This window comes from Streptomyces sp. NPDC026538 (assembly GCF_055567535.1).
Map to the genome: position 1 here is coordinate 226,259 of NZ_JBVHQG010000009.1, position 55,613 is coordinate 281,871.

The 55,613-nt window shown below is 72.0% G+C and carries 52 protein-coding genes (1 of these 52 cut by a window edge); 35 read left to right on the forward strand and 17 right to left on the reverse strand.

Annotation, left to right across the window (positions count from 1 at the left end):
• The 3 genes in view from ACZ4N4_RS32535 to ACZ4N4_RS32545 are tightly spaced (each overlapping or abutting the next) and all read right to left on the reverse strand, a layout consistent with a single transcriptional unit that may run on beyond the window.
• Window positions 1-2,769, reverse strand: the 5' portion of a protein-coding gene (locus ACZ4N4_RS32535) for a 5-oxoprolinase/urea amidolyase family protein (protein WP_467595503.1). Its footprint begins 744 nt before the window's first position; only the first 2,769 of its 3,513 coding nucleotides appear in the window; it begins with the start codon at window positions 2,767-2,769; its stop codon lies beyond the left edge, outside the window.
• Complete coding sequence (locus ACZ4N4_RS32540) at window positions 2,766-3,368, reverse strand: urea amidolyase associated protein UAAP2 (protein ID WP_467595507.1); 603 nt, start codon at window positions 3,366-3,368, stop codon at window positions 2,766-2,768. The genes ACZ4N4_RS32535 and ACZ4N4_RS32540 overlap by 4 nt, the downstream gene beginning before the upstream one ends.
• The gene (locus tag ACZ4N4_RS32545; RefSeq protein WP_467595510.1) at window positions 3,365-4,189 is read right to left on the reverse strand and encodes an urea amidolyase associated protein UAAP1; all 825 of its coding nucleotides are present in this window, start codon (window positions 4,187-4,189) and stop codon (window positions 3,365-3,367) included. Before ACZ4N4_RS32545 ends, ACZ4N4_RS32540 begins: the two co-directional genes overlap by 4 nt.
• 185 nt (window positions 4,190-4,374) lie before the next feature.
• Between ACZ4N4_RS32545 and ACZ4N4_RS32550 the strand changes: the two genes are divergently transcribed.
• The 6 genes from ACZ4N4_RS32550 (at window position 4,375) to ACZ4N4_RS32575 (ending at window position 9,901) form a co-directional block, all read left to right on the forward strand.
• Window positions 4,375-5,001 (forward strand): TetR/AcrR family transcriptional regulator, encoded by a 627-nt coding sequence (locus ACZ4N4_RS32550; protein ID WP_453575380.1) that lies wholly within the window; start codon window positions 4,375-4,377, stop codon window positions 4,999-5,001.
• A 322-nt stretch (window positions 5,002-5,323) separates the two neighbouring features.
• Window positions 5,324-6,946, forward strand: a complete 1,623-nt coding sequence (locus ACZ4N4_RS32555) for a sensor histidine kinase (RefSeq protein WP_467595513.1) — start codon at window positions 5,324-5,326, stop codon at window positions 6,944-6,946.
• Window positions 6,943-7,350, forward strand: coding sequence for a roadblock/LC7 domain-containing protein (locus ACZ4N4_RS32560; protein WP_046726726.1), 408 nt, complete (start codon window positions 6,943-6,945; stop codon window positions 7,348-7,350). The genes ACZ4N4_RS32555 and ACZ4N4_RS32560 overlap by 4 nt, the downstream gene beginning before the upstream one ends.
• Window positions 7,347-7,787, forward strand: coding sequence for a DUF742 domain-containing protein (locus ACZ4N4_RS32565; RefSeq protein WP_453575384.1), 441 nt, complete (start codon window positions 7,347-7,349; stop codon window positions 7,785-7,787). Before ACZ4N4_RS32560 ends, ACZ4N4_RS32565 begins: the two co-directional genes overlap by 4 nt.
• Entirely contained in the window at window positions 7,768-8,388 is a 621-nt protein-coding gene (locus ACZ4N4_RS32570) for a GTP-binding protein (protein WP_453021615.1), read from the forward strand. Before ACZ4N4_RS32565 ends, ACZ4N4_RS32570 begins: the two co-directional genes overlap by 20 nt.
• Before the next feature lie 22 nt (window positions 8,389-8,410).
• Entirely contained in the window at window positions 8,411-9,901 is a 1,491-nt protein-coding gene (locus ACZ4N4_RS32575) for a cytochrome P450 (protein WP_453575387.1), read from the forward strand.
• A gap of 5 nt (window positions 9,902-9,906) precedes the next feature.
• Here the strand turns inward: ACZ4N4_RS32575 and ACZ4N4_RS32580 are convergent, their stop codons facing one another.
• Window positions 9,907-10,854, reverse strand: a complete 948-nt coding sequence (locus ACZ4N4_RS32580) for an RluA family pseudouridine synthase (RefSeq protein ID WP_467595518.1) — start codon at window positions 10,852-10,854, stop codon at window positions 9,907-9,909.
• A 121-nt stretch (window positions 10,855-10,975) separates the two neighbouring features.
• Window positions 10,976-12,505 carry an amino acid permease gene (locus ACZ4N4_RS32585; protein WP_467595521.1) on the reverse strand — a complete coding sequence of 510 codons (1,530 nt, stop codon included), beginning with the start codon at window positions 12,503-12,505 and terminating at the stop codon, window positions 10,976-10,978.
• A 231-nt stretch (window positions 12,506-12,736) separates the two neighbouring features.
• On the opposite strand from ACZ4N4_RS32585, the gene ACZ4N4_RS32590 reads away from it, so the two are divergent.
• From ACZ4N4_RS32590 to ACZ4N4_RS32600, 3 genes are all read left to right on the forward strand, one after another.
• Window positions 12,737-13,387, forward strand: a complete 651-nt coding sequence (locus ACZ4N4_RS32590; RefSeq protein WP_453575392.1) for a PadR family transcriptional regulator — start codon at window positions 12,737-12,739, stop codon at window positions 13,385-13,387.
• Between the two features lie 183 nt (window positions 13,388-13,570).
• On the forward strand, window positions 13,571-14,578 hold the full coding sequence (locus ACZ4N4_RS32595; RefSeq protein WP_467595524.1) for an ATP-binding cassette domain-containing protein: 1,008 nt from the start codon (window positions 13,571-13,573) through the stop codon (window positions 14,576-14,578).
• Entirely contained in the window at window positions 14,575-15,351 is a 777-nt protein-coding gene (locus ACZ4N4_RS32600) for an ABC transporter permease (protein WP_360490117.1), read from the forward strand. Before ACZ4N4_RS32595 ends, ACZ4N4_RS32600 begins: the two co-directional genes overlap by 4 nt.
• Window positions 15,352-15,439: 88 nt before the next feature.
• On the opposite strand, the gene ACZ4N4_RS32605 is transcribed toward ACZ4N4_RS32600, so the two are convergent.
• The gene (locus ACZ4N4_RS32605) at window positions 15,440-16,288 is read right to left on the reverse strand and encodes a siderophore-interacting protein (RefSeq protein ID WP_467595528.1); all 849 of its coding nucleotides are present in this window, start codon (window positions 16,286-16,288) and stop codon (window positions 15,440-15,442) included.
• A gap of 114 nt (window positions 16,289-16,402) precedes the next feature.
• Window positions 16,403-17,332, reverse strand: a complete 930-nt coding sequence (locus ACZ4N4_RS32610) for a 5'-3' exonuclease (RefSeq protein WP_467595826.1) — start codon at window positions 17,330-17,332, stop codon at window positions 16,403-16,405.
• Between the two features lie 216 nt (window positions 17,333-17,548).
• On the opposite strand from ACZ4N4_RS32610, the gene ACZ4N4_RS32615 reads away from it, so the two are divergent.
• The 5 genes from ACZ4N4_RS32615 to ACZ4N4_RS32635 all read left to right on the forward strand — a co-directional run bounded on the left by ACZ4N4_RS32615 (window position 17,549) and on the right by ACZ4N4_RS32635 (window position 22,945).
• Window positions 17,549-18,622: a quaternary amine ABC transporter ATP-binding protein gene (locus ACZ4N4_RS32615; protein WP_467595531.1), complete on the forward strand. Its 1,074-nt coding sequence runs from the start codon at window positions 17,549-17,551 to the stop codon at window positions 18,620-18,622.
• Window positions 18,615-20,402, forward strand: a complete 1,788-nt coding sequence (locus ACZ4N4_RS32620; protein WP_453575400.1) for an ABC transporter permease/substrate binding protein — start codon at window positions 18,615-18,617, stop codon at window positions 20,400-20,402. The genes ACZ4N4_RS32615 and ACZ4N4_RS32620 overlap by 8 nt, the downstream gene beginning before the upstream one ends.
• Before the next feature lie 128 nt (window positions 20,403-20,530).
• The gene (locus ACZ4N4_RS32625; protein ID WP_467595534.1) at window positions 20,531-21,508 is read left to right on the forward strand and encodes a hypothetical protein; all 978 of its coding nucleotides are present in this window, start codon (window positions 20,531-20,533) and stop codon (window positions 21,506-21,508) included.
• A 151-nt stretch (window positions 21,509-21,659) separates the two neighbouring features.
• Window positions 21,660-22,229 (forward strand): helix-turn-helix domain-containing protein, encoded by a 570-nt coding sequence (locus tag ACZ4N4_RS32630; RefSeq protein WP_450758851.1) that lies wholly within the window; start codon window positions 21,660-21,662, stop codon window positions 22,227-22,229.
• Window positions 22,229-22,945, forward strand: coding sequence for a helical backbone metal receptor (locus ACZ4N4_RS32635; protein ID WP_453575404.1), 717 nt, complete (start codon window positions 22,229-22,231; stop codon window positions 22,943-22,945). Before ACZ4N4_RS32630 ends, ACZ4N4_RS32635 begins: the two co-directional genes overlap by 1 nt.
• Here the strand turns inward: ACZ4N4_RS32635 and ACZ4N4_RS32640 are convergent.
• Window positions 22,857-23,975, reverse strand: a complete 1,119-nt coding sequence (locus ACZ4N4_RS32640; RefSeq protein WP_467595538.1) for a TDT family transporter — start codon at window positions 23,973-23,975, stop codon at window positions 22,857-22,859. The two genes, ACZ4N4_RS32635 and ACZ4N4_RS32640, sit on opposite strands and share 89 nt — an antisense overlap.
• Before the next feature lie 70 nt (window positions 23,976-24,045).
• Here ACZ4N4_RS32640 and ACZ4N4_RS32645 point away from each other — a divergent pair, with 70 nt between their 5' ends.
• Window positions 24,046-24,975 (forward strand): LysR family transcriptional regulator, encoded by a 930-nt coding sequence (locus tag ACZ4N4_RS32645; protein ID WP_467595540.1) that lies wholly within the window; start codon window positions 24,046-24,048, stop codon window positions 24,973-24,975.
• An 84-nt stretch (window positions 24,976-25,059) separates the two neighbouring features.
• On the opposite strand, the gene ACZ4N4_RS32650 is transcribed toward ACZ4N4_RS32645, so the two are convergent.
• Entirely contained in the window at window positions 25,060-25,746 is a 687-nt protein-coding gene (locus ACZ4N4_RS32650; RefSeq protein WP_453575410.1) for a gamma-glutamyl-gamma-aminobutyrate hydrolase family protein, read from the reverse strand.
• Window positions 25,747-25,799: 53 nt separating this feature from the next.
• Window positions 25,800-26,534, reverse strand: a complete 735-nt coding sequence (locus tag ACZ4N4_RS32655; RefSeq protein ID WP_467595543.1) for a FadR/GntR family transcriptional regulator — start codon at window positions 26,532-26,534, stop codon at window positions 25,800-25,802.
• Between the two features lie 95 nt (window positions 26,535-26,629).
• Here ACZ4N4_RS32655 and ACZ4N4_RS32660 point away from each other — a divergent pair, with 95 nt between their 5' ends.
• From ACZ4N4_RS32660 to ACZ4N4_RS32675, 4 genes are read left to right on the forward strand one after another with little or no spacing between them, the layout of a single operon-like run.
• Entirely contained in the window at window positions 26,630-27,988 is a 1,359-nt protein-coding gene (locus ACZ4N4_RS32660) for a glutamine synthetase family protein (RefSeq protein WP_467595546.1), read from the forward strand.
• Window positions 27,989-27,996: 8 nt separating this feature from the next.
• A complete protein-coding gene (locus ACZ4N4_RS32665) occupies window positions 27,997-29,376 on the forward strand; it encodes an aldehyde dehydrogenase family protein (RefSeq protein ID WP_467595548.1) in 1,380 nt (459 codons plus the stop codon).
• Window positions 29,373-30,164 (forward strand): 3-oxoacyl-ACP reductase, encoded by a 792-nt coding sequence (locus ACZ4N4_RS32670; protein WP_467595550.1) that lies wholly within the window; start codon window positions 29,373-29,375, stop codon window positions 30,162-30,164. Before ACZ4N4_RS32665 ends, ACZ4N4_RS32670 begins: the two co-directional genes overlap by 4 nt.
• A 38-nt stretch (window positions 30,165-30,202) precedes the next feature.
• On the forward strand, window positions 30,203-31,018 hold the full coding sequence (locus ACZ4N4_RS32675) for a DUF2510 domain-containing protein (protein WP_453575548.1): 816 nt from the start codon (window positions 30,203-30,205) through the stop codon (window positions 31,016-31,018).
• A 12-nt stretch (window positions 31,019-31,030) separates the two neighbouring features.
• On the opposite strand, the gene ACZ4N4_RS32680 is transcribed toward ACZ4N4_RS32675, so the two are convergent.
• Window positions 31,031-32,233 carry an amino acid deaminase/aldolase gene (locus ACZ4N4_RS32680; RefSeq protein ID WP_467595553.1) on the reverse strand — a complete coding sequence of 401 codons (1,203 nt, stop codon included), beginning with the start codon at window positions 32,231-32,233 and terminating at the stop codon, window positions 31,031-31,033.
• A 262-nt stretch (window positions 32,234-32,495) separates the two neighbouring features.
• On the opposite strand from ACZ4N4_RS32680, the gene ACZ4N4_RS32685 reads away from it, so the two are divergent.
• Together ACZ4N4_RS32685 and mycP are read left to right on the forward strand one after the other, a co-directional pair.
• The gene (locus ACZ4N4_RS32685) at window positions 32,496-34,664 is read left to right on the forward strand and encodes a hypothetical protein (protein WP_467595555.1); all 2,169 of its coding nucleotides are present in this window, start codon (window positions 32,496-32,498) and stop codon (window positions 34,662-34,664) included.
• The gene (mycP, locus tag ACZ4N4_RS32690; protein WP_467595557.1) at window positions 34,661-35,824 is read left to right on the forward strand and encodes a type VII secretion-associated serine protease mycosin; all 1,164 of its coding nucleotides are present in this window, start codon (window positions 34,661-34,663) and stop codon (window positions 35,822-35,824) included. Before ACZ4N4_RS32685 ends, mycP begins: the two co-directional genes overlap by 4 nt.
• Before the next feature lie 113 nt (window positions 35,825-35,937).
• Here mycP and ACZ4N4_RS32695 read toward each other — a convergent pair whose 3' ends face one another.
• Window positions 35,938-36,981 (reverse strand): serine hydrolase, encoded by a 1,044-nt coding sequence (locus ACZ4N4_RS32695; RefSeq protein ID WP_467595560.1) that lies wholly within the window; start codon window positions 36,979-36,981, stop codon window positions 35,938-35,940.
• Between the two features lie 150 nt (window positions 36,982-37,131).
• Between ACZ4N4_RS32695 and ACZ4N4_RS32700 the strand changes: the two genes are divergently transcribed.
• Window positions 37,132-37,863 carry an SseB family protein gene (locus ACZ4N4_RS32700; RefSeq protein WP_453575426.1) on the forward strand — a complete coding sequence of 244 codons (732 nt, stop codon included), beginning with the start codon at window positions 37,132-37,134 and terminating at the stop codon, window positions 37,861-37,863.
• A 3-nt stretch (window positions 37,864-37,866) separates the two neighbouring features.
• Here the strand turns inward: ACZ4N4_RS32700 and ACZ4N4_RS32705 are convergent, their stop codons facing one another.
• The gene (locus ACZ4N4_RS32705; protein ID WP_351700433.1) at window positions 37,867-38,241 is read right to left on the reverse strand and encodes a DUF1844 domain-containing protein; all 375 of its coding nucleotides are present in this window, start codon (window positions 38,239-38,241) and stop codon (window positions 37,867-37,869) included.
• A 401-nt stretch (window positions 38,242-38,642) separates the two neighbouring features.
• Between ACZ4N4_RS32705 and infC the strand changes: the two genes are divergently transcribed.
• From infC to ACZ4N4_RS32755, 10 genes are all read left to right on the forward strand, one after another.
• Window positions 38,643-39,305 (forward strand): translation initiation factor IF-3, encoded by a 663-nt coding sequence (infC, locus tag ACZ4N4_RS32710; RefSeq protein ID WP_450759303.1) that lies wholly within the window; start codon window positions 38,643-38,645, stop codon window positions 39,303-39,305.
• Window positions 39,306-39,439: 134 nt separating this feature from the next.
• A complete protein-coding gene (rpmI, locus tag ACZ4N4_RS32715; RefSeq protein ID WP_351320349.1) occupies window positions 39,440-39,634 on the forward strand; it encodes a 50S ribosomal protein L35 in 195 nt (64 codons plus the stop codon).
• Window positions 39,635-39,733: 99 nt separating this feature from the next.
• Window positions 39,734-40,117 carry a 50S ribosomal protein L20 gene (gene rplT / locus ACZ4N4_RS32720; RefSeq protein WP_018549117.1) on the forward strand — a complete coding sequence of 128 codons (384 nt, stop codon included), beginning with the start codon at window positions 39,734-39,736 and terminating at the stop codon, window positions 40,115-40,117.
• Between the two features lie 167 nt (window positions 40,118-40,284).
• Entirely contained in the window at window positions 40,285-41,139 is an 855-nt protein-coding gene (locus tag ACZ4N4_RS32725) for a TrmH family RNA methyltransferase (RefSeq protein ID WP_453575428.1), read from the forward strand.
• 53 nt (window positions 41,140-41,192) lie between these two features.
• A complete protein-coding gene (locus ACZ4N4_RS32730) occupies window positions 41,193-42,338 on the forward strand; it encodes a sensor histidine kinase (protein WP_453575430.1) in 1,146 nt (381 codons plus the stop codon).
• Window positions 42,339-42,463: 125 nt separating this feature from the next.
• Entirely contained in the window at window positions 42,464-43,585 is a 1,122-nt protein-coding gene (gene pheS / locus ACZ4N4_RS32735) for a phenylalanine--tRNA ligase subunit alpha (RefSeq protein ID WP_093505167.1), read from the forward strand.
• The gene (gene pheT / locus ACZ4N4_RS32740; RefSeq protein ID WP_467595566.1) at window positions 43,585-46,098 is read left to right on the forward strand and encodes a phenylalanine--tRNA ligase subunit beta; all 2,514 of its coding nucleotides are present in this window, start codon (window positions 43,585-43,587) and stop codon (window positions 46,096-46,098) included. The genes pheS and pheT overlap by 1 nt, the downstream gene beginning before the upstream one ends.
• A gap of 294 nt (window positions 46,099-46,392) precedes the next feature.
• Window positions 46,393-47,499 (forward strand): PP2C family protein-serine/threonine phosphatase, encoded by a 1,107-nt coding sequence (locus ACZ4N4_RS32745; protein WP_467595569.1) that lies wholly within the window; start codon window positions 46,393-46,395, stop codon window positions 47,497-47,499.
• 212 nt (window positions 47,500-47,711) lie between these two features.
• A complete protein-coding gene (locus tag ACZ4N4_RS32750) occupies window positions 47,712-49,052 on the forward strand; it encodes a transcriptional regulator (protein ID WP_467595572.1) in 1,341 nt (446 codons plus the stop codon).
• Window positions 49,053-49,140: 88 nt separating this feature from the next.
• A complete protein-coding gene (locus tag ACZ4N4_RS32755; protein ID WP_467595575.1) occupies window positions 49,141-49,677 on the forward strand; it encodes an NUDIX hydrolase in 537 nt (178 codons plus the stop codon).
• Here ACZ4N4_RS32755 and ACZ4N4_RS32760 read toward each other — a convergent pair.
• The gene (locus ACZ4N4_RS32760; protein ID WP_467595578.1) at window positions 49,674-49,931 is read right to left on the reverse strand and encodes a hypothetical protein; all 258 of its coding nucleotides are present in this window, start codon (window positions 49,929-49,931) and stop codon (window positions 49,674-49,676) included. The genes ACZ4N4_RS32755 and ACZ4N4_RS32760 overlap by 4 nt on opposite strands.
• A 209-nt stretch (window positions 49,932-50,140) precedes the next feature.
• Window positions 50,141-51,001, reverse strand: coding sequence for a 3-hydroxybutyryl-CoA dehydrogenase (locus ACZ4N4_RS32765; RefSeq protein ID WP_450758894.1), 861 nt, complete (start codon window positions 50,999-51,001; stop codon window positions 50,141-50,143).
• A gap of 171 nt (window positions 51,002-51,172) precedes the next feature.
• On the opposite strand from ACZ4N4_RS32765, the gene ACZ4N4_RS32770 reads away from it, so the two are divergent.
• Window positions 51,173-52,399, forward strand: a complete 1,227-nt coding sequence (locus ACZ4N4_RS32770; protein WP_467595580.1) for a glycoside hydrolase family 10-like protein — start codon at window positions 51,173-51,175, stop codon at window positions 52,397-52,399.
• Window positions 52,400-52,431: 32 nt separating this feature from the next.
• Here the strand turns inward: ACZ4N4_RS32770 and ACZ4N4_RS32775 are convergent, their stop codons facing one another.
• Together ACZ4N4_RS32775 and ACZ4N4_RS32780 are read right to left on the reverse strand one after the other, a co-directional pair.
• Window positions 52,432-52,632: a DUF1918 domain-containing protein gene (locus ACZ4N4_RS32775; protein WP_384992251.1), complete on the reverse strand. Its 201-nt coding sequence runs from the start codon at window positions 52,630-52,632 to the stop codon at window positions 52,432-52,434.
• A gap of 13 nt (window positions 52,633-52,645) precedes the next feature.
• Window positions 52,646-53,572: a DMT family transporter gene (locus ACZ4N4_RS32780; RefSeq protein WP_467595583.1), complete on the reverse strand. Its 927-nt coding sequence runs from the start codon at window positions 53,570-53,572 to the stop codon at window positions 52,646-52,648.
• Here ACZ4N4_RS32780 and ACZ4N4_RS32785 point away from each other — a divergent pair.
• Window positions 53,571-55,016, forward strand: coding sequence for an aminotransferase-like domain-containing protein (locus ACZ4N4_RS32785; protein ID WP_467595586.1), 1,446 nt, complete (start codon window positions 53,571-53,573; stop codon window positions 55,014-55,016). The genes ACZ4N4_RS32780 and ACZ4N4_RS32785 overlap by 2 nt on opposite strands.
• A gap of 71 nt (window positions 55,017-55,087) precedes the next feature.
• Window positions 55,088-55,534, forward strand: a complete 447-nt coding sequence (locus tag ACZ4N4_RS32790; RefSeq protein ID WP_467595588.1) for a GNAT family N-acetyltransferase — start codon at window positions 55,088-55,090, stop codon at window positions 55,532-55,534.
• The last annotated feature ends 79 nt before the right edge of the window (window positions 55,535-55,613 follow it).

The following is a 55,613-nucleotide window of genomic DNA, read 5'->3' on the forward strand; positions in this document are numbered from 1 at the left end:
GGCACCCAGGTACACGTCGCCCAGGCCCAGGACCAGGTACTCGGCGTCGAAGACCGTGCGATAGACGTCCTCGACCGAGTCCAGGCCGTTGATCCGGCGGATGAACTCGATGTTCCACGGGCACCAGGGGGCGTCGTCGCGGACACCCGCCATGTAGCGGGCGATCGCCTCGCGGGTCGCCGGGTCGTCCCAGGAGAGGGGGAGGTGCACCGTGCGGGAGGGCACCACCAGTTCGTCGGTGGGCGGCAGGCTCAGGACGATCTCCCTGACGGTGGTGAGGAGTTCGGCCTGGGTGAGCAGCCTCGGGTCGGTCTGGATCTGGAGCGAGCGGATCCCCGGGGTGAGGTCCGTGACCCCGGGCAGGTCCGCCGCCGTCACGGCCTCCATCAGCGCGTGGACGCGCATCCGCAGGGCCAGGTCCAGTTGCATCGGGCCGAACTCGACCAGCAGGTTGTCGTCGCCGCTGCGCCGGTAGGTCACGTCCCCGTCGCGGGCCAGGACACCGCCGTCGAGGATCTCCGGGCGGGGCGCGCCGGTCACGTCGACCGGGGCGAACCGGACCGTGTCGCCGGGCCGGAGCTGGCCCAGTTTCCAGCGTTCGCCGCTCAGGACGGTCGCCGGGCACACGAACCCGCCGAGGGAGGGGCCGTCGGGGCCGAGCAGGACCGGCATGTCGCCGGTGTAGTCGACGGCGCCGACCGAGTAGGGGGTGTCGTGGATGTTGGAGGGGTGCAGGCCCGCCTCGCCGCCGTCGGCGCGGGCCCAGCGCGGCTTGGGGCCGACCAGCCGGACCCCGGTGCGCGCCGAGTTGAAGTGCACCTTCCACTCGGCCGCATAGAAGTCACGGATGTCGTCCTCGGTGAAGAACTCGGGTGCCGCGTGCGGGCCTTCGACGGCCCCGATGTGCCAGACGGCGGCGAAGGACGGCCGCTCGGCGACGGGCACGCCGGCCGTGACGGCGCCGCCGTGCAGGACGTCACCGGTGCGCAGCGCCCGCCCGCCGTGGCCGCCGAACCGGCCCAGCGTGAAGGTGCTCGCACTGCCCAGGAAGGCCGGCACGTCCAGGCCGCCGCCCGCGAAGAGGACGTAGGTGCGCAGCCCGTGTGCGGAGGGGGCGCCGATCTCCAGCAGCCCGCCCGCCGGTACGGTCACCGGTTCCCACTGCGCGACCGGGGCGCCGTCCAGCGTCACCGGGGCCGGGGCGCCGGTCACGCAGACGGTCGTGGCGTGGGTGAAGCGCAGGGACGGCCCCTGGAGGGTGCATTCGAGGCCGGGCGCGCCCTCCGGGTTGCCCAGCGCGCGGTTGCCGAGCCGGAAGGAGCGGTCGTCCATCGGGCCGCACGGGGGCACCCCGACCTGCCAGTAGCCGGTGCGGCCCGGCCAGTCCTGGACCGTGGTGAGGGTGCCGGCGGCGACGACCTCGATGCGGGGGGTCGGGTCGGTGACCGTGGCGAGGGTCGCCGTCGAGTGGGCGGCGGCCCGGAAGGCCGGTTCGGTGAGCGCGGCGCGCACCAGGCCCAGGTTGGTCTCGATGCCGTCGACACGGGTGCGGGCCAGCGCCTCGTCGAGGGCGCGCAGCGCCCGGTCGCGGTCGGGGCCGTGAGCGATCACCTTCGCGAGCATCGGGTCGTACGACGTCGTCACCTCGGTGCCGGTCTCCACCCAGCCGTCGACGCGCACCCCCTCCGGGAACTCCACCCGGGTCAGCAGGCCGGCGCCGGGCCGGTGGTCCCGGGAGGGGTCCTCGGCGTAGACGCGGGCCTCGACGGCGTGGCCGCGCGGTTCGCCCGGCTCCCGGACGACATCGGACTCGCCCCTGGCCAGGCGCAGCATCCAGGCGACCAGATCGACGCCGTAGATCTCCTCGGTGACCGGATGCTCCACCTGGAGCCGGGTGTTGACCTCCAGGAAGTAGGCCTCCTCGCGTGCCGCGTCGTACACGAACTCGACCGTGCCCGCGGAGCGGTAGCCGACGGCCGCGCACAGGTCACGTGCGGAGGCGGCGAGTTGTGCGCGTACCCGGGCCGGCAGGCCGGGGGCCGGGGCCTCCTCGACCACCTTCTGGTTGCGGCGCTGCAGCGAGCAGTCCCGGTCGCCGAAGGTGACGACCTTGCCGGCGCCGTCGCCGAAGACCTGGACCTCGACGTGGCGGGCGTCCGCCACCAGGCGTTCCAGGAAGACCCCGGCGGAGGAGAAGGAGGCGGCGGCCACGCGCTGGACGCGGTCCCAGGCGTCGGTCAGTTCGGCAGCCGATCGACATGCCGACATACCGATGCCGCCACCGCCGCCGGTGGCCTTGAGCATCACGGGATAGCCGACGGCGGACGCCGCACGGAGGGCCTCGGGCAGGTCGGTGAGGAGCCCGGTCCCCGGTGCGAGGGGCACTCCGGCCGCCTCGGCCGCCGCCCGTGCCGTGTGCTTGGCGCCGAACAGCTCCAGCTGCTCCGGGGTCGGGCCGACGAACACGATCCCGGCCTCCTCGCAGCGCCGGGCGAAATCGGCGTCCTCGGACAGGAAGCCGTACCCGGGGTGGATCGCGCCGGCGCCGGTGTCCTTGGCGGCCTTCAGGACCAGGTCGGCGTCGAGGTACGACTCCTTCGCCGGGGCCGGGCCGAGCCGTACCGCCTCGTCGGCGAGGCGGACATGGGGGGCCGAGCGGTCGGGGTCGGAGTAGACGGCGACCGTGCGCAGGCCCAGTTCCCGGGCGGTGCGGATGACACGGACGGCTATCTCGCCCCGGTTGGCGATCAGCAGGGTGTCGAAGCTCATCCGGCGGCCCCGATCGTCATCTCCACCGCTGTCGGTTCGAAGCCGTTGCACGGGTTGTTGATCTGCGGGCAGTTGGAGACCAGGACGAGGACGTCCCGTTCGGCCCGCAGCGTCAGCTTCAGGCCCGGGGCCGAGAGGCCGTCGACGATGCCGAGGGTGCCGTCCTTCTCGACCGGTACGTTCATGTACCAGTTGATGTTGGAGACCAGATCGCGCTTGCCGAGGCCGTGCCTGGCGCCCTCCGCGAGGAAGTTGTCCACGCAGGCGTGCTGCGACCAGGTGTGGTGGCCGTAGCGCAGGGTGTTGGACTCCTTGGAGCAGGCGCCGCCGACCGTGTCGTGCCGGCCGACCTCGTCGGCGGTCACGGTCATCAGGGGGGTGTGCTCGTTGGAGAGCAGCACGCTGCCGGTGGTGAGGAAGAGGGAGCCCTGGGCGTGCACGGTGTCGGGGGCGCTGTAGCGGATCGCCGTGTCGTGGGCGTCGTAGACGAGGAAGTCGACGGCCTGGTTGCCGTGCAGGTCGGTGATGGTCAGGGTCTCGCCGTCGCGGACGACGGCGGACCAGGCGGCGCGGGCCGGGACGACGGTGTGCGTGGTCATGCGAGCCCCCTCGCGGCGAGGAATTCGGCGGTGTTCAGGAAGGCGCGGTGGCCCTCGGGGGTGGCGTCCCAGAGCGGGTCGCCGGGCGGGGTCGGGGCGGCGCGCCAGGCCAGGACCTCCAGCGCGGTGCTGACGTAGTCGGGGCGCGGATCGGCCGGGTGCGGGACGTTCGCGACCAGTACGGTCAGGTCCTGCTCGGCGCGGAGGGTGACGCTGCCGCCGGGGCCGGCCGAGCCGGTGAAGTCCAGCGTGCCGTCCTCGCGCACCTCCACGCCCTGGAAGAACGACAGGGACGGTGGCAGGTCGCGCGGTTCCAGGCCGTTCTTCGCCGCGGCCAGCTTGAACAGCTCACGGCCCGCGGGGGAGGGCGACTGCGGGGTGCCGTCGCCGTAGCGGCCGGTGTTGCGGACCAGGGTGGAGGTGCCGCACAGCGCGTCGTGCCGGCCGGAGGTGTCGGCGACGACGGAGGCGAGGACCCGGCCCTGGTCGGAGAGGAGCAGCACGCCCTCGCCGAGGTAGGCGTTCCACTGGACCTTGACCGTGTCGGCGACGTTCAGCCGCTCCCAGGGCCGGTCGGCGACATACAGCAGGAGGTGCGCGCAGGCGTCGCCGTGCGGGTCGGTCAGGCGCAGCTCGGTGCCGCGGGCCAGCACCCGGTGCGTGTAGTTGCCGCCCGCCACCGTCTCGGCCCACACCAGGTGGCCCGCCTCGCAGGGCGGGTCCGGCCAGTCGGCGGCGGGTACGACGGGCATGGCCTCGGCGCGGGTGCCCTCCTGGGCGCGGGCATGCGCCCGGGCTCCGTACGTGGTCGCTGTCGCCATCGCTGACCTCCGGTTCCATGGGCTCGGCGGTGTTTCTGTCGCCCGACAGAAATTAGGGGCGGCCCGGGTCCGGGGCGTTGCCGTGGCGTTCCGGCCCGGTTACCGAGGGCTCACCGGGGGAGCGCGGACCGGCCGCCGGGCCTCGTGGTGATCGTCGTGCGCTGCCGTGTGCGAGGATCGAACGCATGGGGACGAGCAGTGGCCGCCGGGTCGGCCGGCCGCGCGCGGCGCAGCGGCCGGACAGCGGCCTGGACCCGCGGGCCGAACTGCTCGTGGCCGCGGCCGAGTTGTTCACCACTCGCGGCTACGCGGCCACCACCACCCGGGCGGTCGCCGAGCGGGCGGGCATGCGGCAGGCGTCGATGTACCACTACGTCTCCGGCAAGGAGGAACTCCTCGCCGAGCTGCTGGAGTCCACCGTCACGCCGTCGCTGGACTGCGCGCGGGAGCTGCTCGCCGACGACGTGACCCCGGCCGAGGAGCGGCTGCGGGCGCTGTGCCGGGCCGACGTGGAGCTGCTCTGCACCGGGCCGCACAACCTCGGCGCGCTCTACCTGCTGCCCGAGGTGCACACCGAGCGGTTCGCGGGCTTCCATGCGGTGCGGTCCGAACTCAAGGACGCCTACCGGCAGTTGATCGCCGCGACGGCCGTCGGCGGGGGGCTCGCCAAGGGAGAGCTGGAGCTGCGGACCGACCTCGTCTTCGGGCTGATCGAGGGCGTCATCCTGATCCACCGCTCCGAACCGGAGCGTCCCGTCGACGAGTTCGCCCGCGCCACGGCCGACGCCGCGCTGCGGATCGCGGGGGTCTGAACCCGTCGGAGGTTTCGGCCCGGAGGGCTGTTTCACCCGTCACGGTGAGTCACCTTCGAACGCTCGTGCGCCGTGACGCAACGTGTGCGAACACGTGCCGTGCGTGCAAAACGACCGAGGGTACTCCAGTCGTTTGGGCCTTTTCAGGTGCTTGCCGAATATGACACGGCGTTGATCCGGTCGGACTAAGCTCGCCCGCGGCGCACCGAGTTGAGATGAATTCGTGCGCCTGTTCCCAATCATACGGAAGATCCCGACTGTCCATGAACCTTCCCCCCACGAACTCCCCCGACACCCAGCCGATTCGTCTCAGAAGGCATACATGGTGAGTGTGCAATCGCCTCCCAATGGCCGTGAACTTTCCCTGGCGCGGGTGCTGTTGCTGCCCGCCATACTGATGGCCGTGGCGACCGCCGCAGCCGTCCTCCTGGTGGCGGAGCCCGCCCGGACCGCCGTCGGCGTGTGCGGGGCCGTCGGCATGCTGCTGGTGCTCGCGACGGCGGCGGAAGCGGTGCGCCGCGGCCGCAGGCTCCAGGACGCCACGGCCGAGCACGCCCGTCACAGTGCGTATCTGGAACAGCGCCTCACCACGAGCGACGAGGAGATCGACCGCCTCGGCAAAGAGGTGTTCCCGACCGCGCTCTACCGGCTGAAGGCCGGCGAGTCCCCCAAAGAGGTGATTCGCCAGGTCTTCGATCTCGACCCCCGGCTGCGTCACGCCCCCGAGTCGCAGCGTCGGCTGATCCGCACGATGCTCGACATCGTCGACGAGGAGGACCTCCAGCGCGACTCCCTGGAGCGCTCGTTCGTCAGCGTCGCCCGGCGCGTCCAGGCCATCGTCCACCAGCAGGCACACGAACTGCGGGAGATGGAGGAGGACCACGGCCGCAACCCCGAGGTCTTCGACGACCTGCTGCGCATCGACCACGGCACCGCGCTGATCGGACGCCTCGCCGACTCGGTCTCGGTACTCGGTGGCGGCCGCCCCGGTCGTCAATGGCCCAACCCCGTCGCCCTCTACAGCGTGCTGCGCGGCGCCATGTCCCGGATCCTGGAGTACCGGCGCATCGAACTGCACTCGATCTGCCAGGTCAACATCAAGGGCACCTCGGTCGAACCGCTCATCCACGCGGCCGCCGAGCTCCTCGACAACGCCACCCGGTACTCGCCGCCCTCCACCAAGGTGCACGTCACCGCCGTCGAGGTGCAGTCCGGCGTGTGCATCGAGATCGAGGACGCCGGCGTCAGCCTCAACGAGGAGGCCCGCGGCCGCATCGAGGGCATGCTGGAGAAGGCCAAGCAGGGCAAGGACATCCAGGTCCTCGGCGAGAACCCGCGCCTGGGCCTCTCGGTCGTGGGCCGCCTGTGCACGACGTACGACATGGACGTCTCGCTGCGCGCCTCGGCGTACGGCGGTGTCCGGGCCGTCCTCATCGTGCCCAGCGACATGATGACCACCGACCCGGCTCCCGGCATCGCCCACGGCATCGGCGCCACCGGCATCCCGAAGCCCGAACTCGGCGCCCTCGAAGGCCCCAAGCGGCCGCCCAAGAAGCGCCGGCCCACCAGCCCCCGCATCCCCGCCGGTATCTCCATGGAGGACGACGTCCCCGAGGTCACCGAGTGGACCGCGGGCGGCCTGCCGCAGCGGCGCAGCCGGATGAAGATGCCGCTCAGCCAGCGGCTCGCCGAACAGGCCGCCATCGAGCGCGCCGAGCGCGAGGGCACCCCGACCATCTGGTCGCAGCACAAGGAACCCGAGCCGGTGGCGCCGGAGCCCGAGCGCCGTGAACCGGGGCTCTGGGTGGATGCCTTCTGGGAGGGGCTCAAGAAGAACAACCCGGGGGTCCACCCGACCGACTTCACCCGGAACCCGACCAAGTACCTGCATCTGATCAACGATCCGGCCGGCACCGACGCCGACGACGAGGGGGACCTCAAGTGATCCAGCAGCGAGGCAACTTCGACTGGATGCTCAAGCAACTCGCCGACGGGGTGCCGGGCGTCGAGATGATCGTCGTGCTCTCCGCCGACGGACTGCGCATCGCCCGGCACGGCGGTGACCCCGACGCCGCCGACCGGCTCGCCGCGGCCTGCGCGGGCGTACAGAGCCTGGCCGGTGCCGTCGCCCAGGAACTCCCGATCAGCAACGGCGACATGAACCTCGTCCTGATCGAGATCGACCGGGGCTACTTCTACCTCATGTCCGCCGGCGCCAACGCCTACCTCGCGGTGCTCGCCGACGTGACCTGCGAACCCGGGCGGATGAGCGAGATGATGCGCGACCTCGTCGTCCGCATCGGCGCCCATCTCACCAGTCCGCCCCGGCGGAACGGGCAGACCGTATGACTCCTCCGCAACGCAAACGGCGTCAACCCAGGCCGCAACACCAGCCGCCACCGCCGCCGCTCCCGCCCACGCCGCCGGCCGCCGAAAGCGGGAGCGGCGGCGAGGAAGGCGACAACAAGAACCCCGAGCGGCTCTACGTCATCAGCGGAGCCGACGGCGCACGGGCCGAACTCGACCTGGTCACCTTAATCGTGGCGCGCGCCGACCCACCGCCCTCGGTCACACCGGAGCAGGCGGTGCTGCTCCGGCTCTGTCTCGCCCCCCTGTCCGTGGCCGAGCTCTCGGCCTACCTCAACCTGCCGTTCAGCGCGATGACGGCACTGATCACCGAGCTGATCACGGCCGAACTGGTGCAGGCGCGCGCCCCGATCGTCCGCCAGGCGCTCCCCGACCGTTCACTTCTCGAAGCGGTGATGCATGGACTTCAAAAGCTCTGAGACGATTCCCGGCCCCCGCACCGAGGATCAGCTGCCGCACACCGCCCAGGCCGCGGTGAAGATCGTGATCGTGGGCGGTTTCGGAGTCGGCAAGACCACCATGGTCGGTTCCGTCAGCGAGATCAGACCGCTGACCACCGAGGAGACCATGACCCAGGCCGGCATCGGGGTCGACGACAACTACGGCTCCGACTCGAAGACCGCCACCACCGTGGCCATGGACTTCGGCCGCATCAGCATCACCGACCAACTGGTCCTCTACCTCTTCGGCACCCCCGGCCAGGAGCGGTTCTGGTTCCTGTGGAACGGCCTGTTCGAAGGCGCCCTCGGGGCGGTCGTGCTCATCGACACCCGGCGCCTGGAAGTCAGCTTCGACGTGATGGGACGCCTGGAGGAACGCGGAGTGCCGTTCGTCGTCGCGGTCAACTCCTTCCCGGACGCTCCCCGTTACCCCATCGAAGAGCTGCGCACCGCCCTGGACCTGTCCCCCGAGATCCCCATCGTGGAGTGCGACGCCCGCCGCCGGGCCTCCAGCCGGGACGTCCTGATGACCCTGGTGCGCTTCCTGCACTCGCTCGCCATGTCCGGCGCGCTCACCTGACACCCCCTTCGGAGCGATCACTGTGACGCCTGAATCCCCCTACCCGGCCGGCCCCAGCACGGACCCGGTCCCGCCGCCCGGCTGCCCGGCGCACGACCGCGGACCCGGCGGACTGCAACGGCTCTACGGCGCGGACGCCGACCACCTGGGTGAGCTGTACGAGAAGCTGCGCCAGGAACACGGCGCCGTGGCGCCCGTCCTGCTCCACGACGACGTACCGATCTGGGCGGTCCTCGGACTCACCGAGAACCTCCAGATGGTCCGCACCCCCGCCGTCTACACCCGCGACAGCCGGATCTGGACCCCGCTGCGGGAGGGCATGGTCAAGCCCGACCACCCGCTCATGCCGCACATCGCCTGGCAGCCCATCTGCTCGCACGCCGAGGGCGAGGAGCACATGCGGCTGCGCGCGGCCGTCATGGGCGCCATGACCACCATCGACCACCGCAGCATCCGCCGTCTCATCGGCCGCTACACCCAGCTGCTGGTCAACGAGTTCTGCGAGAGAGGCCGCGCCGAACTGGTCTCCCAGTACTCCGAGCACCTGCCGATGGCGGTCATGTGCGAACTGCTCGGCATGCCCGAGGAGTACAACGACCGGATCGTGGAGGCCACCCGGGACGCGCTCAAGGGCACCGAGACGGCGATCGCCAGCAACGAGTACGTGATGGGCCGCCTGACCCGGCTCACCGCCCGCCGCCGGGCCCGGCCCGAGGACGACTTCGCCAGCCACCTCGTGACCCACCCCGCCGGGCTCAACGACGACGAGGTCGCCCAGCACCTGCGGGTCGTTCTCTACGCCGCCTACGAGACCACCGCCAACCTCCTCGCCAACGCGCTGCGCATGGTCCTCACCGAGCCGGGCTTCCGCGCCCAGCTCAACGGCGGCCAGATGACGGTGCCGGAGGCGATCGAGCAGTCCCTGTGGGACGAGCCGCCGTTCAGCACCGTCTTCGCCTACTTCGCCAAGCAGGACACCGAACTCGGCGGCCAGCGCATCCGCAAGGGCGACGGACTGCTGTACGCGCCCGCGCCGGGCAACGTCGACCCGCGGGTCCGCCCCGACCTGAACGCCAACATGCAGGGCAACCGCTCCCACCTGGCCTTCGGCGGCGGCCCGCACGAGTGCCCCGGACAGGACATCGGACGTGCCATCGCGGACGTCGGGGTCGACCAGCTGCTGACCCGGCTGTCCGACATCCAGCTCGACTGCGACGAGGACGAGCTGCGCTGGCGCGCGTCGATCGCGTCCCGGCACCTGGTGGAACTGCCGGTGCGCTTCGACCCGAAGCCCAAGCAGGACGTGACCCTCATGCCCAGCCCCGCGCTGGTTCCGCCGCAGCGCACGGACTGGCAGGTCGGCACGACCCGCCCGGCAGCACCGGCACCGGCACCGGCCCCCGAGCCGCAGCCCCTGCCCGTGGCACCCCCGCCGGCCGCGGCCGTGGCGCCGGAACCTGCCAGGCCCCGGGGTATCTGGCCGAGGCTGCGCCGCTGGTGGCTCGGCCACTGACCGGCCTAGAGACCGGCCCACTCCTCGTACGACTCCCAGGCCAGCAGCGTCCGCCCGCTGCACAGCCGGTGCTCGACCCCCGTGACCGGATCGGTGAACTCCAACCTCCGCGCCAGCAGTTGCAGCGGACGCCGGAAGTCACCGGCCGGGACGGGGCCGGTCACCTCGGGATACAGCGGATCGCCGAGGATCGGCACGCCCAACGCGCTCATATGGACGCGCAGCTGATGGGTCTGCCCGGTGTGCGGGGTGAGCCGGTACCGTCCCAACGTGCCCTTGCGCTCGACGAGTTCGACGAGCGTCTCCGCGTTGGGTGCCCCCTCGACCTCCTGCGCCGCCGGCACCCCGCGCTCCTTGAGGATCCGGCTGCGGACGGTCCGGGGAAGGACGAGCGAGGGATCGTACGGCGCGATCGCCTCGTACTCCTTGCGCACCCGCCGCGCGCTGAACAGGGTCTGGTAGGAGCCGCGGTCCGCGGGCCGCACCGTGAACAGCACGAGCCCGGCGGTGAGCCGGTCCAGCCGGTGCGCGGCCCCCAGCGCGGGGATCCCCAGCTCCCGCCGCAGCCGGGCGAGCGCGGTCTCGGTGACGTGACTGCCGCGTGGGGTGGTGGCGAGGAAGTGCGGTTTGTCGGCGACGACGAGGTGAGCGTCGCGGTGGACCACCTCGAGGGTGAAGGGGACGGGAACCTCGGGGGGCAGGTCGCGGTGGAACCAGAGCCAGAGGCCGGGCGTGTAGGGCGTGCGGGCGTCGACGGGGTGCCCGTCGACGCCCACGACGAGCCCCGACTCCAGCATCTCCCCGACGACGCCGGGTCCGGCTCCGGAGAGCCGGGCCACGAGGTACTCACCGACGGTGGGCCAGTGATCGGAGACGGGCAACCGCACCCGCACGGGGTCCACCCCTTGGCGCTGGGGGAGGGGAGAGGGCGGGATGCGGGGCTTACGTCTCATTGCAGTCAGCGTATGTGGAGGTGCGTCGAGAAGGGGCACTCCAGGGCCACGGTGGGGGAGGCGCCCCGTAAGGGGCGCGCGGAACTGCGCGACCGGCCACGAACGGCCCGCAGTCGAACGACTACGCCACAGCCTCCGGCACAGCGACCGCCGTTCGGGACTCCGCCCGGATGAGCCGCCAGACCGCACCCGACGCCACCGTCACCGTCAGGAACAACACGGTGAACCACCGGAAGTACCAGTGGCCCCCAGTCGGGTCGTACACCGCTCCCCGGGGCCACGCCAGATTCACGCTCATCACCAGTCCGTACAGCAGCGCCACCGCGTTGACCGGCACCCCCCACCGCCCCAGCGAGAACAACGGCGCCCCGGTCTCGTCCGTGCCCTCGACACGGAACTCCCCCCGCAGCCGCCGCACCAGCAGCGGCCCGGTGACCATCGCGTACGCCAGATACAGCATCACGATGCACGTCGTCCCGATCGCCAGGAACGCGTCCGGCGACGCGAAGTTGAGCAGCAGCAACGCACCGGCCAGCACCCCCACCACCACGGCCGGCGCCCCCGGCATGCCCGTACGGGGATTCACCCGTGCCAGGCGCCCGGCGAAGGCAAGTTGCCCGTCCCGCGCCATGGAGAACAGCATGCGAGAGGCCGCGGTCTGGATCGCCAGCGTCGCCACCGCGATGGCCACCACCACGTCGGCCAGCAGCACCCGGCCCACGCCGTCGCCGAGGCTGCTGGTCAGGACGTAACTCAGACCGTCCACTCCCAGCCGCCCGTCGGTCAGGCTCGGCGCGGCCAGCAGGCCGCCGAGGACGACGAGGCCGCCCAGCAGCCCGGCCGCCCCCAGCGCCGTGAGGATGGTCCGCGGCGCCGTCCGCCGCGGCTGGTGCGTCTCCTCGCTCATCTCGCCCGCGCTGTCGAAGCCGATCATCACGTACGCGGCCGTGAACGAACCGACCAGCAGCGCGCCCAGCAGGCCTCCCTCGGCTGCCGTGCCGGTGTGGAACGTGATGCCGGGGGAGCGCTTCGAGTGGGTGAGCAGCAGCACGATGATCAGGACCGCGCCGATGATCTCGGCGGTCACCCCGACCCGGTTGATCACGGACATCACGCGGTTGTCCATGACGTTCACGAGAGTGGTCAGGACCAGCAGGACGACGCCGAGGACGGCCGCGTTGGCGGCGCCGTCGGCGGAGGTCGGCGCCGGGTCCGTGCCGATGAGCTGGAAGCCGGACCAGAGCGCGGGCAGCACCATCTGCAGGGCCAGCGCGGCCGCCGCGACCACCACGATCTGCCCGATCACCATGATCCAGCCGGCGAACCAGCCGAACGACGGGTTCGACAGGCGTGAGGACCACTGGTAGATCGCGCCCGAGATGGGATAGCGCCCCGCGAGTTCGGCGAAGCAGGCGGCCACCAGCAACTGGCCGACCAGCACGGCCGGCCAGGCCCAGAAGAAGACCGGGCCGCCGAACGCGTAGCCGAAGGCGAAGAACTGGAAGACGGTCGTCAGTACGGAGATGAAGGAGAACCCGGCGGCGAACGAGGCGTACCGGCCGAGGCTGCGGTGCAGCTCTTGGCGGTAGCCGAACTCCTCCAGAGAGCGGTCCTCGGACTCCTTCAGGGAGCGGTCGTCGGTGGTCGTCACGGCGGTACCTGCCTGTCAGGGCGGATTTCCTGTCGGGCGACAGAAATTAGGGATGCGCTGTTTCGAAGGCGTCACACCGGCGTGTCCGGGGCGGGCCCAAGTCCTCACGCCCTTGCGGAGCGACTTAGAACGCGATACATCGTGTGTATTGACGCCGTGCGTGACTCACGATATGTTCGGCCACGTATATTCGGTGACGAGGAGACTCTCGAGAGGGCGAGGTGGATGTCGATGGCGACCAGACGCCGCAAGCTGGGCAACCCCCTGGCGCTCGCCGTGATGGTGCTGCTCGCCGAGCGGCCGATGCACCCGTACGAGATCGCCCAGACCCTGCGCAGGCGCGGCAAGGACACCAGTCTGAAGATCAACTACGGCTCGCTCTACACCGTCGTGCAGAACCTGGAGAAGCACGGCTTCGTCGAGGTCACCGACGTGGAGCGGCAGGGCAACCGCCCGGAGCGCACGCTGTACGGCATCACCGACGCCGGGCGTGAGGAGGCGACCGAATGGCTCTCGGACCTGGTCGCCGTACCCGCGAAGGAGTACCCCATCTTCGAGGCGGCGCTGTCGCTGCTGGGGGCGCTCCATCCCGACGAGGTCGCCCGGCTGCTGGAGGAGCGGCTCAACTCGCTCGACGTGCAGGCGGCGAGCCTGCGCGGGGTGCTGGACAAGCTGCGCGAGACGCTGCCCCGGCTCTTCGTGATCGAGGCCGAGTACCAGTTGCACATGGTCGAGGCGCAGGCCGACTGGGTCCGCGGCTTCCTGGCGGAGCTGACGGACGGCGGCTTCCCGGGCGTCGTGGACTGGCGGCACTTCCATGAGACGGGGGAGATACCCGAGGAGTACCTGAAGCTGGAGGCCGAGTTCGAGCAGAGGCAATGACGAACAGACCCCGGCAGGGCTGTTGCAGCAGCCCGGCCGGGGTCTCGAACCCCGAACCGAACCCGCCGTGCGGCGGCTCCGGGCCATCGAGGTGCGGCACACCCAGGATAGCCCGGCGCTCATCGCGCGGATCATTCGCGACCACCCGCGATCATTCGCGATTTCCCCAGGAGAGCAGCCGACATGAGCACCCGTGCGCCCGCAGTGCAGGCGCGCCAGCTGATCAAGACCTACCCAGGTGACGTCACCGCGCTGAACGGCCTGGACGTCACCGTCGAACCCGGCACCGTCTTCGGGCTCCTCGGACCCAACGGCGCCGGCAAGTCCACCACCGTCAAGATCCTCACCACTCTGGCCCGCCCCGACTCGGGCACCGCCACCGTGGCCGGCCACGACGTGCTGCGCCACCCGGACCGGGTACGCCGGGCGATCGGCGTCGTCGCCCAGAACTCCGGCGCCGACCCGGTCGCCACCGGCCGCGAGAACCTCCAGCTCCAGGGCAGGCTCTACGGCCTGCGCGGCGCCGCCCTGAACGGCCGGGTCGAGGAACTGCTCGCCCGCTTCACCCTCACCGAAGCCGCCGGCCGCCCGGTCAAGGGCTACTCCGGCGGTATGCGGCGCCGCCTCGACGTGGCCCTCGGCCTGGTCCACCGCCCCGAGGTGCTCTTCCTCGACGAGCCCACCACCGGCCTGGACCCCGAGGCCCGCACCGCGATGTGGGACGAGATCGGCCGGCTGGCCGGCCAGGAGGGCCTGACCATCCTGCTCACCACCCACTACCTGGAGGAGGCCGACCGGCTCGCCGAGCGGATCGCGATCGTCGACCGCGGCCGGATCGTGGTCGAGGGCACCCCCGACTCCCTCAAGGGCGAACTGCGCGGCGACGCCGTCCATGTGGAGCTGCGCGAGGCACCCGGCGAGGCCGGCCGCACCCTGCTCACGGGCGCCCTGACCGGGCTGGCCGGTGTACGCGAGGCGCTCTTCGACGGCCGCCGGATCAGCGCCCGCGCCGACGACGGGGCCGTCGCCATGCCGGCGCTGCTCGCCGCGCTGGAGCGGGCCGGGGTGACCGTGCTGGCCGCGACCGTGGCCCGTCCCTCCCTCGACGACGTCTATCTGCGCTACGCGGGCCGCCGTTACGCGGAGGCCGACACCGCCGACGCGCTCGCCCCGGCCGGAGGTGCCCGATGAGCAACGCCCTTTCCCAGACCTGGTACATGACCCAGCGTCAGCTGCTGGTGTTCGCCCGCCAGCCCGCGTTCGCCGTCATCACCCTGATCCAGCCGGTCATCTGGCTGTTCCTGTTCGGCAACCTCTTCAAGAAGGTCGTCGAACTGGGCGGCTTCGGCACCACCAGTTACCTCGACTACCTGGTGCCGGGCGTGGTCGTGATGAGCGCCCTCAGCTCCAACATGTGGGCGGGCATGGGCACGTTGGAGGAGATCCAGCGCGGCACCCTGAACCGCTTCCTGACCACGCCGGTCAGCCGGGCCGCGCTGATGAACGGCAACGTGGTGAACAACGGCCTGGTCACCGCCGGCCAGTCGCTCATCATCGTGCTGCTCGGCCTGCTGGGCGGCGCCGACTACCCGGGCGGGATCGGGGGCATCGCCATCCTGGTGGTGGCCGCCGTACTGCTCGGCACCGTCTTCGGGGCCCTGTCCAACGCGCTCGGCATGCTGGTGCGGGAGCGGGAGTCGATCATCGGGATCAACACCTTCCTGCTGCTGCCGCTGACCTTCCTGTCCAGCGCCTTCATGGCGCCGTCGCAGATGCCCGGCTGGATGCGGCACATAGCCGACTTCAATCCGCTCGACTGGGCGATGGTGGCGGGGCGTTCGGCGATGTCGGCGGATCCCGACTGGGGTGCGGTGCTGGGCCGCGGCGGCGCGCTGCTGGCGCTGGCGGTCGCGGCCGTGTGGCTGTCGATCAGGACGTTCAGGTCGTATCAGCGGTCGGTCTGACCGGCACGGGAGCGGCGGCACCTCCGGGTGCCGCCGGTCTCCAGGCCGCACGCCTCGACGGTCCGCGCGGAGTCGTGGCCTCGCGGTCTCAGGCGGCGGCCGCTCCGTCGCCCTCCTGCTCCGCCTCGATGCGGGCGTTCCAGTCACGCTTGGAGGCCTGCCAGCCGTCCTCGTTGTGGCCGAGACGCCAGTAGCCGGAGATCGACAGGTCCTCGCGCGGGATCTGACGCTCGACGCGCAGCAGAGCCCGCAGGTCCTTCACGAAACCCGCCTCGCCGTGGACGAAGGCGTGCAACCGGCCCTCCGGGAACTCCAGCCCCCGCACGGCCGTGACCAGGGCCTCGCCGACGGGTCGGGTGCCCCGGTGCAGCCAGACCACCTCCACGTCGGAGTCGATCTTCTGCTCCTCCTCGGGGCCGGAGATCTCGACGAAGGCGAAGGCCTTCGCCCCTGAGGGCAGGGACTCCAGGGAGCGGGCGATCGCGGGCAGCGCGCTCTCGTCGCCGACGAGCAGATGCCAGTCGGCGTCCGCGGCGGGGGCGTACGCGCCGCCGGGGCCCATGAAGTGCACGGTCTCGCCGGGCTGGACACGGCAGGCCCAGGGTCCGGCCAGGCCCTCGTCGCCGTGCACGACGAAGTCCAGGGCCAGTTCACGGTGCTCGGCGTCCCAGGAACGCACCGTGTAGGTCCGGGTCACCGGCCAGTGCTCACGCGGGAACTCGGCGCGGATCCGCTCCACGTCGAAGGGCTCCGGATAGGTCACGCCTGCCGGCCCGAAGAGGAGTTTCACGTAATGATCGGTGCAGGTGTCCGCGGCGAAGCCGGCCAGTCCGTCACCGCCGAGAACGACGCGCTGCATGTGCGGCGTCAGCCGTTCGGTGCGCACCACCTGGGCGGAATGGGGCTTGCGCGGCTTGCGTTCCGGGCGCTCTGCCATGACCGACCTCCGTCCTCTTCGCTTAGGTTTACCTAAGTTAGCATCTCCTGTGTAGTCGACACCCCTTCCATGAACACTTGATGAGCGGGTTTTGCCAGAACAATTCTCCGCCACTCACCCGCCGAGTGTCAGCACCAGCCGGTGCAGCGAGCCGCCCAGTCCCCAGCGCGCCGACAGCGCGTCCAGCCGGGCGGGGTCGCGCGGGGCCTTCGGGAGGGTGGTGTCGACGTCCGGCAGCGGCACGTCCCCGGCGACCCGGACCACCGTCGGCGCGACGGCCACATAGGGCCGGGCCTCGTCCAGTCGTTTGCGCTGCGACGGTGTGAGCCTGGCCTTCGGGTCGTCGACGGCGGCCATGATCCCGGCCAGGTCACCGAACTCGGCGAGCAGCTTGGCGGCCGTCTTCTCGCCGATGCCCGGCACCCCCGGCAGACCGTCGCTCGGGTCGCCGCGCAGCAGCGCCAGATCCGCGTACCCGCCTCCGTCCACCCCGTACTTCTCGCGCAGCCACGCCTCGTCCGTCATCTGCAGCGTGCCGACGCCCTTGAGCGGGTACAGCACCCGCACCCCGCGGGCGTCGTCCACCAGCTGGTAGAGGTCACGGTCACCGGTGACGATGTCGACCGGGCCGTCGGCGCGCGCGGTGAACGTGCCGATCACGTCGTCCGCCTCGTAGCCCGCGACACCGACCCGGGCGATGCCGAGCGCGTCCAGCACCTCCTCGATGACCGGCACCTGTGGGGAGAGGGTGTCCGGCACCTCCTCCTCGTCCGGCCCCGTCTCGCGCTCCTCGGCGACCCGGTGGGCCTTGTAGGAGGGGATGAGGTCGACCCGCCACTGCGGCCGCCAGTCGGCGTCCATGCAGGCCACCAGCCGGTCCGGACGGTGGTCCTTGATCAGCCGGTCGATGAAGTCCAGCAGCCCGCGTACGGCGTTCACCGGCGTGCCGTCCGGAGCCTTCACCGAGTCCGGGACGCCGAAGTAGGCGCGGAAGTACAGCGAGGCGGTGTCGAGAAGCATCAGTCGTGCGGTCACGCCTCGCATCATGCCGTACGGCACCGACAGCGACGGGGCGCTCCGCGGCCGTACGGCACGGACGGCCACGGGGCCCGTGCCGGAGTGCGGCTTGTGGAGACCTCGTGACCTGGCCCACTTGTGCGTTTGACCTGCGTGGACCAGGGCAGGGGCGGCTCCTGTCCCATGTCCCCGAGGCGCCGGGGCCCGCGTTTGCGAGGGTCGGCGCCCCCGAGAGAGGTTCGCGTGTCACCGAGGCTAGAGACCGAGCACCTGTACAAGATCTTCGGCAGACGACCGGACACCGCCGTGGAACGACTCCGCCAGGGAGCCGACCGGGAGGAGCTGCGCGCCGACGGCACCACCGCCGCCGTGATCGACGCCTCCTTCCGGGTCGACCCCGGCGAGATATTCGTCGTGATGGGCCTGTCCGGCTCCGGGAAGTCCACCCTGCTGCGCATGCTCAACGGCCTGCTGGAACCGACCGCGGGACAGGTCCGCTTCGACGGCCAGGACCTCACCGCGCTCACCGACCGCGAACTGCGCGAGCTGCGCTCCAGGAAGATCAGCATGGTCTTCCAGCACTTCGCGCTCTTCCCGCACCGCAGCGTCCGCGACAACGCCGCCTACGGCCTGGCCGTGCAGGGCGTGCCCCGCGCCGAGCGCGTCCGCCGCGCCGACGAGGCGCTCGCCCTGTGCGGACTGGCCGGCTGGGAGGACTCCTGGCCCGACGAGCTGTCCGGCGGCATGCAGCAGCGCGTCGGCCTGGCCCGGGCCCTGGCCACCGACGCCGATCTGCTCCTCATGGACGAGTCGTTCAGCGCCCTGGACCCGCTGATCCGCCGCGACATGCAGGACCAGCTGCTGGAACTGCAGAAGTCCCTGAAGAAGACGATCGTCTTCATCACCCACGACCTCAACGAGGCCATGCGCCTGGGCGACCGCATCGCCGTGATGCGCGACGGCCGTATCGTCCAGACCGGCACCGCCGAGGACATCCTGCTGCGCCCCGCCGACGACTACGTCGCCTCCTTCACCCAGGACGTCGACCGCTCCCGGGTGCTGACCGCCGCCGCCGTCATGGACACCGACGTGGCCGGCGACGAGGCGGACTGCGCCTGCGCCACCGCGACCCCCGACACCCCGTTCACCGAACTGTGCGCGCTCAGCGCCCGGTTGTCCCACCCGGTCGCCGTCCTGGACCGGGACGACGCTGTCGTGGGCGTCGTCCCGCAGGAGCGTCTGGTCGGCTTCCTCGCGGAGGACACGGGCGAACCCGTCGTCTGCGACGGTGGGGAGAAGGTGACCGCCCGTGCCTAGGCTGCATCTCGGCGACTGGGTCGACTCCGGTGTGAACTGGCTGGTCGCGCACATGTCCTGGCTCTTCGACGCGATCCGCACGGTCGTCGAGGGCATGTACGACGGCATCGACGGCGTCCTCACCGCCCCCGCACCCCTGCTGCTGGCAGGCATCTTCGCGGTGCTGGCCTGGTGGCTGCGCGGACTGACCGCGGGCGTCCTTGCCTTCGCCGGATTCGCGCTCGTGGACTCCCTCGACCTGTGGGACCGCGCGATGTCCACCCTGGCGCTGGTCCTGGTCGCCACGGTGATCGCGCTGGTCATCTCGGTCCCGCTGGGTATCTGGGCGGCCCGCTCCCGGGCGGTCAGCGCGGCCGTACGACCGGTCCTGGACCTGCTCCAGACCATGCCGTCGATGGTCCTGCTCATCCCGGCCATCCTCTTCTTCGGCCTGGGCACCGCCGCGGGCGTGATCGCCACCCTGATCTTCGCGCTGGCCCCCGGCGTCCGCATGACCGAGCTGGGCATCCGCCAGGTCGACGCCGAACTGGTCGAGGCCGCCGAGGCGTTCGGCACCACACCCCGCGACACCCTGCTGCGCGTCCAGCTGCCGCTCGCGCTGCCGACCATCATGGCCGGCGTCAACCAGGTCATCATGCTGGGCCTGTCGATGGTCGTCATCGCCGGGATGGTCGGCACCGGCGGCCTCGGCGGCGCCGTCAACGAGGCGATCGGCCAGCTCGACATCGGCTTCGGCTTCGAGGCGGGCGTCGGCATCGTCGTCCTCGCCATCTACCTCGACCGCATGACCAGCGCGCTCGGCACCCAGCTGTCCCCGCTCGGCCGCCGTGCCGCCGCCAAGGTCCGCCCCACCCCCTGGACCTACCGCCCCCGCCCTGCCGTCGCCGTCGTCGGTGTGGTGGTCCTCGCCCTGGTCGCGGGCGGCATGGGCATCTTCGGCTCCTCCTCCGACACCGCCCAGGCCTCCGCCACGGACGTCGGCAAGGGCAAGGAGATCAAGATCGGCTACATCCCCTGGGACGAGGGCATCGCCTCCACCTTCCTCTGGAAGGAGCTCCTGGAGGAACGCGGATACAAGGTCACCACCAGCCAGTACGCGGCCGGCCCCCTCTACACCGGCCTCGCCACCGGCCAGCTGGACTTCGAGACCGACTCCTGGCTGCCCACCACGCACGCCGAGTACTGGAAGAAGTACGGCAAGCAGCTCGACGACCTCGGCAGCTGGTACGGCCCCACCTCCCTGGAGCTGACCGTCCCCTCGTACGTGAAGGACGTGAACTCCCTGGCCGACCTGAAGAACCACGCCTCGGAGTTCGGCGGGAAGATCGTCGGCATCGAGCCCAGCGCCGGCATGATGGGCCTGCTCAAGTCCAAGGTCCTCAAGGAGTACGGCCTCGACGGCAGTTACCAGGTCGTCGACGGCTCCACGCCCGCCATGCTCGCCGAGCTCAAGCGGGCCTACGCCAAGCGGCAGCCGATCCTCGTCACCCTGTGGTCGCCGCACTGGGCCTACAGCGACTACGGCCTGAAGAAGCTGAAGGACCCGCAGGGCGCCTGGGGCTCCGGCGACGGCGTGCACACCCTGTCCCGCAAGGGCTTCGCCGGGGACAACCCCGAGGTCGGCAAGTGGCTCAAGGACTTCTCCATGACGGAGAAGCAGCTCACCGGTCTGGAGGCCGAGATCCAGAAGGCCGGCCAGGGCAAGGAACAGGACGCGGTCCGGGCCTGGCTGAAGCGCAACCCGGGGCTGGTCGACAAGTGGGCGCCGATCCGGAAGTGAACGGGGCGGGCCGCCGCCCGAAGCCGCATCGCCGGTGTGGCGAAGCCCACCTCTTCCGTCCCGCTTCGGGCGGGGCCGGGGCCCGTACTCTCTGACGCCCCGGTCCCGCCCGTTCCTGTGAGCAGCCCGTGATCCGCAGGCTTCTGCCCCTCCTGCTGTTGCTGACGGCCGCGGTGACCGTGCCGCAGTTCTCCGCGGCGAGTCCGGGCCCGGCCTCGGTCGCCACCGCCCGGTTCGAGGCGCTCGCCGGGGACGTGACACGGGCGGACGGCGCGGTCTTCGACGCCCGGGACACCTCCGGCCGCACCATGGACACCGCCGAGATCACGCCGGTACCGGGGGCGTACGGCGGCGGCTATCTCGCCGTCTACCACACCACCCTTGCCGACGGCCGCTTCCACGCGGCCATAGCCACCTCCACCGACCTGCGTGCCTGGACCCGCCGCCAGGACTTCGGCCCGGGCACCAGCCAGCCCTCCCTGCACACCGACGGCACCGGAGGATGGGTCCTCGCCTACGAAAAGGATCCGGCCAACCACATAGCGCTACGGCATTACCCAAGCCTCACCGCCCTGCTGACCGGAGCGGCCGACCACGCGTTCGACGCACCCCGTACTCTGTCCCGCTGTGCCGAGGGCACCCCGGACATCACCGCGGTCCACGGCGACACCGTGGAACTGACCGGCCACTACCGCGCCGACTGCGCCACCGACCGTCAACTCCGCGCCACCCTGCGGGACTTCACCGTCTGGCGGGCCCGCGCAGATCAACGCCTCGACCTGGCCCTGCTGGCCTGGGGCACCGCCGGGAACATCGGGGACCGCTCACGCATTGAACTGATGGGGCGCCCCCTGGTCCTGATCGAGGGCCAGCGCCTGCGCGACGACTTCGGCAGCTGGTCGACCTACGCCTACGACCCCGCCTCCGGCCGGGCCGACCGGCTCCGCCTGCGCACCCCCGGCGGCAGCCGCGCCTTCGCCAATCCGTCGGCCACGCTGCTCACCGACCCCGACGGCCGTCCGGCCCTCCTGGTCAGCGTCTTCGTCCCGAAGGAGGAGTCCGCGCCCGGCGAGTCCGGCGAGCTCGTCTACTGGCGCGAACTGTGAGGGTCGCGCTCACCCGACGTGACGGGGATGTGACGGCCGCCTGAAACGGTTTGCCGAACATGCGTAGGGTGCAGAGAACCCAGCAGAGGGGGCCCGGCCGAAGCAGGGCACCCGGTAGACGGAACGACGAGCGAAGGAGGGAGCCGGAGCGATGGGCGACCACAAAGACCAGCAGCCCGTGCGGGTGGGCGCGGCAGTCCGGCGGCGCCGCCGCGCGCTGGAGCTCACCCTCGCCGTCGTGGCCGAGCGCAGCGGCCTGTCGGTGCCCTTCCTGAGCCAGATCGAGAACGACAGGGCCCGGCCCAGCCGCACCTCCCTGGAGAAGCTCGCCGACGCCCTGCGCACCACGGCCGTCGAACTCCTCGCCGCCGCCGACCCGGCGTGCAGCGTGGACGTCGTACGCGCGGACGCCACCGAACCGGACTTCGCGCGCAGGGTGCGTTCCCTGGTGCGAGGCCACCACCAGCTGCACGCCTCGGAGTTCACCGGCGACCACGACGCCGGCCGCGAATTCCAGCACCGCAACGACGAGTTGATGTACGTCGCCGACGGTGCGGTGGAGATCGAGGCCGAGGGCCGCGCCTACCGCCTGGGCCGTGGCGACACCCTCTACCTCACCGGCGGAGTCCGGCACCGCTGGCGGGCGACGGTCCCGGACACTCGGGTCATCGTGGTCGCGGTGGCGGAACACATCGAGGCGGTCCAGGACCGCCCCCGCTGATGCGTGTGGTCTCCCTGGTCCCCTCGCTCACCGAGGCGGTCGCGGTGACGCTCCCCGACGTCCTCGTCGGCGCCACCGACTGGTGCACCCATCCGGCCGACCTCGACGTCACCCGTGTCGGCGGTACCAAGAACCCCGAGCTGGACCGGATCCTCGCCCTCGCCCCCGACCTGGTGATCGCCAACGAGGAGGAGAACCGCGCCCCCGACCTGGACGCCCTGCGGACGGCCGGTGTGGAGGTGCTGGTCACCGAGGTACGGGAGGTACCGCAGGCCTTCCGCGAGCTGGCCCGCCTCCTGGCCGCGTGCGGCGCGCGCACCCGGCCGCGCTGGCTGGACGAGGCGGAGGAGGCCTGGTCGGCACCGGTGCCCGAGCCTCGTACCACCGCGGTCGTGCCGATCTGGCGGCGGCCGTGGATGGTCCTGGGCCGGGACACCTTCGCGGGGGACGTCCTCAAGCGGCTCGGGACCGGGAATCTCTACGCCGCCCACCCCGAGCGGTATCCCCGCATCCCGGTCGAGGAACTCAACGACATACGGCCCGACCTGGTCGTCCTCCCGGACGAGCCCTACCGCTTCACCGCCGGCGACGGCCCGGAGGCCTTCCCGGGCCTGCCGTGCGCCCTGGTCAGCGGACGGCACCTGACGTGGTACGGGCCGTCACTGGCCGAGGCGCCACGGCTGCTGGACGGGGCCCTGCGAGCAGCTCGCCGCTGAGCAGCCCGCTCACGGTGCCGGCGGCGGCCGCCAGCCAGCCGGCGACGAGGAGGGCGTACAGACCCACCGCCAGCCAGTCGTACACCGCCAGCCCGGTGTGCCGGCCCAGCGCGGCGGCGCCCGTGACGCACGTCCCCACCGGGAAGGTGAACGCCCACCAGGTCATGGCGAACCGCATGCCCTGCCGGCGTGCCCGCACCACGTGCGCGACCGCCAGCGCCAGCCACAGCAGCGCGAACCCCATGACCGGAACGCCGTAGAGCACGGCGAGGAGGCCGAAACCGGCGGCGTACGGGGCCGGTACCACCCCGGGGGCGAGGTCCGCGAAGGCACCCACCGCCGTGGTGGACTGCCCGAGCGGGCCCAGCACCAGGAAGATCGTGGGGGTGAGCGCGAGGGGGAGCGGACCGCAGGTGACCAGCCGGGCGAAGACCAGCGTCAGCATCAGCAGGGTGGCCAGCAGACTCAGGCCGAAGAGCGCGAAGCAGCCGTAGAGCAGTGTCTCGCGGGCCTGTCCGGGCGGCAGATGGGGGACCAGCCGCGGCCCGAGCGCGGCCGACACCAGGGGCGCGACCAGCGGCAGCAGCCACACCGGGGTGGCCTGAGCGGGCTCGGCGCGATGCCGTACGGCCAGCAGGTACGGCACCGCGACGGCGGCCGCGAGCCCCACGGCCGTACCGGCGACGAACAGCACGGCGTCGAGGGCCACGGCCGCGGGTTCGCCGATCCAGTCCGGCCCGAGGGTGAGGGCGCCGCCGCCGACCGCGAGCAGGGCCATGGCGAGGCAGCCGTAGAAGGGGGCCACGGCGGGGTCGCGGAGGTGGGCGCGGGCCTGGTCGGGGTGGTGGGCCCAGTGCAGCGCCCGGGCGGCCAGCAGGACCACGAGTTGCAGCAGGGACAGCGCCCAGACGGCGACGAACAGCTCGCGCAGACTGTCGACGCCGAGCGCGGCGCCGCCCAGGGCAAGGGCGGCGGTGCCCATGACGGAGGCGTACCAGTTGGGGCCGAGATGCCGGACTGTGGTGACCATGAACCAACCGTGCCCCGGCCGCGGGGCCGCGACCAGGGAGTCCGCGTCTATGGGGGCATAAGCTGGCTTTATGAGCGAGACGGGTGAGACGGGCGACCGGGCGGCGGGCGGCACGCTGGCGCACCGCGTGCCGGATCTCGGCGCGCTGGAGCTGCTTCTGGCGGTCGCCCGGCTGGGCAGCCTCGGGGCGGCGGCCCGGGAGGTCGGCATCACCCAGCCGGCCGCCAGCAGCCGGATCCGCTCGATGGAACGGCAGCTGGGTGTGGCCCTCGTCGACCGCTCACCGCGCGGCTCGCGGCTCACCGACGCGGGGGCACTGGTGACCGACTGGGCGCGGCGGGTGGTGGAGGCGGCGGAGGCCTTCGACGCGGGGGCGCAGGCACTGCGGGACCGTCGGGACTCGCGGCTGCGGGTCGCCGCCAGCATGACCATCGCCGAGTACCTTCTGCCCGGCTGGCTGCTCGCGCTGCGCGCCCAGCGCCCCGACACGGCGGTGTCCCTGCTGGCCGGAAACTCCGCGGCGGTGGCGGAACGGCTGCTCGCGGACGAGGCTGACCTGGGCTTCGTGGAGGGGCTGACGGTTCCGCAGGGCCTGGACTCGGCGGTGATCGCCCACGACCGCCTGATCGTGGTGACGGCCCCCGCGCACCCGTGGGCCCGCCGCCGGCGCCCCCTGGCGGCCGAGGAGCTGGCGGCGACCCCCCTGATCCTCCGCGAACGCGGCTCCGGGACCCGCCAGGTCCTCGACGCGGCCCTGGGCGGCCTGGCCCGCCCGCTGATCGAGCTGTCGTCGACGACGGCGGTGAAGGCGTCGGCGGTCAGCGGCGCGGGCCCGGCGGTCCTGAGCGAACTGGCGGTGGGCGAGGAACTGGCGATGCGGCGGCTGGTGAGCATCCCGGTGGAGGGCATCGCGCTACGGCGCGACCTGCGAGCGGTGTGGCCGACGGGCCACCGCCCGACCGGCCCGGCCCGCGAACTGCTTTCCCTGACCCGGGGGTGAGGGGCCCTGGCCCACCCACCACCCGTTTCGGTCACCTGGAAGAGAGCCGGTCCGGGAACACCGGTGACGCGGCGCCGGCCCGGGTCAGGACGCGGCTGTGACCAGTGCCTGCATCACCCGGAGGTCCTCACCCATCTCGGGGTGCCACTGGACGCCGAGGACCCAGCCGTGTTCGGCGGGGAGTTCGATCGCCTCGACCGTGCCGTCGGCCGCGTGGGCCGAGGCCAGCAGGCCGGTGCCGAGACGGTCCACCGCCTGGTGGTGAAAGGTGGGGACGGCGGTCTCCTCCGGGACGGTGTCGGCGTACCGCGTCCCGGGCACCGGCTTCACCTCGTGCCGGCCGAAGACTCCCGGCACCTCCGCGTGGCCGTCCATGTGCTGGACGAGCGTGCCGCCCAGGGCGACGTTCAGCAGCTGCATGCCCCGGCAGATGCCGAGCAGCGGGGTGCCCGCCGCCAGGGCCGCGTCGATCAGGGCCAGCTCCCAGGCGTCCCGGGCGCGGGCGGGGCGGCCGGTGCGGGGGTCGGGTTCGGCGCCGTAGCGGACCGGCTCCACGTCCGGGCCGCCCGCGATCACCAGGCCGTCCAGGCGGCCCACCGTCGCCGCCGCGTGCCGCGGGTGGTCCGGCGGCAGCAGCGCGGCCAGGCCGCCCGCCCGCTGGACCAGCCGTGGGTAGCCGGCCGGCAGCAGGGCCGCCTCCAGCTCCCAGACGCCCCAGCGCGCCCCGGCCTCCAGATATGTGCTCACGCCGATCAGCGGCCGTCCGGCCATGGACCCTCCCTCAAAGGTGTGCTTCCACACCTTTATGGCACGGCGACCGGCCGTTAGGCCAGGAAGCCCCGGAGCAGGGCGGCCGTCCCCGCGCAGTGCTCGCGCATCATCTCCCGGGCGCCGTCCGCGTCCCCGTCCAGGACCGCCTCGACCAGGGCGATGTGCTGGCGCTGTGAGTGCTCCAGGTTGCGGACCAGGAGCGGGATGCAGTCGAGGAGGTCGTTGACGGACGCCCGGACCGCCGCGTACTGGGCGGTCAGGGTGGGCGAGCCGCACAGTTCGGCGATCGTGAGGTGGAGCAGGGTGTCCAGGCGGCGGTAGTCCGCCAGGGGTGCCTCGTGGGTGCGGGCCAGGGCGTCGCGGAGGCGGTCCGCCTGGTCGTCCGACAGCCCGTGCGCCGCGCACAGCCCGGCCGCGCCGACCTCCAGGACCTCGCGGAACCGCAGCACGTCCTCGATGTCGACCTCGGCGATCCGGCGCCGCAGCTCGTCCTCGCCGCCCGCGTCGGCGCGCGGCAGCACGAACGTGCCGCCGTACCGCCCCCGCCGGGACTCCACCAGGCCCTGGTCCTGGAGCACCTTCAGCACCTCGCGCAGGGTCACCCGGCTGATCCCCAGCCGCTCCGCCAGTTCCCGCTCGGCGGGCAGCCGCTCGCCGCCCGGAACCAGGCCCAGCCGGACGACCTGGAGGATCTGCTCCAGCGCCTCCTCGAAGCCGTTGCCCGCCCGTACCGGTCGCAGCACCGGCGTCAACGGGTCGCCGAGGGTGCCGTCCGCATCCAGCGACATATGGCCGTACCCCCTTCCCAAGCAATGGTTCTCAGCAATACCTTAGAGCTCCCGGCCCGGCCGCAGCAGCGCGATGAAGCCCAAGGAGTCCTCCCGTGGCAGACCGCACACCCCCGCTCAGCGTCGAGGAACTGCACACCCTCGTCGCGAGCGGTGAGATCGACACTGTCGTCCTGGCCTTCCCCGACATGCAAGGGCGACTGCAGGGAAAGCGGTTCGCCGCCCGCTTCTTCCTCGACGAGGTCCTGCGCAACGGCACCGAGGGCTGCAACTACCTGCTCGCCGTCGACACCGAGATGAACACGGTCGACGGCTACGCCATGTCCTCCTGGGACCGCGGCTACGGCGACTTCGCCATGCACCCCGACCTCGCCACCCTCCGCCGGGTGCCCTGGAACGCGGGCACCGCCATGCTCGTCGCCGACCTCGCCTGGAACGACGGCTCCCCGGTCGTCGCCGCGCCCCGGCAGATCCTCCGCCGCCAGCTGGAGCGCCTCGCCGAACTCGGCTACACCGCACAGGTCGGTACGGAGCTGGAGTTCATCGTGTTCAAGGACACGTACGAGGCCGCCTGGGACGCCAACTACCGCGGGCTGACCCCGGCCAACCAGTACAACATCGACTACTCGGTGCTGGGCACCGGGCGGATCGAGCCGCTGCTGCGCCGGATCCGGAACGACATGGCGGGGGCCGGGCTGACCGTCGAGTCCGCCAAGGGCGAGTGCAACCCGGGCCAGCACGAGATCGCCTTCCGGTACGACGAGGCCCTCGTCACCTGCGACCAGCACGCGATCTACAAGACCGGCGCCAAGGAGATCGCCGCCCAGGAGGGCGTCTCCCTCACCTTCATGGCCAAGTACAACGAGCGGGAGGGCAACTCCTGCCACATCCACCTGTCGTTGACGGACGCGGACGGCGCCAACGTCTTCGCCGCCCAGGACGGCATGTCCGAGGTCATGCGGCACTTCCTCGCCGGACAGCTGGCCGCCCTGCGGGACTTCTCGCTCCTGTACGCGCCCAACATCAACAGCTACAAGCGGTTCCAGCCCGGCTCCTTCGCCCCGACCGCGGTCGCCTGGGGCCACGACAACCGCACCTGCGCGCTCAGAGTCGTCGGCCACGGCCGCTCGCTGCGCTTCGAGAACCGGCTGCCCGGCGGCGACGTCAACCCGCACCTCGCCGTCGCCGGACTGGTCGCGGCCGGGCTGTACGGCGTCGAGCACAAGCTCGAACTCCCCGAGCCCTGCCCCGGCAACGCCTACACCGCCGACTTCGCGCACGTCCCGACCACGCTCCGGGAGGCCGCCGAGCTCTGGGAGAACAGCCCCATCGCCCAGGCCGCCTTCGGCGACGAGGTCGTCGCGCACTACCGCAACATGGCCCGCGTCGAGCTGGCCGCCTTCGACGCCGCGGTGACCGACTGGGAGCTGCGCCGCTCCTTCGAACGCATGTGAGGCACCACTTGTCGCAACAGTACGAACTCGACGTCCTCAACCCGGCCACGGAGGAGGTGATCGCGACCGTCCCGGGGGCTGTGGCGGAGGACATCGACACCGCCGTACGACGGGCCGCCGGGGCCCAACGGCGGTGGGCCGCGCTCGCACCCGGCGAACGGGCCCGGCTGCTGCGCCGGTTCGCCGTCGTCGTCGACGAACACCGCGAGGAACTCGCCCGGCTGGAGGTCCGGGAAGCCGGGCACACCATCGGCAACGCCCGCTGGGAGGCGGGCAACGTCCGGGACCTGCTCGACTACGCGGCCGGCGGGGTGGAGCGGCTCACGGGGCGCCAGATCCCGGTCCCCGGCGGCCTCGACATCACCCTCCTCGAACCCCTCGGGGTCGTCGGCGTGATCGCCCCCTGGAACTTCCCCATGCCGATCGCGGCCTGGGGCACCGCCCCCGCCCTCGCGGCCGGCAACGCGGTGCTCCTGAAACCCGCCGAGACCACCCCCCTGACCGCGCTCCGCCTCGCCGAACTCGCCCTGACGGCAGGGCTGCCCGAGCACCTCTTCCAGGTACTGCCCGGCCGCGGTGACATCGCGGGCGAGGCCCTGGTCCGCCACCCCGGCGTCGCCAAGATCGTGTTCACCGGCTCCACCCGGGTCGGCAAGCGCGTCATGGCGCTCTGCGCCGACCAGGTGAAGCGCGTGACCCTCGAACTCGGCGGCAAGAGCCCCAACATCGTCTTCGCCGACGCCGACCTCGAGGCCGCCGCGGCCGCCGCCCCCGTGTCCTTCCTGGACAACTCCGGTCAGGACTGCTGCGCCCGTACCCGCATCCTCGTCCAACGCTCCGTCCACGACCGCTTCCTGGAACTCCTCGCCCCCGCGATCGAGGCCGTCACCGTCGGCGACCCGGCCGACGAGAAGACCGACATGGGCCCGCTGATCTCCAGGTCCCAGCTGGACCGGGTCCGTTCGTACGTCGACCCCGAGGCGCCCGGTATCCGGGGCAAGGCCCCCGAGGGCCCCGGCTTCTGGTTCCCGCCGACCGTCCTCACCGGCGTCGACCCGCACGCGCGCGTGGCCGTGGAGGAGGTCTTCGGCCCGGTCGCCGCCGTCATCCCCTTCGACGACGAGGCCGACGCGATCCGCCTCGCCAACGACACCGACTACGGCCTCTCCGGCTCCCTGTGGACCCGGGACGTCGGCCGCGCACTGCGCGTCTCGCGGGCCGTCAAGGCCGGCAACCTGTCCGTCAACTCCCACTCCAGCGTCCGCTACTGGACCCCCTTCGGCGGCTACAAGCAGTCGGGGATCGGCCGCGAGCTCGGCCCGGACGCGCTCACCGCCTTCACCGAGACCAAGAACGTCTTCATCAGCACGGAGGGCCCCGCACAGTGACCGCCGAGACCACTGACATCGTCTGCCGCCGACTCGTCGGCCGCACCGCCGTCATCACCGGAGCCGGCAGCGGCATCGGCCTCGCCACCGCACGGCGGCTCGCCTCCGAGGGCGCCCACGTCGTCTGCGGCGACGTCGACGACACCCGCGGCAAGGCCGCCGCCGAGGAGGTCGGCGGGCTCTTCGTGAAGGTCGACGTCACCGACGCCGAACAGGTCGAAGCACTGTTCAGGACGGCCTTCGACACCTACGGCAGCGTCGACATCGCCTTCAACAACGCCGGCATCTCGCCACCCGACGACGACTCCATCCTGGAGACCGGCCTGGAGGCCTGGAAGCGCGTCCAGGAGGTCAACCTCACCTCCGTCTACCTGTGCTGCAAGGCCGCCATCCCCTACATGCGGCGCCAGGGCAAGGGCTCCATCATCAACACCGCGTCCTTCGTGGCCCGGATGGGCGCGGCGACCTCACAGATCTCGTACACCGCGTCCAAGGGCGGAGTTCTGGCCATGTCCCGCGAACTGGGCGTCCAGTTCGCCCGGGAGGGCATCCGCGTCAACGCGCTGTGCCCGGGACCGGTCAACACCCCCCTCCTCCAGGAACTGTTCGCCAAGGACCCCGAGCGGGCCGCCCGCCGCCTCGTCCACATCCCGCTCGGCCGGTTCGCCGAGGCCGAGGAGATCGCCGCCGCCGTCGCCTTCCTGGCCAGCGACGACTCCTCGTTCGTCAACGCCAGCGACTTCCTGGTGGACGGCGGGATCTCCGGGGCGTACGTCACACCCCTGTAGGAGCCGCCCAACTCCCGTCCTACAGTGCGGGAGTGAGCATGACGCCGCCCGGCTGGTACCGCGACCCACAGGCTCCGCACCTGGAGCGCTGGTGGGACGGCAGGACCTGGACCGAGCACCGGCGCACCCCGGCCGGCCTCCCCGCGCCGCCGACCCCGGCGGCCGGGGCGTCCGCACGCGCCAAGGCGGTCGCCCTGATATCCGCCGGGGCCGTGCTGGCGACGGCGATCGTCGGCGGCGCCACCGTGCTCCGGACGGACGAGCTGCGCGCCGGTACGGACACCGCGATCAACACGGCCCCCATCGGCCCGCCGCCCCCGTCCCTGGTCGTCGACCAGCTCAACGGCATCTCCCTGCCGGTTCCGACCGGCTGGACCGGCTCCTCGAACCCCGCCCAGGACGACGTCGTGATGACCACCGACGGCACCTACGCCTGCCCGGCCGACACCGGCCGGTGCCGCCACGGCGAGGTCCAGAGCCGTACCGCGGGCAGCGCCGACGGCAGCTCCGCGCGCACCGTCGCCGAACGGGACGTACCGGACGCGGCAGAGACGGCCTACGGCCACGAACCCGGCGGCAGGCGGCCCTTCGGCGGCATCCGGTCCCATCAGGTCGTCAAGGCCGGGCGGGTCGCGGTCGCCGGCGGCCACGGATACCTGGTGCGCTGGCGGGTCAGGACAGCCGAGGGACCGGGCGGCTACGTCCAGTCCCTCGCCTTTCCCTCCCACTCCGGCCTCCCGGCCCCGGTCGTCGTCCGGTTCGTCTTCGACGCCGGCCCGGACGGACCGCCGCTGTCCGACATGGACGCGATCACCAGCGGTATCCGCCCGGTGGACCGGAAACCGGAGGGTTAGCGGAACCGGAGGTCAGAGGAAGGTGTGACCTTCACCCCGGTACGTCGGTACGGTCGCCGTCACCCGGTCGCCCTCGACCAGATGCAGCTCGGCGAACCGCTCGCACAGCTCGCCCGCCTTGGCGTGCCGGAACCACACCTTGTCGCCGATCAGCAGGTCGTCCGCCGCGGAGCCGAGCAGCGGGGTCTGCACCTCGCCGGGGCCCTCCTGCGGGTCGTAGGACAGCCCCTGCGGGAGGTACGGCACCGGCAGCCGGTCGGGGCCCGCGGCGCCGGAGGCCGGGTAGCCGCCGCCGAGGACGGTGACGACCCCGACGCCGGGACGCCGGACCACCGGCATGGCGAACAGGGCGGCCGGGCGGCCGGTGAACGACGTGTAGTTGTCGAAGAGCCGGGGCACGTACAGGCCCGACCCGGCCGCTATCTCGGTGACCGCGTCCTCCGCCGCCGTGGTCTGCACACTGCCCGTGCCGCCGCCGTTGACGAACTCCAGGTCCGGCGCCACCGCCCGGACCGCCCGCACCACCGCGGCGCGCCGCTCGGCCAGCTCGCGGCGGGCGGTGGCCTGCATCAGCCGGACCGCGCGGGAGCGCAGCGGCCGGCCGGCGACACTGTCCCCGACCCCGGCGATGTGCCCCTCGTACGCCATGATCCCCACCAGCGCGAAGCCCGGCCGCCGGGCCACGGTCCGGGCCAGGTCGGCCAGCTGGGCGGGGGAGTACAGCGGCGAACGCCGGGCGCCTACCCGCACCCGCCCGCCGAACAGCTTCAGCGAGGTGTCCAACTCCAGGCAGACCCGGATCACTTCGCCGCCGCCGGCGCGGGCCGCGTCGATCAGGTCGAGGTGGGCCGGGTCGTCGATCATCACCGTCACGGCCGCCGCGAGCTTCGGATCGGCGGCGAGCTCGCCGAACCGGGCGCGGTCGGCGGACGGATAGGCCAGCAGGATGTCCTCGAAACCCGAGCGCGCGAGCCACAGCGACTCCGCGAGCGTGAAGGACATGATCCCGGCGAAACCGTCCTTCGCGAGGACGCGTTCCAGCAGGTGCCGGCAGCGGACGGACTTGCTCGCGACCCGCACCGGCTTGCCGCCGGCCCGGCGCACGAGATCGTCCGCGTTGGCGTCGAATGCCTCCAGGTCGACGATCGCGAGAGGGGCGTCCAGATGGGCGGTGGCCCGGTCGTAACGGGCCCGGTCGGCGGCGCGCGCAGTCATGAACGAAGCCTGCCAGACAGGATTACCGCAGGGTAGGGGGACGATACGGGCAGATGCCCCGCGGTCGTGGACTGGTTCCCGTTCGCTGTCGGACAACCCGTAGAGTGACGCGCACGTACGGCGGAACGACCCGGCCGCCTGGCCCGCGCCGGGATGCGGATCCGCGTGTGCGGGTATGCGTGCCCGGGGGCGGACGTCTCCGCGCCGGGGAGCGCGCCGGCCCGTACGCGGAGTTGGCCCGGGCAGGAGGAAACGGGGGCGCATGAGCACGGAAGCGCGGCACGCCCCGATCCCGCGACGCCCTTCGCCCGACCCCGCGCCCACCTCCGAGGGCGCTGCCGAGGCGGCGGCCGGCCAGGGTGAGGCGCCGGGTACCGCCGACGTGAGCGGCCGGGCCGACGGGCCGGGGTTCTTCGACCGGCCGAACCGAGTGAACTGGTCGCACCGGTCCGACGTATCCACTGGTAGCGCCGACGTCACCGGGCAGGACCAGCTGCCGGGACGGCCCGATGCGCAGCAGAGTCGTGAGGACCGGACGAGTCGGGGCGGTGCGGTGGCGCAGGGCGAACAGGGTGCGGGGGACCGGGCGGCCGCCCGCCCGACTACCGCCGAGCGCATCACACGCCCCCGCTACCCCGACCTCCACCCCCCGCAGAGCTCGCCCGCCGCACCCCCGCCCCCCGCCTCGGCCCGCTTCCCGGACACCCCGCCCACCACCTCCGCCCGGGAAACCGGCCGCACCACACCGTCCACCGGCTCCGCCGGACAGCCCGCCCGGCCCGCACCGCCCGCGTCCCCCGGCCGGGAGGACGGCGGCATCACGCCGTCCACGGCTTCCGGATGGGAGAGCGGCCGAAGCGTGCCGCCCGGATCGGCCGGCCGGGAGGATCGCCGGACCGAACCGTTCACGCCTCCCGGCAGGGAGGGTGGCCGCGTCGTACCGTCCGGGGCCTCCGGGTGGGAGAGCGGTCGCAGTGTGCCGCCCGGGCCGGGCGGTCGTGAGGACCGCCGGACCGAGTCGTCGGCGTCGCGCGAAGATGATCTACGAAACAAGCGGTCGGCGTCTCCCGGAAGGGAGGACGGCCGCGGGGCACAGCCCAGGTCGCCGTACGGGCCCGGGCTGTCGGACCGGCGTCCGGAGTCCGCTTCGGAGTCGACCGCCTCGCTGCGTCCCGTCCGCGCCGCGGAGGAACCGGAGGCGTCGCCGGACGGGCGGCGCGGTGCCGCCGCACCGGCGCCCGACGGCGAGACGCCCGGAGGTTCCTCCGGCGTGCCCGGGGCCAGGCGGCCCGAGCGGCCGCGCAGCGACTTCTCGGCCTCCTTCGGGGCGCCGGAGTCGGGCACCGCGTGGAGCCCGCACATGCGGACGTTCCCGGTGCCGACGGCCCCGCCGCGCCCCGGGACGCCCCCGAAAGCCACCCCGCCGCCGCGCCCGGCGAAGCCCCCCATGCCCGCCGCCCCGCCGCTCCCGCCCCGCCCCACGACACCCCCGGCCCCTGCCGCCGCCCCGCCTGCCGGGGGCACCGCCTCCTCGCCGTACGGCCCCGGCCCGGCGCCGGACCCCGCGATGTCCTGGACCGTCGCCGCGGGAACTCCCGGCAGGGACCGGCCCGTTGTGACGTTCGGCGAGCCCGAGGGGTACGACGAGCGAGGGTGGGGGCGGTCGTTGGTCAGCCGGGTGGCGCCCCGCACCGCCGCTGCCGCCGCCTGCATGGTGCTCGGGCTCGGACTCATCGGTGGCGCGGTGACCGGAAGCTGGATCGTCGACGACGACGGTGACCTGGCCGCCGCCAGCAGCTTCAGCTCGGCCGCCGGCCTGTGGCACAACGTGCCCGTCGACGAACTCTTCCCGCCCACCGTGCAGGGCACCGGCGCCGGCCCCGGCGGAGCCGACCGCACCTGGACCCGGATCGCCGTCGCCCCCGCCACCGGCTGCGCCGACGCCTTCGACCCGCTGCTGCGCAAGGCGCTCGCCCCGGTCGGCTGCCAGCGTCTGATCCGGGCCACCTACACCGACGCCACCCAGAGCTACGTGACGACCGTGGGGCTGCTGTTCACCAAGGCCGAACCGGCCGGGATGACCGCCCTCGCCAAGCGGTTCAAGAACGAGCACCTGGACCGCCGTACCGACCTGATGCCCCTCCCGTACGCCGCCAAGGGCACCGCCGCCGAACGCTTCGGCCGGCACCAGCGTGCCTCCTGGACGATCTCCGTGCTCACCGACGCCCCGGTCGTCGCCTACGCCGTCTCCGGCTGGGCCGACGGCCGCACCGTCGACACCCCGCAGTCCGCCGCCGACGCGGAGGCGTCCGGCGCCACCACGGCCGCGGCCCAGGCCGGCCTCGGCAACGAGGCCCAGGGCCTGGCCGACCGCATCGAACGGCGACTGCGTCAGAACACCGCAGGCCCGGCAACGGAGAAGCCCTCATGAAGCGCCGCGCAACCGGGGCCGCGCTGAGCCTGCTGCTCGCCGGCTCGCTCGCCCTGCTGCCGTCCACGACCGCCTACGCCGACAGCATCCGCGCCCAGCAGTGGGGCCTGTCCGCCCTGCACCTCGCCGAGGCCTGGGGGACCACCAAGGGCAAGGGCGTCACCGTCGCCGTCCTGGACACCGGTGTCGAGGCCGACCACCCCGACCTGGTCGGCAACGTCCTCACCGCCAAGGACATGATCGGCTTCGGCGCCAGGCCCGGCGATCGCACCTGGGCCCGGCACGGCACCGCCATGGCCGGCATCATCGCCGGTCACGGCCACGGGGCCGGCGACGGCGAGGGCGTGATGGGGGTCGCCCCGGAAGCCAAGATCCTGCCCGTCCGGGTCATACTCGAAGACGGCGACAGTGCCCGCGGCAAGGCCCGTTCCACCCGGGGCAACGCCCTCGCCGAGGGCATCCGCTGGGCCGCGGACCACGGTGCCGACGTCATCAACCTCTCCCTCGGCGACGACTCCGACTCCGCGCACCCCGAGCCCAGCGAGGACGAGGCCATCCAGTACGCCCTGAAGAAGGACGTCGTGGTCGTGGCCTCGGCCGGCAACGGCGGCGACAAGGGCGACCACATCTCCTACCCGGCCGCGTACCCGGGCGTCATCGCCGCGACCGCGGTGGACAAGTTCGGCACCCGTGCCGCCTTCTCCACCCGCCGCTGGTACGCCACGATCAGCGCACCCGGCGTCGACATCGTCATCGCCGACCCGGACCACAAGTACTACGAGGGCTGGGGGACGAGCGCCGCCTCGGCCTTCGTGTCAGGTGCGGTGGCCCTGATCAAGGCCGCCCATCCCGGCCTCACCCCGGCCCAGATCAAGAAGCTCCTGGAGGACACGGCCCGCGACGTCCCGTCCGGCGGCCGCGACGACTCCCGGGGCTTCGGCATGATCGACCCGGCGGCGGCGATCAAGGACGCGGCCAGGCTGAGGACACAGAGCCTGACGTCGGCGTCGTACGGCAAGAAGTACTTCGGCCCGGGCCCGGACACGGAGAAGGAGACGACCAGCGCGACGGACTGGGCCGCCCCACTGGCCGGCGGCGCGGGCGGCGTGCTGCTGGTGGCGGCGGTAGTTCTCTGGCGCGGACGACGCAGGATGGTCTGACCCGCCCGTTCTTCTGAAACACCCCGAACCGGAGCGCCCGGAAGGGGCGCGGGGAATGGCGCGACCAGCCCCCTGCCGGTCCGCACTCGCCCACGAACCGTGGAACCCTCCCCCTACTGCGAAGCCGAAGCCGAAGCCGAAGCCGAAGCAGACGCGGACGCGGACGAGTCGGCCGACGTGAAGGAACTCACCGCCGCCTTCGCCGCGGCCTCCACCAGCGAGATCCCCTTCGCCTGACTCACCGTCCCCTTGGACAGCACCGCGACCAGATAGCCGGTCCCGTCCACCGTCACCCGCCCGATGCTGTTGACGTCCCACAGCCCGGTCGAACTCCGCGCCAGCCACCCGTTCTTCAGCGCGAACTCCGAACCGTCGGCGGCGGCCGAGACCCCCCATCGCTGGTCGGACTCGACCGTCTTCATCAGGCCCTGGAGATAGGCCTGCGAAGCCGAGCTCAGTTTCGAGTCGTCCCCGAACACCTGCTGGAGCAGGGTGAGCTGGTCCGCCGCCGTGGTCTGGGTCAGCCCCCACAGCGCCCCGTCACCGCCCTCGGTGTCCGTCAGCCCGAAGCGCTTGTTCGCCGCGTCCAGGCCCGCCGCCTCGCCGATGATGTCCCACAGCTCCGACGCGGACGTGTTGTCGCTGTTCTCGATCATCTTCGTGGCGTACGCCTTCTCCGTGGCCGTCAGATGCCGTCCCGCGTCCTGCGCCTGGAGCAGCAGCGTCGCCAGGATGTCGACCTTGACGATGCTCGCGGTGTCGAACGCGCTGTCGCCGTGGACCGCGCTGTCGCCGGAGTCCAGATCGAGCACGGCCGCCGACACCTTCGCCGCGGACGTCACGGTCACCGTCTTCATCGCCGTGCTCAGCAGCGCGTCCCGGTCCACGGCCGGCTCCGTCACGGGTTCCACCGTTGCCTCCCCGCTCGCCGAGGCCGAAGTAGAGGAAGAAGAGGAAGAAGAGGCGGGGGGCGTCGGCGGCGCAGCCGAGGATACGGGGCCGCCGTCGCGGGCGTGCGCCTTCACGTACACGGTCCCGGCCGCGGTGACGCCGAGGACGGCGACCGTGGCGAGGGAGACGGAGAGAAGAGCCCGGCGCCGGGGCCGGGCACGGCGGCGGGCCCGCCGGGATCCTGGGGTGGCTCTGGGGGACTCCATGCCCGCGATGCTCGGGGCGGGGACTGTGCGATCCGTTTGCCGGACGTTAGAAGGAGATCAGGGATATCTGAGAATCCCGTGAAAGCGGTGTCGATCCGGTTTCGGGGGCCGCACAACCGCAGCAGCATCCCCCCGATAGGGTCGGGGACCGTGGCGAACAAGAACATTCCCGACTCCGGCTACTCCGCCGACGACGGTTCCGCGGACCCCCGGCTGGCCGCCGCGCTGGCCGCCTGGGCCGAGGACCGTACGGCCGTGGGACCCGTCCTGGCGGCCCTGAAGGGCGCCCGGCTGCTCGTCCCGGTGGTCGCCGTCCTCGGAGAGGTCGAGGAGGACGAGCACGGGCTGCGCCGCGAGAAGACCAGCGACATGGCCGTCCCCACCCTCAGGGCCGGCGCCCGCACCGCCCTGCCCGCCTTCACCTCCACCGAGTCGCTGGCCCGCTGGGACCCGGCGGCGCGGCCCGTCGCCGTACCCCTGCACCAGGCGCTCCAGGCCGCCGCGCACGAGAAGGCGGACACGGTGGTCCTGGACCTGTCGGGGCCGGTGCCGTTCGAACTGACCGGCCCGGTGCTGCTCGCGCTCGCGGAGGGGCGGACGACGGCCGATCCGCTCGCCGACCCGGCCGTGATCGAGGCCGTCCGTACGGTGGTGGCCGCCGAGCCCGCCGTGCGCCGTGCCCACCTCGGACCGGGCCACACCGACGGCACCCTCGCCCTGGTCCTCGACCCGGCCGCGCCGCCCGCCGAGACCGCCCAGGCCGTCGCCGGGCGGCTCGCCGCCGACGAGACACTGCGGGCCCGCCTGGTACGCGGCCTCGACCTGGCACTGCTGCCGGCCGGGGCCACGCCGCCGGGCGAGCCCTTGTACGTGAGAAACTGACCGCTAGCCGTAGACCGGCCCGGTGTACTTCTCGCCGGGGCCCTGGCCCGGCTCGTCGGGGACGATCGAGGCCTCGCGGAAAGCCAGCTGGAGCGACTTCAGGCCGTCCCGCAGCGGTGCCGCGTGGAAGGAGCTGATCTCGGTCGCGGACGCGTCGAGCAGCCCGGCGAGGGCGGTGACCAGCTTGCGGGCCTCGTCCAGGTCCTTGTACTTGTCGCCCTCCTCGGTCAGACCGAGCTTCACGGCCGCGGCGCTCATCAGGTTGACGGCGACCGTCACGATCACCTCGACCGCGGGGACCTCGGCGATGTCGCGGGTCATCTCGTCGAAGTCGGGCTGACCGGCGTCACCGGTGCCAGGAAGGGGCGTTTCACTCATGACGCACACGATAGGCGCAGCGGGCGCGGGGCTCCGACCTGACCCCGGGACGCCCCAATTGGTCCTCCCTCGGCTTTGCTGCTAACCTTGTGTGATGACCGGCCGAACAGGTATGCCTCACGGCTCACCGACCCGGCCCACAAGTGGAGGCTTCGAACTCCCACCTGACCGCCCTGCAGGGCGGCGGGTCACCGGTCAGACGGTCGCTTTCGCCGCTATGGCGACGGCGTTCCGTCCGATAGCGCGCCCCGCGATCCCCGCGGCGGTGCTCCGGTAGTTCGAGGAGCCCTGCCTGTGATCGTCCGGGGCATTTTTTGTGCTTCGGTGCGGTTAGGTCTTACGAAAAGAGACGTTACGCGGCTGTCCGCCAGACCGTCGCGTGGTGCTACCGAGGAGGATCCATCAGCACCGAGCCCCGCATCAACGACCGGATTCGCGTTCCCGAGGTGCGACTTGTCGGTCCCAGTGGCGAGCAGGTGGGCATTGTCCCCCTGGCCAAGGCACTGGAGCTTGCGCAGGAGTACGACCTCGACCTGGTCGAGGTGGCGGCGAGCGCACGCCCGCCGGTCTGCAAGCTCATGGACTACGGCAAGTTCAAGTACGAGTCGGCCATGAAGGCCCGTGAGGCGCGCAAGAACCAGGCGCACACGGTCATCAAGGAAATGAAGCTCCGGCCGAAGATCGACCCGCACGACTATGACACCAAGAAGGGTCACGTCGTACGGTTCCTCAAGCAGGGCGACAAGGTCAAGATCACGATCATGTTCCGTGGTCGCGAGCAGTCCCGGCCCGAACTGGGCTACCGGCTGCTGCAGCGTCTCGCGGAGGACGTCCAGGACCTCGGTTTCGTCGAGTCGAACCCGAAGCAGGACGGCCGGAACATGATCATGGTTCTCGGTCCGCACAAGAAGAAGACCGAGGCGATGGCCGAGGCCCGGCAGGCGCAGGAAGCCCGCAAGGCCGAAGCCAAGGCCAACCCCGGCAAGTCGCAGAACGCCGCCGAGCTGGAGGCCGACGCCGAGGTCGAGGCCGAGGCGCCCGCCGAGGAGCCTGCCGAGGCGTGATCCCGGGGCAACCGCCCCAGGTCAGCACCCAGGGGCGCAAGCCTCAGGATGTAACCGATACAAGAGCGACGTTCCACCGTGCCCGGTTTCGCGACCGGGCACCGGAGCGCCATCGACGAGGAGATAACGGCGCTATGCCGAAGAACAAGACGCACAGCGGTGCCAGCAAGCGCTTCAAGGTCACCGGCTCCGGCAAGGTCCTGCGTGAGCGCGCCGGCAAGCGCCACCTGCTCGAGCACAAGTCGTCCCGCGTGACGCGTCGCCTCACCGGCACCGCCGAGATGGCCCCGGGCGACACCGCGAAGATCAAGAAGCTTCTCGGCAAGTGACGCACGGGCGCCGGCCGGCGCCCTGAAGTCAAGATCCGGGACCCAGTCGTTTCCGGGCCGCGTGAGTCCAACCGCGGCCCCGCTACAAGGAGTTAACAAGTGGCACGCGTCAAGCGGGCAGTCAACGCCCACAAGAAGCGCCGGGCGATCCTCGAGGCGGCCTCCGGCTACCGCGGTCAGCGTTCGCGCCTGTACCGCAAGGCCAAGGAGCAGGTCACCCACTCGCTGGTCTACAACTACAACGACCGCAAGAAGCGCAAGGGCGACTTCCGTCAGCTGTGGATCCAGCGCATCAACGCCGCTGCCCGCGCCAACGGCATCACGTACAACCGCTTCATCCAGGGTCTGAAGGCCGCGAACGTCGAGGTCGACCGCAAGATCCTGGCCGAGCTGGCGGTCAACGACGCCGGCGCGTTCGCCGCGCTCGTCGAGGTCGCGCAGAAGGCGCTGCCGGCGGACGTCAACGCGCCGAAGGCCGCGTGACGCTGGCGCTGGCCCTGGCCGACGTGACTTGAGGACCCGCAGGCTCTAGGGCTTGCGGGTCCTGTTGTTGAGGTTCCACGGCCGCGGGCCGGTGGGGGCTGGTCGCGCAGTTCCCCGCGCCCCTACGGGGGCGCCTTTCGTCGCGTTACCTTGAAAGTGATCCACACATGCCCAGCCCCGAGCTGATCTCTCCCCGTTCCGTGCGTGTCGCCGCTGCCCGGCGGCTCGGCAAGCGGAACTTCCGGGGGAAGGACCGGCTGTTCCTCGCCGAGGGGCCGCAGGCCGTCCGGGAGGCGGCCGGGCATCGGGTCGACGGGGCGGCGACCCTCGTCGAGCTGTTCGCGACCGTCGAGGCCGCGGAGCGGTACGCCGACATCGTCGGGGCCGCCCGAGACGTCGGCGCCCGGATCCACCTCGCCTCCGAAGAGGTCATCGCCGACATCTCCACCACCGTCACCCCGCAGGGGCTGGTCGGTGTCTGCCGCTTCCTGGACACCCCGTTCGAGGATGTCCTCGCCGCCCGGCCGAAGCTCGTCGCCGTCCTCGCCAACGTCCGCGACCCCGGCAACGCCGGTACCGTGCTGCGGTGCGCCGACGCGGCCGGGGCCGAAGCGGTCGTACTGACCGACGCGTCCGTGGACCTGTACAACCCCAAGGCCGTGCGCGCCTCCGTCGGGTCGCACTTCCATCTGCCGGTCGCCGTCGGGGTGCCCGTCGAGCAGGCCGTCGCCGGGCTGAAGGGCCTCGGTGTGCGCATCCTCGCCGCCGACGGCGCCGGAACGGACGACCTCGACGACGAGCTCGACAAGGGCACCATGGGCGGGCCCACGGCCTGGGTGTTCGGGAACGAGGCCTGGGGGCTCCCCGAGGAGACCCGCGCGCTGGCCGACGCCGTCGTGCGCGTTCCGATCCACGGGAAGGCCGAAAGCCTGAACCTCGCCACCGCCGCCGCCGTATGTCTCTACGCAACGGCCCGTGCACAGCGTGCCTCCGGAGGGTGCCGTTCCGTCACCGAGAGCTAGTAGGGTGACCAGCTCGGGGGCCTACTGCGCCGTCTGAGAGGTGGAGTACGGGGATGAGTGTCGGCACCAGCAACGCGCCGGGCGGCCGCGGTACCGGACGTGTGCCCGCACCCCGGCAGGGCGACCTCACCGGGCTCGGCATCGACCCCGACGAACTGCCCGACGGCCTGGTGGTCGCCGACGAGCACGGCATCGTCGTCCGCTTCAACGCCGCCGCCGCCCGGATCACCGCCACCGCCCCCGCGGACGCCCTCGGGCAGCGGCTGGAGAAGGCCCTGCCCTTAGAGGACCTGGAGGGCAGGCGCTGGTGGCAGCTCACCGATCCCTACGGCGGCCTCGCCATCCGGGTCGGACAGCCGGAGCGGAACCTCCTGCTGCCCGGCGGCCGGGAGGTGCTGGTGTCCGCCACCTACGTACGCGCCGAGCCGACCGGTCCGGTCCGCCGGGTCGTCGTGTCGCTGCGGGACACCGAGGCCCGCCGCCGCACCGAGCGCAGCCACGCCGAGCTGATCGCCACCGTCGCACATGAGCTGCGCTCCCCGCTGACCTCCGTCAAGGGGTTCACCGCCACCCTGCTCGCCAAATGGGAACGCTTCACCGACGACCAGAAACGGCTGATGCTGGAGACGGTCGACGCGGACGCCGACCGGGTCACCCGGCTCATCGCCGAGCTGCTGGACATCTCCAGGATCGACAGCGGACGCCTTGAGCTGCGCCGGCAGCCCGTCGACATAGGCGCCGCCGTCGGACGGCACATCCAGGCGTACGTCACCGCCGGTCAGCCCGCCGACCGCTTCCTGCTCCGCATCGAGCAGCCGCTGCCCGCCCTGTGGGCCGATCCCGACAAGGTCGACCAGGTCCTCAGCAACCTCATCGAAAATGCCGTGCGGCACGGCGAGGGAACCGTCACCATTGACGTCACGCCGTCGGCTTCCCCGCGCGAAGGGGAAGACCTCGACAACACGGCCACCTCGGTCACCGTGAGCGACGAGGGGCCAGGCATCCCGGAGGAGTCCATGAACCGCGTCTTCACCCGCTTCTGGCGGGGCAGCAAGCGCGGTGGCACCGGCCTCGGGCTGTACATCGTCAAGGGCATCGTCGAGGCCCACGGCGGCACCATCACCGTCGGACGCGCCGCGAGCGGCGGCGCCGAGTTCCGATTTACGTTGCCCGTGAGCGCGCCGGCGTATCTCGCCTGACGGCCCACGGGCTCTTCGTATACCTCCACCCCGTTAGACTCGGCCTTTGGCACCTTTGTGTCCTTCTCACGGCCCACCAACGGTCTCGGGGACCATCCGCCAGCCAATCGGAAGCACGGGAAGAGATGTCGGCACCGAATAAGTCGTACGACCCTGTCGAGGTCGAGGCGTTGAAACCGGAAGAGATCGAGCGCATGCGGGACGAGGCGCTCGCCGCCTTCGCCGCCGCGGACTCCCTCGACGCGCTCCAGGAGGCCAAGGTCGCGCACACCGGCGGCACGTCCCCGCTGGCCCTCGCCAACCGCGAGATCGGCGCCCTGCCCCCGCATGCCAAGGCCGCTGCCGGGAAGCTGGTCGGCCAGGCCCGTGGCGCCGTGAACAAGGCCCTCGCGGGCCGCCAGGAGGAGCTGGAGGCCGAGCGAGACGCCCGGGTGCTGGTCGAGGAGGCGGTGGACGTCACGCTGCCCTACGACCGCGTCCCGGCCGGCGCCCGCCACCCGCTGACCACCCTGTCCGACCGCATCGAGGACATCTTCGTGGCCATGGGCTACGAGGTCGCCGAGGGCCCGCAGGTCGAGGCCGAGTGGTTCAACTTCGACGCCCTCAACATCGGCCCGGACCACCCGGCCCGCGGCGAGGCGGACACCTTCTTCGTGCAGGGCCCCGAGGGCGGCACCGAGTCCGGTGTCGTGCTGCGCACCCACACCTCGCCGGTGCAGATCCGCTCCCTGCTCGACCGCGAGCTGCCGGTGTACGTGATCTGCCCCGGCCGCGTGTACCGCACCGACGAGCTGGACGCCACCCACACCCCGGTCTTCCACCAGGTCGAGCTGCTCGCCGTCGACGAGGGCCTGACCATGTCCGACCTCAAGGGCACCCTGGACCACATGGTCCAGTCGCTGTTCGGCGAGGGCATGAAGACCCGGCTGCGGCCGAACTTCTTCCCCTTCACCGAGCCCAGCGCCGAGATGGACATGCTGTGCTACGTCTGCAAGGGCGAGTCCGTCGGCAACCCCGACCGGCCCTGCCGTACCTGCTCCTCCGAGGGCTGGATCGAGCTGGGCGGCTGCGGCATGGTCAACCCGCGGGTGCTCACCGCCTGCGGCGTGGACCCGGAGAAGTACAGCGGCTTCGCCTTCGGGTTCGGCATCGAGCGGATGCTGATGTTCCGCCACAACGTCGAGGACATGCGAGACATGGTCGAGGGTGACGTCCGGTTCACCCGGCCGTTCGGGATGGAGATCTGATGCGGGTCCCGCTTTCCTGGCTGCGGGAGTACGTCGACCTGCCGGCCACCGAGACCGGCCGCGACGTGCAGGCCAAGCTGATTTCGGGCGGGCTCGAGGTCGAGACCGTCGAGCAGCTCGGCGACGGCCTCAAGGGCCCCCTGGTCGTCGGCCGGGTGCTCACCATCGAGGAGCTGGAGGGCTTCAAGAAGCCGATCCGCTTCTGCACCGTCGACGTCGGCACGGCCAACGGCACGGGTGAGCCCCAGGAGATCGTCTGCGGCGCCCGCAACTTCGCCGTCGGCGACAAGGTCGTCGTCGTCCTGCCGGGGGCCGTGCTCCCCGGCGGCTTCGCGATCGCCGCGCGCGAGACGTACGGCAAGACCTCCCACGGCATGATCTGCTCCAGCGACGAGCTGGGCATGGGATCCGACGGCACCCACGGCATCATCGTGCTGCCGCCGGAGACCGAGGTCGGCAAGGACGCCATCGAGCTGCTCGAACTGGTCGACGAGGTCCTGGACATCGCCGTCACCGCCAACCGTGGCGACTGCCTGTCGCTCCGCGGCGTGGCCCGCGAGACCGCCATCGCCTACGGCCTGCCGCTGCGCGACCCGGCGCTGATCGACGTGCCGGGACCGAACGCCTTCGGCTACCCGGTCCAGGTCGCCGACCCGCTCGGCTGCGACCGCTTCACCGCGCGCACCGTCACCGGGCTGAGCCCCGAGGCCCGCTCCCCGATCTGGCTGCAGCGCCGGCTCCAGAAGGTCGGCATGCGCCCGATCTCGCTCGCCGTCGACGTCACCAACTACGTGATGATGGAGCTCGGCCAGCCGCTGCACGCCTATGACCGCTCCCTGGTCCAGGGCACCATCGGGGTCCGCCGCGCGGCCGAGGGCGAGAAGATCGTCACCCTCGACGGCGTCGAACGGAAGCTGCACGCCGAGGACCTGGTGATCACCGACGACCGCGGTCCGATCGGCCTCGCGGGTGTCATGGGCGGCGCCAACACCGAGATCGCCGACCACGAGGACACCGAGAACGCCACCTCCGACGTGGTGATCGAGGCGGCCCACTTCGACGCCGTCGCCATCGCGCGCACGGCCCGCCGTCACAAGCTGTCCTCCGAGGCCTCCCGCCGCTTCGAGCGCGGGGTCGACCCGCAGGCCGCGGCCGCCGCCGCGCAGCGCACGGTCGACCTGCTGGTGCTGCTCGCCGGCGGCACCGCCGAGGCCGGCGTCACCGAGGCCATCGCGCCCTCCGCGCCGCACACCATCACCGTCGCGGCGAACCACCCGGACAAGGTCGCGGGTGTCGAGTACGGCCGGGAGACCGTCGTCCGCCGTCTCCAGGAGGTGGGCTGCGACGTCTACGGGCAGGACGAACTGATCGTCACCGTGCCGTCCTGGCGGCCCGACCTGCTCGAACAGAACGACCTGGCCGAAGAGGTCATCCGTCTGGAGGGCTACGAGAACCTGCCCTCCACGCTGCCCAGGCCGCGGTCCGGCCGGGGCCTGACCCACCGTCAGCGGCTGCACCGCCGGGTGGGCCGCGCGCTGGCCGGGGCCGGCTATGTCGAGGCGCTGAACTACCCGTTCGTCAGCGAGCAGGTCTTCGACCAGCTGGGCCTGGCCGCCGACGACCCGGCCCGCCGCGTCGTCCGGCTCACCAACCCGCTCAACGACGAGGAGCCCGCGCTGCGCACCTCGCTGCTGCCGGGGCTGCTCGGCGCGCTGCGGCGCAACGACGGGCGGGGCGTCCACGACCTGGCGCTGTTCGAGACCGGCCTGGTCTTCCTCCCGCGTGAGGAGCAGGGCGTCGCCGGTCATCTGCCGGTCGACCGCCGCCCGACCGACGAGGAGATCGCCGCGCTGGACGCCGTGCTGCCGGAGCAGCCCCGGCATGTGGCCGCCGTCCTCGCGGGCGCCCGCGAGCAGGCCGGCTGGTGGGGCAACGGCCGTCCGGCCGACTGGGCCGACGCGGTCGAGGCGGCCCGTACCGTGGCCCGTGAGACCGGCACCGAGCTGATCGTGCGCTCCGGCCAGTACGGGCCGTGGCACCCCGGCCGGTGCGCCGAGCTGCTGGTCGTCGCCGACGGCACCGAGCGGGTCGTGGGCCACGCCGGTGAGCTGCACCCGCGGGTGCTCAAGGCGTTGGGGCTGCCCGCGCGCACCTGCGCGATGGAGCTGAACCTGGACGCGCTGGAGCAGGCCGGCGACGGTACGCCGCAGGCGCCGAGCATCTCGACGTTCCCGGTGGCCACGCAGGATGTCGCCCTCGTGGTGGACAAGCCGGTACCGGCCGTCGAGGTCGAGGCCGCGCTGCGCGAGGGCGCCGGTGAACTGCTCGAAGGCATCCGGTTGTTCGACGTGTATGTCAACGACGAGCAGCTCGGTGACGGGAAGAAGTCGCTGGCGTACGCGCTGCGGTTCCGGGCCCGTGACCGGACGCTGACCGTGGACGAGGCGTCGGCTGCGCGGGATGCGGCTGTCGCCCTGGCCGGGGAGCGTACGGGAGCGGTGCTGCGAGGCTAGTCGCCGTAGGGGGGACTGTTGCCGGTCGGCTGCGGCTTCGTCGTGGCTGATCGCGCAGTTCCTCCCCCAGCCTTCGGCCGGGGGGACCCCCGGCGCCCCTGACGGGGCGCTGCCCTTCGCGGCGTGAAGCACGTGCTGTCACCTGCATAAATGCGGGTGTCCTGGGGGTGGTCACTCATTTGGGTGAGATCCAACCCGGACATGGCCCTGTCGGGGCATGCCGTCGACAGAATCGGACCGGCCTTTCGGGGCCGGTCCGTCTGTTCTGTCAGGGCCTACTTGGGGGCCATCGGCATGATCCGCATCAAGGCTGGGGTTCCCCACAGAAGGCGGCCCCGGACCAGCTCTCGGCCCTCGCGCTGTGCGCTCACCCTGGGGTTGCCCACGGTGTGGGGCGCCGTCGCGGTCTCGTACAAGCTCGGATGCCCGCTGGCCGAGCAGAACGGGCTCGGCGCGCGCATCGTCACCAGCGCCGTGTTCTTCGCGGTCGGCACCGGGCTGATACTCCATGTCCGGCGGGCCCTGCTCCGGGAGCTACGGCAGGTCCGCAAGGTGGCCGGCGCCGCGCAGAGCGTGCTGCTGCGGCCCCTGCCACCCCGTCTCGCCGGGCTGAACGTCGCCGCCGCACAGCTCTCCGCCGACCGGGGCGCGGCCATCGGCGGTGACCTCTACGAGGCGGTCGCCACGGAGCACGGCGTACGGGTCGTGATGGGCGACGTACGCGGGCACGGACTGGCCGCCATCGGCACCGTCGCCGCCGTCCTCGGCAGCTTCCGTGAGGCCGCCCACGACGAACCCGAACTCGGCCGGGTCCTCGGCCGGCTGGACCGCGCCCTGGCCAGACACCTACGAGAACGAGCCAGGGCGGAACACCCCGCCGGCGGCCAGGACCCGGACAACCCGGTCGCCGAGGAGTTCGTCACCCTGCTGCTCCTGGAGATCGCCGGGGACGGTGGCGTACGGGCGATCAACTGCGGCCACCCGTGGCCGTATGTTCTGAGCGATGTGCGAGTGCAGCCACTGTCGGGCGCCGATCCACTACCGCCTCTCGGCCCGTTCGCCCTCCCGGCGGACCTCACCCCCACCGACTGCGGCCCTCTGCACCCCGAGGAGTCCCTGGTGCTGTACACGGACGGCGCGGAGGACGCGAGAGACGCCAAGGGCCACTTCTTCTCCCTGCCGCAGGCCCTGGCGGAAGCGGTACGGGATCGCCAGGTCTCTCCCCAGACCATCCTGAGGACGGTCTTCACCGCCCTCCTCCACCACACCAACGGCCGTCCCACCGACGACATCGCCCTCCTGGTACTTCGCAACGAACGCGCCCATCAACGCGCCCCTTTGGGGGCGCGGGGAACTGCGCGACCAGCCCCCATCCACCCGCAGCCGACAACGCACCGCTGACCCACGAACCGTCGGCCAAGCCGACGGCCAGGCCACCGCACTGTACGAGGGGGAGCCGGCGGCCCGGCCGGCCTCTTGCGAGGCAGTTCAGTCAACCGGGCCGACACGCTCCGCAACAGCGCGCGTACGCTGCGGATTCGCGCACTCCGTTCACACCCCGTGTGAACACCCACGCACTACGCTGACGGCACCAGGCCACTCGGGGGGCATCCATGCAGCCCAACTCTCTGCTCGACGCGATCCTGGACGAGGCGGGGATCTCGCACGCCGGTCTCGCCGCCCACGTCAACCAGGCGGGCCGGGCCCGTGGACTCTCGCTTCGTTACGAACACACCGCCGTGGCCCGCTGGTTGAAGGGCCAGCGGCCGCGCGGCCAGGTGCCCGACCTGATCTGCGAGGTGCTCGCCGCCCGGCTGCACCGCACGGTCACCCTCGACGACATCGGCCTCGGGGTGCCCGGCGAGCCCAGCGTCCCGCACACCACCTCGCTCTCCGGGTTCGTCGAACGGGCCACCGCGCTGTGGCGGTCCGACGAACAGCAGCGCCCGCACATACTCGGCGCCCCCGCCGTCACCGGCACACCCGCCGTGATGCCGGTGTGGGAGTGGGAGAACCCCCCTGAGGACGTGGACGTCTCGCGCGGCGGCCGGCACCGGGTCACCCCGGCCGATCTGGAGATGCTGCGGGCCGCCCGCGCCCACTACGAGCAGATGTACCGCAAGGCCGGCGGCATGGCGACCCGCACCCGGGTCGTCGGCTTCCTCAACGCCGAGGCGGCTCCGCTGCTGCGCGGCAGGTACACGGACGCGACGGGGCGTCAACTGCACCGGGCGACCGGTGGGTTGGTCGCCATCGTGGGGATCTGCGCCTACGACTCCGATGCCCACGGCCTCGCGCAGCGCTACTTCCACCAGGCCCTGCGGCTGGCGAAGGCGAGCGGCGACCGGGGGCTCGGTGCTTATGTCATCGCACTCCTTGTCAACCAGGCGCTGTTCATGCGGGAGTTCCGGCAGGCCGTCGCGTTCGCGGAGGCCGCGCTGCGCGCCGCCGGCAAGCACATCACCCCGGCGCTCGCCTCCGACCTCTATGCGATGCAGTCCAAGGCGTACGCCCACCTCGGCGACGGCACGAGCGCGCTGTCCTGCATCCGGCGGGCGGAGGCGGCCGCCGAACGCATCCGGCGGGGCTATGAACCCGACGAGACCGGCTATGTCCAACCCGGTCTGGTCAATGTGCAGGTGGCCGAGGCGCTGCTCAGTCTCGGCGAGCTCGCCGCCGCCCGGGAGCACGCCGCGGCCGCCGTCGACAACCCGGCCCACGACCGGGGGCGGGTGCACCGGCTGGCCATGCTCAGCACCATCGAACTGCGCCAGGGAAACGCGGACAACGCGGTGGCCACGGCCGTGCAAATGGCCGAACAGGCCCGCGGAATGGAGTCCCAGCGCCTGCGCGACAGACTCCGCGCGGTGCGCGAGCACCTGGTGCGCAGCGGCTCGGCCGGAACCGCCGAGGCCGCGGAACTCATCGACAGCGCACTGCGCGTACCGCTGTAGACCACACCCCCGTCGAGCGAGGCGCACTGTAGGCCTGAGGAGTCCCTGCTGCGATATTGCCACTTACTCGGCGGAAGGTGGCAGAACCGTGCAGTGGACGAAACTGAACGAACAAACTGTGTATGAAAACCGCTGGTTCAGCGTCAATCTCGCAGATGTCGAGCTGCCGGACGGCCGGCACCTCGACCACTTCCTGATACGGCTGCGGCCCGTGGCCGTGGCCACGGTGGTCAATGAGGCGGGCGAGGTCCTGCTCCTGTGGCGCCACCGTTTCATCACCGACAGCTGGGGGTGGGAACTCCCGGCCGGGGTGGTCGAGGAAGGCGAGGACATCGCCGTCGCGGCCGCCAGGGAACTGGAGGAGGAGACCGGCTGGCGGCCGGGAACCCTGCACCACCTCATGACCGTGGAGCCGTCCAACGGCCTCACCGACGCCCGGCACCACATCTACTGGTCCGACGAGGGCGAGTACCTCGGACACCCCGTGGACGACTTCGAGTCGGACCGCCGGGAGTGGGTCCCGCTCAAGCTCGTCCCGGACATGATCGCCCGCGGGGAGGTCCCGGCCGCCAACATGGCGGCCGCGTTACTCCTGCTGCATCACATGCGCCTCACCGGCGGCTAGTGGGCCAGTGCCTGCCAGACGGTGACGACGAGGGCGCCCAGCGCGGTGAGCGCGGCGATCGAGGGCAGGGGCCAGCGGGCGTTCTCCAGCAGGGCGAGGCGGCTGTTCAGGTCGTCCAGCTCCTTGGCCGTCTCCTTGGTGCGGTGACTGAGCAGGTTCAGCCCGCCCTCGACCCGGGCGTAGGCCACATCGAGGCGGCGACGTAACTCTGCGAGTTCTCCTTGGACCACGGGATGCTCTGGTTCGGTGGCCACGGGTCCACTCCTTTGCGTAGTCGAAGATGTCGTTCCGCATCCCTTTGCATGCGCATGAAGAGTGAACTCGCCTGGTGAGCGCGTGGGGAGAGTGTGCGCAAGGCATATGCGTGCCCGGAGTGCACACGGTGTGTGAAAGACACGAGCCCGGCACCGATCACGGTGCCGGGCCCGTGGAGCATCGCTCCCTGTAGTCAGCGGGGGTGTGTTCAGCCGTACGTGTAGAAGCCCGAGTTGGTCTTCCGGCCCAGCCGGCCCGCCTCGACCATGCGCTGGAGCAGCGGGGGAGCGGCGTACAGCGGCTCCTTGTACTCGGCGTACATGCTGTTGGCGATGGAGACGATGGTGTCCAGGCCGATCAGGTCGGACAGCTTCAGCGGACCCATCGGGTGGGCGCAGCCCATCTCCATGCCGTTGTCGATGTCCTCGCGGCTCGCGATGCCGGACTCGAACATCCGGATGGACGAGAGCAGGTACGGCACCAGGAGCGCGTTGACCACGAAGCCGGAGCGGTCCTGCGCGCGGATCGCGTGCTTGCCGAGCACCTTCTCGGCGAAGACCTGGGCGCGGCTGATGGTGCCCTCGGAGGTGGTCAGCGCCGGGATCAGCTCGACCAGCTTCTGCACCGGCGCCGGGTTGAAGAAGTGGATGCCGATCACATGGTCGGGGCGGGAGGTCGAGACCGCCAGCTTCACCAGCGGGATCGAGGAGGTGTTGGAGGCCAGGATCGCGTCCGGGCGGCTCACCACCTGGTCGAGCACCTGGAAGATCTCCGTCTTCACCTGCTCGTTCTCGACGACGGCCTCGATCACCAGGTCACGGTCGGCGAACTCGCCGAGGTCCGTGGTGAAGCTCAGCCGGGCCAGCGTGGCGTCCCGCTCCTCCTCGCTGATCTTGCCGCGCTCGGCGGCCTTGGCCAGGGAGTTGAACAGCCGGGTGCGGCCGATCTCCAGGGCCTCGCCGGTGGTCTCGGCGACCTTCACGTCCAGGCCGGAGCGGGCGCACACCTCGGCGATGCCCGCTCCCATCTGGCCGCAGCCCACGACTCCGACCTTCTCGATGTCGGTCACATCGTCCCCTTCGCTGATCTACGGGCGGCCGGCAGGACCTCCGGATCCGGTGCCTGCTCCGTTCGTGCACGTTACCCGTAAGTATCGATGATCGATCGTGCGGGTGCGGGCATCCTGTGGCGCGGAGGCGATCCGTGACCGCGCGGATCCGGAGAGTTAGAGGGTCTCACGATGGCACAGGTGTCTCGCAGGGCGTTCGCGGTGGCGGCGCTGTCGACGCTGACCCTGGCGGCACCGGGGGTGCCGGCCACGGCCCGGCCCCGGCGCGCGGCCACCGAGATGCGGGGCATGTGGCTGGCGACCGTCTCCAACCGTGACTGGCCCTCGCGGACCGGGCTGTCGGCCTCCGCCCAGCGCAAGGAACTGACCACTCTTCTCGACAAGGCGGTCGACTACCGGCTCAACACGGTGATGTTCCAGGTGCGGCCCACCGCCGACGCGTTCTGGCCCTCGTCCCACGAGCCCTGGTCCCAGTACCTCACCGGCACCCAGGGCAAGAACCCCGGCTGGGACCCGCTCGGGGTGGCCGTCCAGGAGGCGCACGCCCGGGGCCTGCACCTGCACGCCTGGTTCAACCCCTACCGGATCGCCAACAACACCGACCCGGGCAAGCTGGTCGCCTCGCATCCCGCCCGCAAGCACCCGGACTGGGTGGTGCCGTACGGCGGCAAGCTCTACTACAACCCGGGCATCCCGGCCGTGCGGGCCTTCGTACAGGAGGCGATCCTGGACGCGGTCGCCAAGTACCCCGTGGACGCCGTCCACTTCGACGACTACTTCTACCCGTACCCGGTGGCAGGCCAGACCTTCGACGACGACGACGCCTACGACACCCACGGCGCCGACTTCTCCTCCCGGGCGGCCTGGCGCCGGGACAACATCGACAAGCTGGTGACCGAGACCGCCGCCGGGATCAGGAAGCTCCGGCCCGGCACCCGGTTCGGTATCAGCCCGTTCGCGGTGTGGCGCAACGCGACCACCGACTCCCGGGGCTCGGACACCAAGGCGGGCGTGGAGACGTACGACGACCTGTACGCGGACACCCGGAAGTGGGTGCAGAAGAACTGGATCGACTACATCGTCCCGCAGGTGTACTGGCAGATCGGCAACGCGGCCGCCGACTACACCAAGGTCGTCGACTGGTGGGCGGGGGTGGCCAAGGGGTCCGGAACCCGGCTCTACATCGGTGAGGCGCTGTACCGGGCCGGGGCCGCAGACGCGCCCTCGGCCTGGCAGAACCCGGCCGAGCTGTCCCGGCATCTGACCCTGGCCGCCCAGTACCCGCAGGTCGGCGGGCATGTGTACTTCGCGGCCCAGGACGTGGCCGCCGATCCGATCGGGGCGCTGTCACGGGTGGTCGCCGACCATTACCGGCAGCCGGCGCTCCCGCCGAGCTGACCGGCACGCGGTCGGCGACCCCTCGCCGCGGCCTACAGTTGCGGATGGGTCTCCTGGTGCCTGACCTGGCAGTCGGGACCGGGGGACATGATGGCCTCGTGGCCGTCCTCGAAGCGGACCCGGTAGGGCGGATTGCCCTCGGGACCCAGTACCTGGACGACTTCCGAGACCTGGTCGTGCTGGCCGACCACCCTGCCGTGCTGGACAAGCTGGTCGCCCTCGGATGCACGCATCTCCAGGGCCTCCTCACGATCGCGATCGTTGGGTGACGGCGATGCACACGAGCACGGCGGCGGCCGTGAGTGGAGCGGCCGCCGTGAGGTGCTCGCCCAGCAGCAGCACCGACCACACCAGTGTGAGCAGCGGCTGGGCCAACTGCAACTGGCTGGCCTTAGGAATGCCGACCGCCGCCATGCCCCGGTACCAGACCACCAGACCCAGGAACTGCGAGCCCACCGCCACCCACAGCACACCGGCCACACCGTGGATGTTCCAGACGACCGGCTCGTACGACAGCGCGAGCACGGCGGCCGGCACGGTCAGCGGCAGGCAGCCCACCAGCGCCCAGCCGATGACCTGCCAGCCGGGCATGACCCGGGCCAGCCTGCCGCCCTCGGTGTAGCCGGCCGCGCACACCACCAGGGCCGCGAACAGATAACCGTCGGCGGCCGTGAGCGCCCCGCCGCTCTGGGCGACGGTGAAGGCCAGCACGGCCGCGGCACCCGCCAGGGCCGCCGCCCAGAAGGTGCGGGAGGGGCGGATGCCCATGCGCAGGGCCGAGAAGAGGGCGGTGGTCAGCGGGAGCAGGCCCACCACGACGGCCGCGTGCGAGGTGGTGGAGGTCTCCAGGGCGAGCGTGGTCAGCATCGGGAAGCCGAGCACGACGCCGGCCGCGACGACCGCCAGCCCCGCCCAGTGCCGGCGCTCGGGCAGTCGTACCCGGAGGAGCAGCAGGCAGCCGGCCGCCACGGCCGCCGCGAGAACGCTGCGCACCGCCACCAGCGCCCAGGGTCCGAAGCCCTCCAGACCCCAGGCGGTGGCCGGGAAGGTGAGGGAGAAGGCGACGACACCGAGCGCGGCCTGCAGGGTGCCGGCCCGGTGGGAGGCGGGGGCGGCCGGGGAAGTGCCGACCGCTATCGAAGTCGGCTCGATAGCGCTACTCTGTACTCTCATGCAAGAGCGTAGCAGTGTCCTTGAACTGGCGGAACAGCTGCGGCGAGACCTCGACCGCTACTCTCCGGGAGGAAAGCTCCCGTCGAGCCGGGCGCTGGTCGAGCGGTTCCGGGTGAGCCCGGTGACCGTCTCACGGGCCCTGGCCCAGCTGGTCGCGGAGGGGCTGGTCGTCACCCGGCCCGGCGCCGGCGCCTTCAAGGCCAGGCCGCGTGCCACGGCCGAACCCACCGGGGACACCTCCTGGCAGGAGGTGGCGCTCAGTGCCGACGGAGCCCTCGACGTCGTTCCGCGCACGGTCGACGCGTCCGGGGTCACGGTCTGCCTCGCCGTCCCGCCGCCCGGTGTGCTGGAACTCAGCGGCGGCTACCTGCACGCCTCCCTGGAACCCGAACGTGCGATGGCGGCGGCCCTGGCGAGGGCCGGCCGGCGGCCCGGCGCCTGGGGGCGGCCGCCCCTGGACGGGCTGCCGGAGCTGCGCGAATGGTTCGCGCGGGACATCGGCGGCGCGCTGACCGCCGCCGAGGTGCTGATCGCGAACGGCGGCCAGTCCGCCCTCGCCACCGCCCTGCGCGCGCTCGCCCCGCCCGGCGCCCCGGTCCTCGTCGAGTCCCCCACCTACCCCGGCATGCTCGCCATCGCCCGCGCCGCCGGACTGCGGCCGGTCCCGGTCCCGGTCGACCCCGACGGGGTGCGGCCCGCCCTCCTCGCCGACGCGTTCCGCGCCACCGGCGCCCGGGTCTTCGTCTGCCAGCCCCTCTTCCAGAACCCGACCGGCGCCGTCCTCGCCCCCGACCGCCGCGCGGAGGTGGTGCGCATCGCCCGCGAGGCCGGCGCGTTCGTGATCGAGGACGACTACGTACGGCGGCTGGTCCACGCCGACGCGGGCCCGCTGCCCCGCCCGCTCGCCGCCGACGACCCCGACGGAGTCGTGGTCCACGTCGGCTCGCTGACCAAGGCCACCTCGCCGAGCTTCCGGGTGGCCGCACTCGCCGCCCGCGGACCGGTCCTCGAACGTCTGCGCGCCATCCAGATCGTCGACACCTTCTTCGTCCCCCGCCCCCTCCAGGAGGCCGCCCTCGAACTCGTCGGCGCCCCGGCCTGGCCCCGCCACCTGCGCGCTCTGTCGGCCGCGTTGAAGACCCGCCGGTCCACCCTCACCGGCGCCCTCTCCCACCACCTCCCCGAACTGGCCCTCCCGCACATCCCCTCCGGCGGCTACCACCTCTGGCTCCGCCTCCCCGAGGGCGTCGACGACGCGACCCTGACCGCCGCCGCCCTGCGCGCGGGCGTCGCCGTCACCCCCGGCCGCCCCTACTTCAGCGCCGAACCCCCGGCCGCCCACATCCGCCTGAGCTTCGCGGCGGTCGCCGGGACGGGGGAGCTCCTGGAGGGCGTACGACGGCTGCGGACGGCCTGTGACGAGGTCCTACGCCCCGCACCCTGAAAGCCCGGCCCCGAGATCCAGGTGCTGAAATCCGATCGACACCGGCGCCGCCGACTGGCGAGGATCCCCCCATGAGCGACGCACCCAGCCTCCCCGAGGGCTATGAGTTCTCCGCCGACACCGACCGGGTGGACGTCGAACGCGTCCACCACTGGCTGTCCACCGACGCCTACTGGGCGACCGGCCGTCCCCTCGAGCAGCAGCGGCGGGCCATGGCGGGCTCCCTCAACTTCGGGATGTACGACACGGTCACCGGGGAGCAGGTGGCATACGCGCGCGTGGTGACCGACCAGGCGCTGTTCGCCTGGCTCGCCGACGTGTACGTCGACCCGTCGGTGCGCGGCAAGGGCGTCGGCACGGCGATGGTCGGGGCGATCCGCGAGCACCTGCGGCCCTACGGAATCCGGCGGGTGCTGCTCTCCACGCACGACGCCCACGGGGTCTACGAGAAGCTCGGATTCGCCCCGCTCGAACACCCGGACCGGTGGATGGCGCTCTACTACGAGGTGCCGAAGTGACATTCCGGTTGACTTGTCGGACACCTCCTGACCATTGGGTAACGTTTCCCCCACCTCGCGCAATTCACCTATCAAGAGC

Bases quoted from the DNA above. Each gene is read 5' to 3' on its own strand.
- ACZ4N4_RS32785 (WP_467595586.1), top strand. From the start codon at position 53,571: ATGCAAGAGCGTAGCAGTGTCCTTGAACTGGCGGAACAGCTGCGGCGA.
- ACZ4N4_RS32635 (WP_453575404.1), top strand. From the start codon at position 22,229: ATGCGTGTGGTCTCCCTGGTCCCCTCGCTCACCGAGGCGGTCGCGGTG.
- ACZ4N4_RS32745 (WP_467595569.1), top strand. From the start codon at position 46,393: ATGATCCGCATCAAGGCTGGGGTTCCCCACAGAAGGCGGCCCCGGACC.
- ACZ4N4_RS32640 (WP_467595538.1), bottom strand. From the start codon at position 23,975: ATGGTCACCACAGTCCGGCATCTCGGCCCCAACTGGTACGCCTCCGTC.
- ACZ4N4_RS32605 (WP_467595528.1), bottom strand. From the start codon at position 16,288: ATGGCAGAGCGCCCGGAACGCAAGCCGCGCAAGCCCCATTCCGCCCAG.
- ACZ4N4_RS32775 (WP_384992251.1), bottom strand. From the start codon at position 52,632: ATGCGTGCATCCGAGGGCGACCAGCTTGTCCAGCACGGCAGGGTGGTC.
- ACZ4N4_RS32545 (WP_467595510.1), bottom strand. From the start codon at position 4,189: ATGGCGACAGCGACCACGTACGGAGCCCGGGCGCATGCCCGCGCCCAG.
- ACZ4N4_RS32695 (WP_467595560.1), bottom strand. From the start codon at position 36,981: ATGGAGTCCCCCAGAGCCACCCCAGGATCCCGGCGGGCCCGCCGCCGT.
- pheS (WP_093505167.1), top strand. From the start codon at position 42,464: ATGTCGGCACCGAATAAGTCGTACGACCCTGTCGAGGTCGAGGCGTTG.
- ACZ4N4_RS32645 (WP_467595540.1), top strand. From the start codon at position 24,046: ATGAGCGAGACGGGTGAGACGGGCGACCGGGCGGCGGGCGGCACGCTG.
- ACZ4N4_RS32750 (WP_467595572.1), top strand. From the start codon at position 47,712: ATGCAGCCCAACTCTCTGCTCGACGCGATCCTGGACGAGGCGGGGATC.
- ACZ4N4_RS32680 (WP_467595553.1), bottom strand. From the start codon at position 32,233: ATGACTGCGCGCGCCGCCGACCGGGCCCGTTACGACCGGGCCACCGCC.
- ACZ4N4_RS32565 (WP_453575384.1), top strand. From the start codon at position 7,347: ATGACTCCTCCGCAACGCAAACGGCGTCAACCCAGGCCGCAACACCAG.
- ACZ4N4_RS32725 (WP_453575428.1), top strand. From the start codon at position 40,285: ATGCCCAGCCCCGAGCTGATCTCTCCCCGTTCCGTGCGTGTCGCCGCT.
- ACZ4N4_RS32580 (WP_467595518.1), bottom strand. From the start codon at position 10,854: ATGAGACGTAAGCCCCGCATCCCGCCCTCTCCCCTCCCCCAGCGCCAA.
- ACZ4N4_RS32540 (WP_467595507.1), bottom strand. From the start codon at position 3,368: ATGACCACGCACACCGTCGTCCCGGCCCGCGCCGCCTGGTCCGCCGTC.
- ACZ4N4_RS32730 (WP_453575430.1), top strand. From the start codon at position 41,193: ATGAGTGTCGGCACCAGCAACGCGCCGGGCGGCCGCGGTACCGGACGT.
- ACZ4N4_RS32790 (WP_467595588.1), top strand. From the start codon at position 55,088: ATGAGCGACGCACCCAGCCTCCCCGAGGGCTATGAGTTCTCCGCCGAC.
- ACZ4N4_RS32650 (WP_453575410.1), bottom strand. From the start codon at position 25,746: ATGGCCGGACGGCCGCTGATCGGCGTGAGCACATATCTGGAGGCCGGG.
- ACZ4N4_RS32590 (WP_453575392.1), top strand. From the start codon at position 12,737: ATGGCGACCAGACGCCGCAAGCTGGGCAACCCCCTGGCGCTCGCCGTG.
- ACZ4N4_RS32780 (WP_467595583.1), bottom strand. From the start codon at position 53,572: ATGAGAGTACAGAGTAGCGCTATCGAGCCGACTTCGATAGCGGTCGGC.
- mycP (WP_467595557.1), top strand. From the start codon at position 34,661: ATGAAGCGCCGCGCAACCGGGGCCGCGCTGAGCCTGCTGCTCGCCGGC.
- ACZ4N4_RS32570 (WP_453021615.1), top strand. From the start codon at position 7,768: ATGGACTTCAAAAGCTCTGAGACGATTCCCGGCCCCCGCACCGAGGAT.
- ACZ4N4_RS32655 (WP_467595543.1), bottom strand. From the start codon at position 26,534: ATGTCGCTGGATGCGGACGGCACCCTCGGCGACCCGTTGACGCCGGTG.
- ACZ4N4_RS32675 (WP_453575548.1), top strand. From the start codon at position 30,203: ATGACGCCGCCCGGCTGGTACCGCGACCCACAGGCTCCGCACCTGGAG.
- ACZ4N4_RS32550 (WP_453575380.1), top strand. From the start codon at position 4,375: ATGGGGACGAGCAGTGGCCGCCGGGTCGGCCGGCCGCGCGCGGCGCAG.
- ACZ4N4_RS32705 (WP_351700433.1), bottom strand. From the start codon at position 38,241: ATGAGTGAAACGCCCCTTCCTGGCACCGGTGACGCCGGTCAGCCCGAC.
- ACZ4N4_RS32610 (WP_467595826.1), bottom strand. From the start codon at position 17,332: ATGCGAGGCGTGACCGCACGACTGATGCTTCTCGACACCGCCTCGCTG.
- rpmI (WP_351320349.1), top strand. From the start codon at position 39,440: ATGCCGAAGAACAAGACGCACAGCGGTGCCAGCAAGCGCTTCAAGGTC.
- ACZ4N4_RS32555 (WP_467595513.1), top strand. From the start codon at position 5,324: ATGGTGAGTGTGCAATCGCCTCCCAATGGCCGTGAACTTTCCCTGGCG.
- pheT (WP_467595566.1), top strand. From the start codon at position 43,585: ATGCGGGTCCCGCTTTCCTGGCTGCGGGAGTACGTCGACCTGCCGGCC.
- ACZ4N4_RS32595 (WP_467595524.1), top strand. From the start codon at position 13,571: ATGAGCACCCGTGCGCCCGCAGTGCAGGCGCGCCAGCTGATCAAGACC.
- ACZ4N4_RS32600 (WP_360490117.1), top strand. From the start codon at position 14,575: ATGAGCAACGCCCTTTCCCAGACCTGGTACATGACCCAGCGTCAGCTG.
- ACZ4N4_RS32770 (WP_467595580.1), top strand. From the start codon at position 51,173: ATGGCACAGGTGTCTCGCAGGGCGTTCGCGGTGGCGGCGCTGTCGACG.
- ACZ4N4_RS32630 (WP_450758851.1), top strand. From the start codon at position 21,660: ATGGGCGACCACAAAGACCAGCAGCCCGTGCGGGTGGGCGCGGCAGTC.
- ACZ4N4_RS32685 (WP_467595555.1), top strand. From the start codon at position 32,496: ATGAGCACGGAAGCGCGGCACGCCCCGATCCCGCGACGCCCTTCGCCC.